Raw genomic sequence first — 57,671 nt, 5'->3', positions numbered from 1 at the left:
GGTGAACCTAACGAAGAAAAGTTCGATTTGCCAATTGATGGCTTCTTCCTCGCTATTGGACATTCTCCTAACACTGAACTCTTCAAGGGGCAGCTAGAAATGGACGATCATGGTTTCCTTGTTACGAAGGGCTTCTCTACTGCTACTTCTGTAGAAGGTGTTTATGCAGCTGGCGATGTTGCCGACCCTGTTTATCGTCAAGGGGTTATCGCTGCAGGCACAGGTTCTATGGCAGCTATTGAGGCTGATCGTTATTTGCAATCTTTAAAATAATTGAAAATTGAGAGTTGAAAGTTCTTGTCCTCGAACGACGAAAAGAAGGTAAACAATAATAAAGGTATAAACGGTTCTAAAACACTTTTCCCTCTTTCAACTCTCAATTTTTAATAGAACCAACGCTCAATAAAACACAATTCTCAATTTTATTAATACTTAAAACTTAATTAACATGAAAACTTTTATACTCGCTTTCCTCTTCTCTTTTATCGGAATTACGCTCACTAGTGCTTGCCAGAATGCTGCACGAGGAAACCAAACGAATGATACCATTATGACAGACAACCCCATTACCACACAACGTACCTCTTTCAAGAAACCCTCCGAAGCCGAACTTCGTAAGCGTTTGACGGCTGAACAATATGCTGTTACACAGCATGCTGCCACCGAGCGTCCGTTTACAAATGAGTACGACAAGGAGTTCCGCCCCGGTATTTATGTAGATATTACTACGGGCGAACCGCTTTTCCTTTCTACGGATAAGTACGATTCGGGCTGTGGATGGCCTGCTTTTAGTAAGCCTATCGACAAAAAACTGCTTGTGGAACATACTGATAAGTCGCATGGTATGGTACGTACAGAGGTGAAAAGTCGTACAGGAAAAGCCCATTTAGGACATGTATTCGACGATGGACCATCAGATAAAGGTGGTACACGTTATTGTATTAACAGTGCATCGCTGCGCTTTATTCCCCTACAAGATATGAAGCGTGAGGGATACGGTGCCTATATTAAATTATTAAAGCCAATGAAAGAAATATATTTAGCTGGTGGATGCTTCTGGGGAACAGAGCATTATATAAAGCAAGTGGATGGTGTTGTTGCCACAGAAGTGGGTTATGCCAATGGTAATATTGCTAATCCTACTTATGAAGATGTATGTACCGACCGTACAGGCTATGCCGAAACAGTGCATATAACCTACGATCCACAGAAAGTATCGCTTGAGTTCTTGCTACAACTTTATTTCAAGGCGATCGATCCTACAAGTATTGATCAGCAGGGACACGACAAGGGAACACAATATCGCACGGGTGTTTATTATGTCGATCCTGCTGATAAAGCCGTGATAGAGAAGGTTTTTGCTGCAGAGCAACGTCAGCTCAATGAGCATATAGCTGTAGAAAATCTCCCTCTAAGCAACTTCTATAGGGCAGAAGAATATCATCAAGACTATCTCGTGAAAAATCCTACGGGCTATTGCCACTTGCCTACGTCGCTATTTGAGTATGCGCGGAAAGCTAGCAGAGCGCATAGACAATCGCAAAGTACAAAGTAATAGTTGTTGATAAACTCACTAGGAATAATAGAGAAACCAAAAGAACCATCCTAAGCCTTTGACGTAGGATGGTTCTTTTTTTTAATTCATTCAATATGAAACAGTTAATTTACCTTACTGCTTCTTCTGTCGATCATTGCATGACGAGCTTGTTGCATCAGCTCAATACGAGTGCTTACATTGCTCTCGTTTTCCTTGTTTGCTGCTATTAACTTATGCATACTTTTTCCCTTTTAAAGTTATCTCTAGTTTATTATCCATAGTCTTTCGAAACAAAACCTTTCGGTTTTCTATTCGTAAGCAGCGCAAAGTTACGTTGAAAGGAGCTTTTTACCTACATCTTTTCGCCGTAATTTTCTTATTTCCCACCTTTTCTTGACTTATCATAACGGTATTGATTTGTATCAACAAATATTCGATATTATAAATTTTTCTTTCGTTTTTAAACACATTACCCTTTTTTCGTCGTACCTTTGCATACGTAAAACAGAATGAAAATTTAATAATCCGTAAGATCAAAGGGATCTTACACAAAAGAAGAAAGGAAAATTATGGTAACTCTAGTAGGTATTCTTATCACAGTTGCAGCAGTCGTTGCAGAGATTTTAATTGTTTCAAGAAAGATCAACCTTGATTAACAAGCCACATCAGAACATTATTTTTAAGACCGTTTGCCTTGTTTTTAGGCTTGGCAAACAATAAAAAGATAGAGCGATAACCCATATAGGTTGTCGTTTTTTGTTATGATAAACATTTTACATTGCGTAAGCCCTATAAAAACGTTGTTTATTATTTTTGTGTTTCATAAGTATTTGAAAGTCAATACTATATATATCCGAAAGTAAAACATAACCTTTTGCTTCGTAAAAGGTGATCTTTTACACGGCAAAAGATCACCTTTTAGTGAGTAAAATATCATCGTTTCAAACGTAAAAAATGATGTCTTGTGAATATATTTTACATATACCTCAAATCCGCAACTAAGCCCTTGAACGTCCTTATTGCGTTTACACGTCCTCTCATTACTGAATCTCTTACGGAAGAATCATAGTCGTTAGTCAGGATACAACGGTATGTGTATTCTCCTTCCCAAAAATCCTGCACACCATCCATCCGTTTCTGTCTTTGAATCACAAGTTGATATGCCTTACCTTTCCACTTCTCAACAAGGATAGCGTTCTATTCAAACTCAATGCCATTGATTTGCTCGGAACATAATCCACAATCAGCTCTGAAGCGATTGATAGTGAACCCATTCTGTTCAAATCTCTCAAAGAACCTCTTCAGCGTGTCCTTCTGATGGAAACGAAGATTTTCGTTAAGCCAGATGAGCAGAGCTAAGTTTACTTAAGCTCTGCCGTGGCGAGAAAACGTGCTATGAAATGGAACGATCTACACCTTAGATCGAGGGTTGAGTCGATTACAGATGATAATGTGTGTGGAGTCAAATTGCTCCATGACCCAAAAATAATTCCTCAAAAGGAGTGAGTCTCTCAGATTTAATTTGTATCTTCGCTATGTCTATCGTCGGATTCTCTTGTTTTTTTGTAACACTAAGATAAGTGAAAATTCTGACATGGCAAAATCCTAAGCAACTTTTTGTTGTTCAGGTACTTAAAAAGTTTAATTTATAATAGTGTTGCGGAATTAGGGGTTGATAAATTTTACTCACAATATTCGCATGGTAATTTATATTATCTGCCTTAAAATCTGACAAAGCTAATTTATAGAACTCCTTCTATGTTTTTTTTGGTATTGTTGTTTAGTCTTCGGTTTCTAAGTCCAGAGTGTCTTGAATGTTCAGCATGTATTTCCAGCCGCCCACGTCAAATTTAACGTAATCGAGGATAAGGTTTTCTTGTTCAGTGGGTGTCAGATTGTCGTGCATTACAATTTCTTTGATTACTTCTTTCCATAAATTGCAAAGTACACGGAGAAAATGAGGTGATATTTGGTCGTTAATGCACGGATATTGCTGCTTCATTCGTTTGATGTAGTTCATTCCGTCAATACTTTGTTGTTCTATCATCTTGTCAATGGCATGATGAAGTGAGGTGTTGGCAGCCTCGTTCAGCAAAAGTTTTAATTCATTACGATAGGGAACAACTAACGATGTGACCAATTCTTTCATTCCATCCAAATACGAGTCGTATCTGAAAATATCTAATGTAGCGTACGATGACTGGTTGGCATTTTGTCGATAGGCTTCAAAGGCTTTGAGCAAGGGATGTATGACACACCTAAACAAATGGTCTTTGCTTTTGAAATAATGATATATGTTGCCAACCGCAATGCCCGAAAGTGATGCAATGCGCTGCATAGATGTGTTTTTCACTCCATTCGCAATAAACTCTTGTCGGGCAACAGCGATGATTCGTTCTTTGATTTCGTCTTTTTGTGTCTGCATGTTGAGCGTATTTTATACTGCGAAAAAGTATGAGTCTGTTCTTTTTGGGGGCTGAAGCAGAAGTGTCGAACAGACTCAATCTTCTATTTTTTTTATTTAGCAAAACTATAAAAGAAACTCGGATTACCCATTACTTCCAATACAGGTCCTTTTACTTCCTTTGTTTCTGGATTGTAGGTGTAAAAGCCATTTGCCTTTTTGTTGGCACTCCCAAATACAATTAGATTTTTGTGTTTGCCAATGGCTGTTCCTTGAGGATTGCCTACCTCCATGCCCTCTATCTTGGTAATACTTTTTTGGTATAAATCTATCTCCACGGGTACGTTGGTCATTGATAGATACGGATTGCTCATGGCGTTAGGATCTAAACCATAAGCGTTTAGATAAGCGTATAGTTTGCCTTTACCACCGTATAATATGGTTGCGGCAAACTCACCCTTCTTGGTAGATAAGCCCTTTACTTCTGTTTGGTCGAACCGAATGCAGTATGTGGGGTCTATCTCTTCGCTTCCGTTCTTGATGCGGGCAATACCTCCAGGAAGTTGAGGCATAAAACCAAAAGCCCCAATGCAGTTGATGTATATGTCTTTGTTCTCATCCATGAAGATAGAATTTGCGTCTATGGGGCGTGTTGCAAAACTCATGCCTAAAGATGTGTTGGTAATGTGCTTTTTTATTTGGTCTGTCTTGGTGTCAATTATGGCAAGCTCTATGGTGTTGGAGGTTGGCATCCACTGTGCATTAAACTGATTAAGCCCAACAAACAGCATGCCGTCTCGGATAATCATGGCAGCTGGGGCTACCTTGGTGTCTTTGTGTGCTAAAGAGTTAAGGTCTATCTCTGTCAGTTTCTTCATAGTTTGCGGATTAAATACCATTATTTTTCCCAAACCTTGAAAACTAACGTAAGCCTTTTCTTCATTCAGTTCTACCACATTGCTGGCAGCAGCTCCTGCAGGGATGGACAGTGTGCCTTTTTGTACAAAGTTGCCTTGCGCATCAATGTTGTATCGGGTAATCTCTGCCTTGGAGTTCCCCATATAATCGGGGAAGGAATATAGATTACCACTTGGTGTGATGATAGGTGTTGAACCAAATCCTGTGGGTGTGGCGTTTTTGTTGTTGTACTTCCCAGGTGTCATGTCGGCAAGTGCTTGTATGTACACGCTGCCGTTGTTGCCTTCGGGGTTGGTAACTCCTGTTGCAAAAACAATGCCTTGAAAGGCATTGGCACCAGTATTTTTCTTTGATTGGGGCGTAGCGTTGTCGTCGCTACCACACGATGCAGCCAGTACGGAAAGAGCAATGGCTGACAATAACAACTTGATTTTCATACGTTTTTTTGTTTTAATGATATAATTGATGAATTGATACTATAAGTCTTACTTTAATAAATATCTTACTTTGAAAGCAACAGACCGCCCAGGCAAAGGACAATTCAAATCGGATACGACACGGCGGTTGGCTATATTCTTAACCTTTAGCGTAAAGCTCCATGTACTGTTCTGTAGCGTGTGTTCTATTGCAGCATCTACTATTATGGAGGTGGGTATTTTGCGCTCTTGATATTTGCTCATCTCAAAATCGTAGTAATATTGGTGTATATATGAAGCGTCAACCATGATGCGGGTATTCTGTCCTTGACCGCCAAAGATATTCTCCTGATGATATTCCAGTCCTCCATTAGCCATGAAGTAAGGTACATTTGGAATACGCATGTTGTAGGTGGGATTTTCCACCACTGTGCCAGGAACCATCTTTCGCTTGTCACGCAAGTCTTGGTATGTGGTGTTGGCATATAGATAGAGCATGGGCAATACGTCTCCCTTGGCTTCTAACTCTATTCCCATGGTTTGCACTTCGCCAAAGTTCCTATATCGAGCCATGGTAGGTATCATGTCGGGCGTGAAGCGTATCATGTCTTCTAAAGTGTTGTAAAAGCTGTTCAACTCCATTTCTATCATTCCACCGTCTTTTAATGCTTTGTGATAGAGCAAGCCAATATTATATCCTGTCGTGCGCTCGGGTTTTAGAGCTGGCGAAGGTAATATGGAATAGCCGTTACCAATAAGCTCCTCGGTAGATGGTATGCGCACTTCTGAGTTGAACGACGCCTTGGCCAACAGTTCGTCGGAGAACTTCCAGCGCATGGCGTTGCTAAAACCCGCAAAGTTTTTTGAGCTGCTGATGGGCTTTGGCTCACTAATAGAGTAAGTGGAAATACTCCGTGAGTCGGAACTATATATAAAGTCTTTTATCGTGAATGCGTTTTGAAACCTGCCATTAAAAAGTGTCAAGTCGTACGATAGTCCTATGGTTGTGGATGTCATTCTGCTATGAAAGTTGGCATTGAATCCTAAAGCCTTATCCATAAGCGAGTCGGTGGGAAACATATTCGTATTGTTGGCACATACATTGAGGTTGAGGCTGTGGTGTGCATTGATGAGATAATTTAGGTTGAGCTTGCCGCTCCAATCATACGACTTGTTATCGCCATCGCTTGGATGGTTGCCTTGCTCACCACCAAAAGGCGATACGGCAGGCAAGGGGTTGCCATCCCAGTCGTAGCGGCACAAGGCTTTGTCTGTCATGCCATATCGTCCGTACGAGAGCAGTGTCTCAAAAGTTAGGTCTAAGCCCGGTGCAAAAAAGTTCTCTTTTTGTAGTTTCAGCGCGGTTATGAGGTTTTGGGACTTATTGAATGCCTCACGAATATATTGGTCAATACCTTGTATCTCTTGTCGGGTGTGGGTAAATATCAGTTCCCACTTTAGTTCGTCAAACCACCACTTGGTAGCTTTGACAGATGCACCACCTATTATTTTGGAAAATTTGTCATGGGTGCGCTTCACGGTTCTTCCATCCAAATGGTCTAAAACCATGTCATAATCGTTGTCCGAATGGGTGTACACTCCACCAATGCCAAACTGCAGTCCTGTGCGTCGGTTGGTACGTTTCAGAACAGTAGATAATTGGTGAGTGTTGAACGAGCTTATCTCGTACGATGCGTCAAAATAAAGGGGAGGATACTCTTTGGTTACTACGTTTACGGCTCCACCTAATGCAGAACCACCAAACTTGTAGGGCACAATACCTTTATACACCTCAATGCGTTCTATCATTGAGGTAGGAATGTCATTGAGTGCCACAAAATTATTTAATCCTCCTAAGGGGCTTTCGTCAACAAACATGCCCATGCGCTTGCCTTCCAGCCCTCGTATTGATATGCGTGACGCACTTCCCATGCCACCTGTGTTGCGTACTGTTACCCCTACGGTGCGAGCCAGTACGTCATTAACATTCGTGGCAGTTCCCTCTAATTGTCGTTTGCCTATGACCGATACGGGCAAAGCCGACAGTTTTAGTTGTCTTATCTTATTTTTTCCCAAGATGGTTACACCTTGTAGTGTGTTACTGTTTGCATGTAGACCTATGTTGATGCAAATGCTGTCTTGTTTGTTGACAAATAAATCTACATTGGTCTTTTTTGTTTTATAGCCGATGTAAGACACCCGTAGAGTAAACTTTCCTTCTTCGCTGATGGGCAGAACATATCTACCTTGTTCGTTACTGATGGCACGTTTCTCCGTCCCTATGATTTCAATACTGGCACCGCTCAAGGGAATATGTCGCTGCTCATCGGTAACATATCCATGCAGTATGGTTGTGCCATGTGTTTGTGCGTTGGCGTTGTAACTTGTGGTGTGGAGCAAGCATAGTATGTAAAAGATACGTAGCAGGCATAAAGAATGTGTTGATAGGCGTTCCATGTTTTGCTTTTTGGGTTTTTGAGGAGTCTTGAATAATGAATGAAATTCAAAATTATTCACAAAAAAAAGATGCACCAACTTAAAGTTGATGCATCTACATATAAATTCTCTACAAAGCGATTTGTCTCTCTTTCGTTTTCTTGCCATTGAAATATTTTTTTTGTTGGCGGCAAAGGTACTGCATATAAAATAAATTTGCAATACCCATTTGTAGGTATCTTGAACCATGATCCTCAAATCCGCAACTAAGCCCTTGAACGTCCTTGTTGCGTTTACGCGTCCTCTCATTACTGAATTTATAATAGTGTTGCGGAATTAAGGATATATAATATTATTGCTGTCCGATAAAAAAATATGATTTCAGCCTAAATGCTTTTACAAAACGATAGCTTAGTGCTAGCGTAATGAGCATTGATTTTGACTAGAAATAATCTGATTATTCACTGTTCACTACGCTTATATTTTCTATAATCTTTGCACCACTTTCATAATCTGATCGCCCATACCAATGGTGTAACCATCTACCTTGAAAAGGATTTCACTACGAGTATTGCCAAGTATGATCGTTGGAAGAGAAGCACCTGTTGGGATCTTCTGTGTGTCGGGGAGAATACCCCAAATGATATTTTTTGGTAGATTAGGGAAGTCGGACACCTTAAATTTAGCCCATGCGTCCTCGCTTTGGAAAAGCATAATCATAGGTCTGCCCCATTGTTCTAGCTTTTCTTTCACGCGCTCTATATCTTTCAAAGCATGGTTAGTAGGTTCTTTGTTAGGTTCAAGAATACCCACCACATAGTAATCGTTACCCACACTACTGCGCAATGTTTCTTGTTGCTTACTACCTACGCGATGATAACAAGCCGTCAGATCAATGTTTCCCAATACCTTTAATGGGTCGGTTAGTTCAGGTACTTCAAGGACAACTTGATTAGTTTCGCCTTCTTTCACATTAAAGAAACGTACAGTAGCATCAACGCTGCCATCAGCAGCACGATTACCAGCCACACATACATAATAGCCTTCTTCTACCTTACGAGGATTTTTAAACAAAGCACTCCATGTACTAGTATTATCTTCTGGATAATTCAGCAAGCTAAAGCCCTTGCCATTAAAGCGTGAAAGGCTAAAGTTGGTATAATAAACTGGATCTTGCACGGTAGCAATTGGTTTGTAAGTCATTTGCAAATCGCCACGCTTTATTTCGCGTGTTGTACTGTCGAAATCGACAAATACCTGCTTTCCAGCTTGTTCATAGTAGATATGCTCATCCACTTCGTCCATCCATGCTGGCACTCCGAGTGTACGAAGCACTGTAACAAAGAACACCTTACGTGCCATCGTAGTAGCTGTACCACTCTTCCATACTCCCACTGGCGATGCTATAATGTTCACACTATTCAAGTCATTGCGCATAGCAATGTTCTGTTTCACCCACTCTACAAAGGTATTTGGATTTTGCTTCCATACCTTTTGAAATTTCTTTGGCAAATTCTTTAGGAAGTAATAGCGATAAGCCGACAACATTTCCATACCTACGCGAGGGCAAAGCACTTTAGCATCAGTTATATCCTTGGGTGAATAGTAAAGATGGTCCATAAGTATCTCCACTGGGGTATCGTGCAAATCCTTCTCACGAAGCGATTGCAAGAGTGCTATAGCCTTCTTTTCCTTGTGCTGACTAGCTGCCAATGATAAAAACTTAGCTATCTCATCATAGTTGCCACGCGCTTTAACAAGGAGGGGAGCAATGGTAGTAGAGTCGTATCCCTTTTGTAGAGCAAGTTCGTTTGCCCGCTGACGCGTCAGGAAGGTATTCGTATAAACCATACGAATAGAGTCTTCTTGCTTGAAACGACATTCGTTTAAAGCCTTTTGTTCAAGGGTTATAGGAGGAAGATAGTCGGATCCTACAGGAGGAACTATATGGAACTTAGCTGAAACTTCATCACCTACTTTATGATTTAATTGTAAGGTTATCACCTGCTTTTCATTGCCAAAAAATACTAAATTGAAACCATAATAACCATTCTTTGAAGCATAGAACAGAGCATTTCCTTGCCCAGCCTCAAAGTCGGTAATGCCTTGCGCATTAGTATGTCGGCGAGCAGCAGTATAGAACTCGGCATAATTGTAGATCTTAAACTCTACATCTACATCAGGCACAGGATTACCTTCCTTATCTACCACGCGTATTTCTGCTTTGCCCGTCTTAGCATAATTGCTCGTAACATTAATCTCTGTGAAGTTTTTTGTGCGTTTCATCACTAGTTCTGGACCATTATAATCGCCAAAAACATTGGTGTGCATCAATAGTCCGCGTGATGCAGGAAGATTAAACCAGCCAAGATCTAAGATCGCTTCTGGTTCACAAGCCCCGAGGAAATGCCATTTGCCATCAGCCCAAGCCTCTACCCATGCATGATTATCGTCGGAGTGTGCCCAACGAGGAGTATATACCTGACGAGCAGGAATACCCACAGCGCGCAACGCTGCTACCGTGAAAGTACTCTCTTCGCCACATCTACCAAGTGCATTTTTCATAGTTGCAAGTGGTGCGCTTGTACGGCTATCCGATGGTGCATAAGTAACATGCTCGTGGCACCAGTGGTTTACTTCAAGGATAGCATCGGTGGCATTCATACCCTTTATACGAGGTAAAAGATTTTTCACAAATATCTCACGGCTATCGTCTAACGCCTCATTGTTCACACGGTTAGGAAGTACAAAGTGGCGGAAGAGCTGGTCAGGGATTTGTTTTCCCCACGCAGTTTCTTGCTTCACTTGAAAGGCAAGGCGTACTTGCTTGAGAAAGTAATCGCCTGAATGGTCGACTATATCTGTCGTATTCATATAGGCATAGAGGAAAGCAAGCGCATCACGTTCTTCTGTTGTTAGGTCTTTTCTGTTAAGAATGGCAAAAAGATCGCCCTTTGGCAAGTCCTTTTGCTTCTGTGCCAAAGCTGTATATACTTGTTGTTTATAGCTAGCATCATTGCCCAAAACACGCTGTCCTGAAGCTGATAGCGTGAGAGAAATAAGTGCTAGAGAGATAAAGAGTTTTCTCATTGTAATAATCTTTTTATCGTTCAATTTATAGAGGGTTGAATACTCATATTTCATTCTTTTTTTATTTCACATACTTCTTAATTGCATCACTGAGTGCCTGCCAATGTTCCTCTGTCATACTAGTGGAAGTAAATAACGAAATGCCCATAGCACCAGCCTTTACACAACCCTTAATGGCTTCGTCTATTTCAGATGGAAGCAAGCCAGAAGCCTCTGGATCGACCACCTTATGCTTGTTTCTCCAATCGTTACAGATGAAGAGTCCACTATAGATTGGAGCTTTTCCCTTTACTGCTTTCACTTCTTCTTTGGTGATAGTCTTGAGCCAATGCGCATCTTTTAGATAGAAGTCGTTGTAATTCATTGGGAGGAAAGCATCTACATTCCACTTATTCCACTCTTGACGAACCATCCAGACAGCATGCGATTTAGGACCTGGAAACACATCGGCACTCACTTTCTTACCCATAGCATGAACTTCGGCGCAGAGCTTATTCACAAAGTTTGTGATAACATCGCAACGGAATTGTGCCCATGCCTTCACCTTAGAAGGATCTTGAACAGAACGGATATCAATACCAGTCTTTGCCTTAAACTCAGCCACACAATCGTCGCAATAGCAATAATCAGCCGTGGGATATTCTTCGTTCATCACGAGGTTATATTTCGACCACAGACCTTTAGCAAGGATAACATCGGGATAACGAATGTAATCGAGCTGCACATAATCGACACTAGGCAAAGCAGCTACTCGCTTATACTTATCAATTAAATAAGCTTGAACATCCTTATTATTAGGGTCTAAGCATGTATAATAAGGTACATAAGCCTGCACCGAGTCGGCTCTTTCGCCCTTACGGTTAACGGCATACCATGACGATGGTAAACCTTTATGCAACATACAAGGCATCCACGCATGAAACTCTAGTCCATTACGATGAGCCACCTCCGATGCGATACGTGCATGCTCCACATTAAAGCCAACGTTCATACACACACCTGTTACACCGTGAGCCTTCCATGTAGCAAACTGTTCTTGCAAAGAAGCCTCGGTGGTTTTATCCTCTTCCCATCCTTGCCATACAAGTATAGGAAACGATTTAGCTGAAACTGTTATAACTGCTAGCAAGCAAAGTGCTGATGCTGCTAGGCGTTTAAATATCTTCATTTTGTATTTATTTTAGTTATTGTCGCTTGAAAAACTTTCCATCTTGATTGATAACATAGCTTACACCATCACGCTGAGCTGACAATTCATAAGTATAAGTGGTAGTTTCTAACGTAAACTTATATCCTGCCGCCAACTCACGATCGGTAATAGTAAGTCCTAGCGCTGCATAATTTTTCGCATAATGATGATTTTTAGCGAAATATTCTTCTTGTGCATAGAATATCATCCACATAAAACGATACATATTCTCATCATAAGGAAGCTTTACAGTGTCTGTACCTTCTCCTACTACCACTGACGAAAGGTAAACATACCCCCAACGTTCTGGCATGTGCATAGCCACCATTCCTGTAGCTCCCCACGTCCAGTTATCCTCTGGCAATGTCTTACCTTTTGTGTCTTTACGTTTTAAATAAAGTCCTGTTTTTACATCATAATCACGATGCCACTCCACACGAGAGAAGCCTATGCGGAGTACCCTACCAGCCTTTAGATAGTTATCAAATTCGGCAGCTATTGCCTTACGTGGGATCGCCATCTCTACAGTCCAACCTTTGTCTCGGTCGTTTGGATTGTTCAATGTGCCATCAAGATGAATAGCGCATTGCAATCCTGGGCAATTCCACTGAAATTGGATAAAGCCACGAGAAGGCGCACGATAAGGTTTTTCTAGCGAAAGATCAAAAATTGTTCCCAACAGGTTGACTTCTATCTCGAAATAATTATGCCCATCACCAGTAGGATCGATAAAAATTTCAAAGTCGTTGTCATGATACACTATGGTATCGCGCTGTTGCAGTTGAGCCGCAAGGTCGGGATCGGTAATATTGCCTAATACATAGAGATAATCATTATCCCACAACATCTTTGCATTTGTGGGATAATAAGGCTTTGGATGTCCCTCACCAGAGATGTCTTCAAAGTTTTCCGTAGACTTAGCCAACTGCCAACTTTGCTCATCGCCTTTACCATCAATGGTTATCTTTTCCGATGTTCGATAACACACATAACGTTTGGGCGGTGTTAGAAAGGCTTTATATTTTTGTCGTAAACCCTGCTTTTGCGCTAGTAAAGCTAGCGGGAAAGCTAAGAAGGCTATGTATAAAAGAGATTTTTTCATTTAAAAAAGTAAGAGAGAATAAAGACGATAAGGGATAGTTAGTTAGCTGTTACTACCTGCCCTTCGCCTTGATATACTTTTAGTTCGCCTTCAAGATCGAGAGCCAATACTGTGATATTCTCATCTAGCAAACGTTCTGGCACATCAATATAAAGAACACCCGGCACCTCACTCCACGACAACTTATTATATAAGGTATAAGTAGGCTTTTCCGTCTGACCTACTACACGTATATCCTTAATATTGTTCACAATACCCTTTACCATTACCTTTTCTACTGGTTTGTAAGGTAAATAGAGATAAAGTGTTGTTTTTTGTGGGTTTACTGTAGTGTAACCAATGAAATAATCGCCCGGCACACCAGCACGAGTATTATAAATAGCCTCAGCGTGTTTCTTCGTCCAACGACCGAAAGCCTTCAAAACATCTATATTTTCTTGTGGTATGGTGCCATCAGCCTTTGGTGTAATATCGAGCAAAAGATTTCCGCCCTTACTCAAACAATCAACAAAAGTAGTGAGCAAGAACTGTTTCGACTTAAAGTTGGTATCACCTTGTTGATAACCCCATGAGTCGTTGATAGTATAACATAACTCCCAATAACGAGCCTTTGGGCGTACCACTGGCGCACCGATCTCTGGTGTGGCATAGTCGCCATAGCCCTGAATACGAGAGTTGATAATCACATTAGGATTTGTCTTACGCAACATCTTAATCACGCTTGGAGCATTCCATGTCTCTGCTGTCTGCTCCCAATCACCATCAAACCAAATGAGATCAGGCTTCCAATTGGTGTTAACCTCATTCAATTCTGCCATATTAAACTTGCAGAACTTCTGCCAACGAGCAGGATCCTTCTTTATGTCATAGCGCACACTCGTTCTAGTATGGTTAGGATAATCAGGATGACTCCAGTCAAGAAGTGAGTAATAAGTACCCAAATGAATACCACGTTTACGCACTTCCTCTGCAAAAGGGGTAATAAGATCGCGCTTGGCTGGTGTTTGTTTCACCACATTAAGTTTACTTTGTTTTGTGTTCCAAAGTGCCATACCGTCATGATGCTTAGTTGTAATTACTGTGTATTGCGCACCACTCTCCTTGATTAAGTCTGCCCATTCGGCAGGATTGTAATTGCTCGCAGTAAAGCCCTTTGATTGCGCCATATACTTGTCGTAAGGGACATTATTATTAAAGAACGACCAACTCTCCGAAACTCCATCGACAGCATAGATACCCCAATGAATGAAAATACCAAGTTTGGCATTATCAAACCATTGCATACGAGCATAGTAAGCCGAGTCGTGAGGAGCGGGTGGTTCAAGTGTTGAGGATGTTTGGGCTGATAATACTTGCCCAAGGAACAAGCTTCCTAATAATAGGGCTGAACGTTTTAAAAAACTAAAATGCGAAAATAAAAAAGTTTTCATTATTTATAGGTTTTAGAAAATTATATTATTACAAAATATTATATACCCTCCTCCTAGGATATGTCTTGGCGTAAAGATAGTTCTCTACTGCTATGGCAAAATTAATTGTTTTGTTCTTAACCTACAAGTTAGTTCTTATATATTTTCAGTTTATACTAGAAAACTATCAACTTGAGACTTCTGCAAAACCTTCATTTATAGAAAAAAAATTGACCTATAGCTCATTTTGCAGGATGGAATCCTCCTTAACTACCGATATCCACTGGTGTTCTCAGCAATTCAAACGTTTCAGAGATATTTCGACCTTTGAAATCGTTCAATAGCTCATTTTGCAGGATGCAATATAGCTTAATGTTCGATAAACACTAACTTCGCTGGTATTTGAAAAGCCAAAAAGCGAAGTTATAATGAACAAGAAAAAATGCCCAATATGTAAGAGTAAACACACCGTGAAAAACGGAGTGCGTCATGGAAAACAACTGTATTTGTGTAAAGATTGTCATACTCAGTTTCGGTCTGGTAGTAATGTATCTGAGGACGAATTATGGCGAGTATATCAACAAGAAAAACAAACTATATCCGAGTTATCGTTACGATTTGGTATTAGCATCGCAACTGTCAAGCGTAGACTACATAACATCAAGCGAGAATGGGTGCAACCCCCACTTTCAGGAGGAGGTTTTGTTCATTTGGACGTTACCTATTGGGGACGTGGTTTTGGTGTTATGCTAGGTCCTGATTCTGCTACAGGTTGCCCTTTGTATATGTCCTTTGTGAAGAACGAAACCGTAAAAGACTATGAAGATGCAGTGAGCAGCATCGTGAGCCGTGGCTATACCATTGAGGGAATTATTATAGATGGGAAGCAGAGTTTGTTTAAAACCTTCTCAAGCTATCACATACAAATGTGCCAATTTCATATGAAGCAGATTGTCAAACGCTATCTTACCCTGAATCCTAAGATGTTATCTAGTAGAGAACTGAAATATTTAGTGGGTAAACTTCATAGAAGTAATGAGTCTGATTTTGTGCAAAGTTACCAGGACTGGAAAGTGAAATGGAAGAATACTATAAGCCACAAGAGCCTGCATAAGGACGGAAAGATGCACTACACACATCAGCGTTTAAGGTCGGCGATGAACAGTCTAGAGTTTTACCTTCCTTACCTCTTTACATATCAGCGAGAAGAGTGCAAGGGTATGCCGAATACAAACAACAAGATTGAAGGCACATTCACTGACTTAAAGAAGAACTTAAACAACCACAGTGGACTAACAATGGAGAACCGCAAGCGGTTCATTTCTGGGTTTTTCTTGGCATTAGCAGAATCTCTAAGTATGAAAAAGCAGGAGCTGCGTTGATAGCAACTCCTGCCCATACTTGTCAATCTGCGCAGTTCTATTCCTCTTATGAAGTTGCTCCCCAGCAGAGCTTCACTACGCTTCAAATTGCAAACCAAAGGTACAATATGTAATCTGCTTCAACGAAAAAACATCGAAAAAAACATCCTGCAATTTGAGCTATAAGTCTAAATATATACAAAAAAGCATGGCGCAAATCACTGCGCCATGCCCAATAAAAGAAAACCTTATAGTCAAAATAGAAATTAGCTATTCTAATTCTTATTCCGGTACTAATCTTTTTCTAGTACTTGGTGTTCTGAGGGTCGAAGTTGGTCCAACCGCTCATCCAGTTGTTGCTGCCATCGAAGGCTCCGATGTAGGTTACTGTGTCGAAACCTGTCCAGCCAGCGAAACTTGCGGCTCCAAGCAACGGACTGCCGGCGATAGGAGTATAACCATCTGTGCCAACCAATGAAGCCCAACTGTCAAAATACTTGTTACTTGGCTCTGAGAAGAAGAAGGTGTTGCTGTATGACTTCTGATTCTTGTCGATGTCTTTCTTCTGGGCTGCATCATAGAGATAGTCGTCATAAATCTTGTTGGCATCAGTACCAATGGCATCCATGCCTGCAAAATATACATTCTGTAACTTGAACTTCTTGTCCTTGGCATCCTTCACAGTATTTCCCTTCTCACCATCGATGATCAATCCGATAGGCCAGCCTAAGACCACCGAGTTGATGCAGTTGAGGTTAGATGAACGGCGAATCTGCATCGCAGCTTGGAACTTGCCGAGGGCTGAACCGTTGTTTGGATTGTATGCTCCGGCATTGATATAATCTGTGGTGTTCTGGAACTTAGAATCCAATACCTTAGGACCTACGAAGGTGATGTTAGAGAAGGTAGCCTTGGTACGAGGGGCCACGGTAGCACCATCAGCGCAGTTATCGCTCTCGAAGCCGTTACTCTGAGAGGTATCGGCTATCTTGCTGTCACGCAGTGAAAGACCATACTGTACCTTGCCAGAGAAACCGTTATCGGTATCGAAATCATCATCCCAACCCTTGTAGGCTACGAGATACTTGCAATTCACAGTACCACCAAACCACTCGAAGGAATCATCATTGGAATAAGATACCTGTACGTGGTCTATCTGTGTGCCAGAACCTACTGAACCGAAGGTCAAACCGTTGATTTCCTTATCCTTCTGGAATGGATAACCGGCAAACTCGATGCGTACATAGCTCAAGGCTCCTGAGTTATCAGCATCATCTGCGCCACCATGTTTGGTACGAGGACCACCCTCTATCTGCTGCTCAGTCTGGTTGTTCTTAGCCTTACCGCAGAGGATGATGCCACCCCAGTCGCCAGGCTTTCTGCTGCCGACAGCCTCTTCAGATGTAAAGACGATAGGCTCTGTGGCTGTACCCTTGGCGATGAGCTTGCCGCCACGCTCTGCGATGAGTGCCGCCTTGGTCTGCTTGTCGCCCTTGATGATAGTTCCAGGTTCGATGGTAAGCTCAGCACCATTTGCAATATATACCCATCCCTTGAGGAGATAAGTGCCTTTCTTTAAGGTCTGCTTGCCTGTGAAAACGAACTCCTGGTCGCCGTTGCCAATCTGTGTACCGCTGGCGTTTTCCTTATCATCTGTTCCGAAGAGAATGTGGTCGCAAGCCTTCAAACCGCCATCGGTTGTCCACTTGTAAACTACTTCTAATCCAGGGTTTGGAGAAGGAGTTGGATCGTCATTGTCACTGCTGCAACTGCTCAACATGGCAGATGCTGCGAGGATGCCTATGCATCCTAAAAAATACATCTTGTTCATCATTGTTTCCTGTTTTATTAAATAAACATCTAATATTATCTTTCTTAAAATTCTACGGATAGTCTCTAAAATTTATAGATTGCCTGCAAACCGATGTTTCTGCCCGGCTTGTAGCATCTTGAAATCTCTTCCACCTGCTTCTTGCTTCCGTCGCTATACGTTACATCAGCAAACTGCTTGTAATATATCTTTTCTGCAAGAAGATCTCTTACATTGAGCTTCAACTCCAGATGGTCTCCGAATTTCTTTGCCAGCGAGAAGTCGATGGTGTTGCGAGGCATCTCGTAGCTGTGGGGCACTCGAGAATTGGAGTCATCGCCTGTGTTTCCTTCGCTTCTGCCCACACCGATGATTCGCTTGCCTATGCGGTTGTAGAGCAGGGCGATATCCATCTTCAATGGCTCGTTCTTATAGAAGATGCCAGTGTTGATAAGGTATGGCGACTGCCCCTGCATCGGTCTGTTTTCTTCTTTCGAACCCTTTTCAAACTGCACCTTGCTCTTGATGAAGGCACCATTAAACGACCAGCTGAAGTCCTTCAATCCTATGAAACCGAGATTCTTTCTGATATCCAGCTCCACACCGTAATTGTTGGCACTCTTCGCATTCTTGTAAGAATAAATCAGGTCTGTGCCACCTGCCACCGTGTAGGTCCACTCGATAGGAGAATCGAAGTGCTTGTAGAAGACTGCCAGCGAAATGAGCTCTCCACGGGATGGATACCACTCATATCGCAGGTCGAGGTTATCGACATAACAGTTCTTTAACTCAGTGTTTCCCTGCACATTACTGGCAAGGTCGAAATCGTAATACACCGACGACGATACTTCACGGAATTCTGGGCGGTTAATACTGCGGCCATACGACAGTCGCACCTGATGCTGGTCGCTGATTTTATATGTTGTGTTGAGAGATGGAAATACATCATCGGTCTTGTAATGACGGCTCGATTCACTCTTCTCGTAGTCTCGGGTATTGGAGATGAGCTCCATATCATTATGCTCGAAGCGGACACCGGCATGGATGCCGAGTTTGCCAAAGGGGAGAGACATCGCCAGGTATCCTGCGCCTAAGGTGTTGTGTCCGCGGTAGTTATTGCGCATCTGCTTTTCCTCCAGAAGATACAGCTTGTCGTAACCCATGTTCGCCTCGCTGGAGAGCAGAGTAGGGATATGGCTGTGGCGGAAGTCGGATGGTATGTTATTAGCTGAAACATTCCAGTTGTAGATGAAGTTGCGGGTCTGGTATTCTCGGCTGCGATATTCTCCATAGGCACCCACCTTCAGGTCTGGCTCAAAGTTGCCAAACTTGAAGTGGTGCTTGTTATTTACACCAAGAGAGAGAATGTGTTCGTCGAGTTGAGTCCACTCGCGGGATATGTCGTTGCCGGTGCTCAAGGCATAAACGCCCGATTCCAGAGCATCGTCGATGAGATATCTACGACGGTCAGGCAAATGGCGGTTGGCATACGCATACCCGATGCTCCAGTCAAGGGCATCGCTAGTGAAGGTGTGCTTGCCGGTAAGCTGACCGTTATATGTAGTTCTACTGCGGTAGTAATACTCTGCGCTTCGCTCCAGGTTCGACTGGGCGCTCACGCCATCACGCCAGGTATATCGGCTGGTAGCCAACTGGTTGAAGATGTTCTTGAGCTGATACTTGTGGTTGCCGTCCTTGGAAAGGAATGTGAAGTTGAGCATTGCTCCGAGTCTCACGTTATTATTATACTGGTCGTCAACAGAGTGACGAAGATAATTCGGCTTGTCGTTTGCTGCATCATAGATGCCATAGAGGTTGTTCTCCATGTTCTTGTAGGTGCGGTATTCGTTGGTATAGTTCAAGGCAGCGAGCATGCCGAGTGTTCTTCCGCCGAGCATCCAGCGCTGGTTCAGGCTGGCCGCCAGTTTCAAGTCGCCCAAAGGCTTCTTGTTCTTAATGAGCCAATCATTATTGAATCCGTTGCCCAGGAGCGATGTAGCATAATCGCCCACCGGTTTTCCGTTGGCATCGAGCTGCGGATTCAAGTCAGCATGGATGCCCCCATTCAGTTTTCTCAGGCCATTGTCGAACCCTAGGAAATCGGTTCCGGAACCTTTTGAGTAAGAAAAGTCCTTGAAGGCAGAAGATGTATTCCAGTTTCCGCCCACGGCGATGTTGAAACTGTTTTCTGCCGGAATCTCCTTGGTGTTGACGATGATGAAACCGCCTGAGTAATCAGCGGGATATTCAGCCGTTGGCGACTTCACGATGGTAAGGTTGTCAATCTGCGAACTTGGGATAATGTCGAAGGAGAAAGCCCTGGAATCAGCCTCTGAACTAGGCACTGCTCCTCCGTTCACCCACACATTGTTATAACGCTGCGACAAACCACGAACCATCACGAATTTATCGTCGATGAGGCTCACGCCTGGCACTCGGCGTATCACCTCACCCGCATTCGTATCCTGAGTTCTAGATATTTCCTGTGCCGAAACATTGCTCACGATGACGGGACTGTTTTTGGCCACCTGTATCATTGCCGCATCCGTATTACGCCTTTCCACTGCGGTAACGGTCACCTCCATCAGCTGCTGTTCATCCGGTTGCAAAGCGATGATTAGCAATGCTTTCTCCGAAGCATCATTCTTCGAGGAAGTATCCTTCGAAGAAACGAGAGCCTTTCCATCTATCCACTTTCCGCCCTTCAATTGAACCCCGTCAATTTTTTGAGTTTTGTATCCTACATATTTTATATAAAAGGTATAAGTACCATCTTTGAGATTTTGGAGCGAGAAGTTTCCGTCGATGTCAGTCACCGCCTTGATGCCATCCTTCTCTTGAGTAGCATTCTTGCTTCCATTTCCAGGCACGGCAGTGATGACCGCTCCGATGAGTGTCTCTTTCGACTTTTGGTCGATGACAACACCCTTGATGTCTTGTGCCCACATCGGTGCGATACCAGCAGCGAGCAATCCTAATCCAATAATTCCTCTTTTTGTGTTCATAACTGAATACCTTTTTATTTTCTCAATCAAAATACCTTTCTGATTTCGTTTGCAAAAGTACAATGGCTATATTACAGGTCGATTTCTTTCCGGTTAAAAGATGTTTGCGATGCTGAGACAATGGTGTTACGAGCCATGTTTCCTTCTTGATAAGGAAACTTTTTACGATTCTTTCCTTCTAAACCTCAAATCCGCAACTAAGCCTTTCAACGTCCGAGACCTCTGTAAAACTCTTAGTTTAGAAATTTGTTTATATCATTATTTTTTCGTACTTTTATAGTATGAAACAGCAACTCTCCTCTCTCAACTTTGCCGACCTATTAGTCGGTTAGCGTAGGGTCAAGCAGACCTTCTTTTCTCAGATAGATAAAATTATCGATTGGAATCCAATCCGTGGTATTATTGAAATCGCCTACACCAAAGGTAACAAGGCAACAGGTCGTCCGAGCTATGATAGTCTTGTGCTGTTCAAGATAGAACTTCTCCGTACTTAGTATGGTCTTAGTGATGGTGAGGTTGAGGAGCAGGTTAGCGATTGTTTGTCTTTCAGCCGCTTTGTAGGACTGGGTTTGGAAGATGTTGCTCCTGATAGCACGACGGTATGTCGTTTCCGTAACATACTTGTAGAGGCAGACCTTTATGATATGGTACTGAATGAGATTAACCGTCAGCTGGAGCAACATAGTGTTATTGTCAAACGTGGGGCTATCGTCGATGCCAGCATTACCGATAGTCCTCGTCGTCCACGTGGTCGCAAGGAGTATGAGATAGTTGAGGACAGGGATGAAGAAACGGGTAAGTTAAAATCCGAGAAAGCTATGCTCAAGGAGAAACTCAAGCCCAATGTGGACGGAGAGGCACGCTGGATCAAGAAAATGAGAAGGCTCCACTTTGGATACAAACGGCATTCAGTTACAGATGAAAATGGATTGGTTCTTGCAGAGGAGACTACTGCAGCTAATGAGAGCGACATCAAGCATTTGGAAACGCCCCTGAAAAAAGCAAATCTTCCGAAAAAGACTCTTGTATATGCTGATAAGGGTTATGACTCGGCAGAAAACAAGGAGGTACTTGCTCGAATGAAACTAAAAAGTCGCATTATGCACAAAGGAACAAGGGCGCATAAGATTACAGAAAGAGAGAAACGCATCAATATGGCTATCAGTAAAATTAGGTACAGGGTGGAACGCACTTTTGGTTCCATACACAGATGGTTTAGAGGAGGAACGGCAAGATATGTAGGACTTGCCAAAACACATGCACAGCATATTATGGAGGCTGTTGCTTACAACTTATATCGAACGCCAGGGATAATTGTGTCCAATACTCTCAAATAAAAGAAAATTGGACACAAATATAGATGATAATAATCGTTTTACTGCATCAATTATACCAATATAGACGTTGCAATATGCTTCTAAACACAACTAAATGGAAATTTTTGTCATATAAGCCAAATTTTTTCTATAAATGAAGGTTTTGCAGAGGTCTCAACTTTTTTGAATACGCTAAAGTGAAATTAGCCTATACCCAATTTTTTATAAATCTATTAATAAAGAAAAGAGGCGAAGCAATACTTATAGGAAATATGTTTCACCTCTTTTTTCTCTTATATGTTACCTATTTTCTTTTCGTTATTTATTTTGCCCAAAACAACTTAGTCTCACTCTTGTCGCCTTGTGTTGCCACAACAGCGTCATAGTTTTGTTTGTTGCTTGCTTTTGTTGAATTAGGGTATTTAATACGATTAGGCAAATCCTTGATATCCTTTGCATCGGTATCTGTAGGATAAGTAAGCATTGGGTAACCTGTACGACGGATGCTTGTCCATGCTTGAGTAGCTTGGAAAATACCAAAATGAACCCACTTCATTGTCAAAATAGCATCGAGTTTATCCGTATAGCTAGCCCATAGACGGGTGGCATAAGCCTTCACTGCATCATCGCCAGGATATGTATAATGCTTGCCCTTGGCAGATGCATACATATTGTTCTCACGATAATAGAACTTAGATGAATTAACCATACCGTTGACAAATGCTTGCTCCGCATTACCTTGAGCCCAGCCCCTCTGGATTGCTTCTGCTTGTAAGAAATCTACTTCTGCAGCAGTTACGATAGGACTTACCATAAGTTGGTTATCGGTGTAAGTAGCAGAATCAAGAGCTGCATAATATCTATCTTTCCACTCTTTTTCACCAAATCCATTAAACTTGCTACCATTAGCTTCTTGGAATGCATTTTTTTCAGAACGATTGGTTCCAATATACTTGCCATCCTTATTAGCAGAATACATAACCTTTAAGCGAGGATCTTGATCGGCTTCACCAAGCTTTGTCATAGCATCTATCATAGGCTGAGAAGCTACATTATTAATATCTTTGAAGCCATTGCGGAAATCCTCCCAGAAGTTGAAGCCATCCTTATCTGATATTACCTCTATTCCCTTAGCATCATCGGTAACTAAAGTACGACCCATACACTCCTTAACAGCAGCTTGACCAAAGGCAGTCAAACTACCCTTTAACGATACTTGCACTGCCATACGCAATCGCAAAGAGTTAGCATAAGCTAACCACTTATCGATATTACCCTTATTGATAAAATCTTGCGCTATCAAAGTAGCTTTCACCATAGCAGTCCCACTAGCCTTGTAATGTTCAAGATCCTTGTAAATAGTACCAAGGTTCTCGATCATCATTTTATATAGATCTTCATCGTTATCGAAAGGTGCACGCGAACCTGCAAGGTCGCCAGTTATACCAATCATACCAGCCTTTGTAAAAGGAACATCACCAAACAAGTCGCACATCTGAGCCAAATGATCGTAAACAAAGATCTCTGTCAAGTCCTTGTAAATACGATTATTTTCCTTATTGGCATCAGAAAGCGCATTATACTTATTCTCCAATTGCCGATACTGAGCCAAAATTTTATAAAAGTTAGCCCATCTATCATTAACATAACCATCGTTATAGTAATAATCCGACCCCGTATTATTTTTATAACCAATGGTTTGTGCGTACTTACCAAAGATATTATCCCATGTATACATACGCCAATACTTATTAAAAGTATAGTCGTTACCATTCCAGAACGCACCCGTCATAAGGTGGTCGCAAGTGGCTTGTGTTGTCTTTGCAGGGTTTTCGTAAAAACCTTCAAACTTATCATCAGAGCATGAGCTTACAGTTGCAGTAGCTAAGACCCCAAGTAATAAAGTATTTAATATTTTCATATTCTTCTTGATAATATATTAAACTTAGAAACTTGCACGTAAAGAGAGACCGAATGAACGTGTGGTAGCAGTAGAACCACCGATCCAACTCTGCTCAATCCAGCTTGTAGCATCAGTTGCTTCAGCATCAAAGATAGGCAAGTTCTTGTAGATATAGAATGGGTTACGTGCATAAGCAGAAACCTGAAGCTTAGTACAATGGAACTTCTCTATAATAGATTTAGGGAAGTTGTAACCAACAACAATCTCACGTACCTTAACGTAGCTATTCTTAAAGATAGAATGTTCGTAGTAAGTAGGAGCACCTGTACCCCAGTTATAAGTCCAATAGTACATACGCTGCGCAGAAATCATCTTAGTATTAGGCTTACCATCTTCTGTAACACCTTCAAGGATCACACCGTCATGATAAAGCACTTTACCTGTAGGAGCTTCTGTTGCAGGAATAACTGTTGTACCATCATTGCCACCAAGGTAGTAACTCTGACCACCGTTCTCAGCATCACGATAAGGCATAGTTTCCTTTAGGCCACCAGCACCCATCATATATTGGTAAGGTTGGTTTAAAACAGAACCACCGCTACGGAAGTCAAGCGTACAGTCAAGGAAGAGGTTTTTCCATGTAACAGTCATACCCAAACCACCAGTGTACTTAGGCATAGCATTGCCCACCTTAACAGGCTCTTTGGTCAAAGCATAGAAGCCATCACTATCAATTATATGATTACCATTCTCATCAAAACGAGGAGCGTATGCATAGAAATCACCTAGCTTACCACCTACTTCAGAATACAAGTAAGCAGCACCATTATCCCAACGCTTATGCTCTAAACGATTAACACCTTCTGCTAGCTTCTTCACATTATTACTATTGAAAGCGATGTTACCACGAAGATCTATCTGCCAATCCTTAGTTTTCAAAGGAGTGCCATATACAGCTAGTTCCACACCCTTGCTGTTGAACTCCCCAATGTTCATTGCCATAGTGTTAGCACCTGAAGCCCAATCAACAGTTGTACTTAGGATCTGATCCTTAATATCTTTTGTATAGAAAGAGAAGTCAAACCCCAAACGATTTTTCAGGAACTTACCTTCTAAACCGAATTCCCATTCGTATGTTGTCTCTGGTTTCAAGTTGTTGTTACCAACATTCATAGGTTGTTCATTGTAAACATAACCTGAAGCAGAGTTCTGATTGAATGCTGTTGTTGCATAATAAACATCTGGGGCCAAACCTACAATACCGTAAGATACACGTGCCTTAGCATAATCGAGCCATGATGGACGCTTATCCTTCAATAATTCAGAGATAATTACACTAGCATTGACTGAAGGATACCAGAAAGAGTTATTACCTGTGAATAAAGAAGAGCTCTTTTCATTACGAAGAGTTGCCTCTAAGTAAGCCCAATTGTCCCAGCTTAGGGTAATATCACCAAACCAAGCTGTTTTCAATAAGTGCGACTCACCTGTAGAGGTTTTAGGAGTACTTTTTGAAGCTGCAAGATTAAACCAGTTCTCTACTGTCAAACCATCTACGGTCCATGAGTTTTGTCCGAAATAAGTTTCACGACGACCTGACCAACCTACGTATGCACTCAAGTTGAACTTGTCTGTGATCATCTTATCATACAATGCCATTACATCTCCATAAAGGATGGTATAGCGACTAGTATTCAAACTATAACTACCGGAGAGTTTACCAAAACCGTTAGAAGTTTCAGTGCTGTTCTTATTCTGAACACGATTATCGCTAATATCTGTAGAGAGGTTAGCCTTCAAGGTCAAACCTGGTATAATTTCCCATGTAGGTGAAACCTTAGCAATAAGTCGGTTATTACGCTCAATCTGTGTCTTTCCAAAGATATTCCAAAAATATTCATCAACCAATGCCCCTGAAGGGATACCATACTCGAAACCCTCTGCTGGGTTCTCATGGTCATTAGCACTCCATACACGGTTTCTATAACCTGCTGATGTTACCGAGTGCTCGCGTATCCAATTAATATCATCGAAAGCACCAAACATACCACCGAAGTTACACAATAAGCGAAACATTCTATAAGGACGGTTCTTTATATGCTCTGTCATATAGTTTACAGCATAATCTAAACGTACATTAGACAAAACATTGTAACTACCTGTAAGGTTGAAAGTGTGCTTATCAAGATTTGAGTTGTACTGATTAGGCTTACTATTATAATAGGTGTAAGAGAAACGCATATTGCCCTTATCGTTTGCATTGGTTAAAGCAATATTATATTGTTGATCAAAACCCGTGCGGAAAACATCGTTCCAAGGCTTAGCGTTTACAGGACTATATTTACGCATACCATTATACGACAAAACATCACTGCCGTCATACTCTGGTCCCCAATACTGAATTGTTCCATATAGAGAGCGCTGAGGCTTACCAGTACGGTCGTTTCTTGTATACCAACCATAAGGATCTAATTTCTTACTTGCACGGCTTTGTGTAGTCAAACCAGGCCCATACTTTGTCTGATATTCTGGCATATAAGCTACGAAATTGCCTGTCCAACTAGCATTGAAATCAACGCCTAATCCCTTAGCACCTTTACCAGTTTTAGTGGTAATCATCACAACACCATTTGCACCTTCTGAACCATATTGTGCAGTAGCAGCAGCACCCTTCAAAATAGACATTGACTCAATATCTTCTGGATTGATTTGTGCCAAACCATTAGAATTTACACGCTGGCTGCTCCAATAGTCTTGGTTATTTGCTTCACCATTACGGATTGGCACACCGTCTAACACAATCAAAGGCTGGTTAGACCCCGTAATTGATGACAAACCACGCACATTAATAGAGATAGCACCCGAACCACCAGGGGCAGTCTTTACATTCACACCTGCAGCCTTACCATAGAGGGCTGTACCAAGTGTAGGCGAAGCAGTCTTTGTAAGGTCACTTGCATTTACTGTACTAACGGCATAACCCACCTTACGCATATCTTTCTTGATACCCAAAGCAGTAACGACTACTTCGGTAAGGTTAGTTACATTTTCAGACATTTTTATGTTAAGCGTAGTCTTACCATTCACTGGAACAATTTGCTTATCGTATCCAATGTAATTGAAAACAAGCTTATCATTATTACTTGCCTTAATGGTATACATACCATCAATGTTTGTTATAGTAGCCTCTTTCTGTCCTTCGATCATAACAGTAGCACCAATAATAGGTTCACCGCTCTTAGCGTCAACCACGGTACCCTTTACTACAAGGTCTTGAGCTAATACAACTGTAGCAAAAAACGTCATGGCAAATACCATTACCATTCTCAATGGTAGAAATGGATTTGTGCGTCTAGCATACTTTTTTGTACTTATCATTTCACTAGGTTTTAAATTTATAAAAGATGTTATTTTATAGATAATTCTTCGCTTCTGTCAAATCACGGAAGTTATAATCTCTAACTTCACAAAATAAAAAGGATAATATGCATCACGCATACCATTTACTAACTATACTAAATTATAATATTAATTAATTTATGGCAAAGGTAAATATATTTTCCATTTCACACAAAAAAGAGACTTATTTTCTATGTTTAGATTTATGTGGAATACGTAAAAAGGGCAACCCATTTCTTGCGGAAAAAGGCTGCCCTAAAATATTATTTGCTATTAAAAAAAATTAGCCGAAATTATATAGAGTTGAGGTAGTTCTTAGCAGGATTAGCATACATTTCAAGCATGCACTTTGTTAAGAAAGCCTCATCGCGATTAGGAAGCTCTATCTTGTTGAGCTGTTGCGCAAGATATTGTTCAAACTTTGCTTCCTCTTCAGGTGTATATTTGTCCTTGTGATCGTTCTTGCCTGTAAGCAAGTCGAGTGCTATATAATTATTTGGATATAGCTGATAATTACGATATATTTCCTTGTCAATGTGAAGTGCTACGGTGTCGAGCAATTCAGCATTGTTCATTTGTACTTTCTCAAGCGAGTCAAGGTAGTCATTGATGCAGCAAGCAGCATGGTAATAGATTTTTCCCTTATAGCCCATAATACCCGTTCGCATACTAATGACATCGTCCATAGCACCTTTCTTCCAATTTACATCATCGCGTTTGGCTTGGAACTCGGCTGCTTTGAGGTAGTCGCATGGATCGTATTCGTAAGAAATAGCCAAAGGAGCAATGCGCAAAGCCTTGAGCCTATCAATCACGCTACCCTCTCCGCCAAGTGTCAACATCTTGAGGACGGAACGTTGAGTCTGATCGTTCGAGTCCTTTGAGCGTCCTTCACGCTGTGCTATCCAAAGATTTTCGTGTTTCTCTTTGATAGCAAAGTGCATATATTCTGAAAGTGTATGGCTAAATTCCAAGCGTTCGCGTGCCATCAATCCACGCTTCACAATAAAACTCTTGTTTACGCGAACAATATCTTGCACCCATGGAATGCTGAGAAGGTTATCGCCAATGGCTATTTCGCAGGTTGTTGTAAACTTCTTCTCTATTAATAACATGTCAAGCAATGCCGAGTCGAGGACAATGTCGCGGTGGTTACTCATAAAGGTATAACATTCCTGATTTGATATTTCTGAAATATCCATATCGCATCCAGTACTCTGTTTTGCAAGAATATCTTTTAAGAATTTGTAGCAAAAGGCTAGCTGAAAGTCGATGTTTGTCTTACAAGCATACATCTGTTGGGCTATTGTTTCCAATGGCACCGCTGGATACAAGAATTTAAGTACAGCTTGAAATTGTGGATTAGCGAGCAGTCTGTCGTACACTGCAGGTAATTCCTCTGGCTCAAAAGGCCTAATATCATTAAATTGATTGGGTATCTTCATGCTGTTTTAATATATTTTGGTTATTGAAAAATCGTATAAGAAGAAAGAAACTTTTATTTGTTATTGAGTTGGGTGTTGATGTTAGCAATGATAAGTTTGATGCCCAACTCCTCAACGCGTAGCGCATCAGCCTCCTTAATATGTTCATCGGTAATGATGATGTCAATGTCCTCTAGGTTGGCTATCTTAGCAAAACCACGTTTACCAAATTTAGAAGAGTCGGCTAAAACTATTGTTTTCTGTGCTGACTCCATCATAGCTTTGTTAAGCCTAGCCTCACGCATATCGGTAGTCGTAATGCCAAATTCGAAGTCGATACCATCCACTCCAAGGAATAATTTGCTAACAGAAAACTCGCTGAGCATCATCTTACTATAGTCGCCTACTACCGATTGCGAGCTATGACGTAAGGTTCCACCTAATTGTATAATGTCCATTTCTTCGTTTTGTGATAGAATTTGGGCTACAGCCGTTGAGGCTGTCATCACTGTAAGACGATGTTTAGGTCGGATACAACGTGCAAAGTTGTGAAGCGTTGTTCCCGATGCTATTAGGATAGAGTCGTCAACGGTTATCAATTGCGCTGCTTCATAGCCAATACTCATTTTTTCTTCTTGGCACAATCGTTCTTTCTCGTTTACTGAACGATTGCTTGTAAATGGGTCAATAAGGATAGCTCTGCCATGACTTCTGTACAGTTTGCCCTGCATTTCAAGTTCTGTTAAGTCTTTACGAATAGTTACAGAGGTAACGTTGAGTATAGAAGCCAAATCGGTTACGAGAATAGAATCTTTCTTCATTAACTGATCTAGGATGATAGTATGTCTTTCTTCTCTTGTCATTTTTGAAAGTTATTTTTATAATCCTTACTGATCGAATTTATGCCTATCAGCGTGTCAAAGTTACGAAAAAAGCTATGATTTGATAAAAAGTTGCTTACTTTTTTAGATAACATGGCTTTTCAGTAGCTTTTTTATAGGATATTAACGGCTATAGAAAAGCTTTCATTTCGTAAAAGAGGAGGTGGGGTGTTAGGGCTGAACAGATCGTTAAGTTGCTAGTTATGTGTACTTTCTTTCTGTGAAGAAATAAATTATTGATTTGTTATTGTTTGCGGAAACACAAGATTTTGCTATAGAATAAAAGTTTATTTATATTAAAAAAGAGTTAAAAAAAAGCGTATAATTTGGATATAAAATTAGCTAATTGTATTTTTGTTTCGCAAAGAAAGAATAGCAATTTCATATCGAAATAAAAAATAATATTTAGTAGCCATTCAGCGTGAACAATAATCTATTAAAACAACCGACATAATAATAATGAAGGATTTTAGGACAAAACATTATGATGTAATCATCATTGGTGGTGGTATCACAGGTGCAGGAACAGCTCGCGACTGTGCTATGCGTGGTATGAAAGTACTACTAGTGGAGAAAGACGACCTTACTAATGGTGCAACGGGTCGTAATCATGGTTTGCTCCATAGTGGTGCGCGTTATGCTGTAACCGATCAAAATTCGGCTACAGAGTGTATTAAAGAGAATATGATCCTTCGAAAGATAGCACGCCATTGTGTGGAAGAGACCGATGGACTCTTTATTACCTTACCAGAGGACGACCTTGCTTATCAAGCTACTTTTGTGGCGGCTTGCCAGAAGGCTGGTATTCGTGCTGATATTATAGATCCCTCGGAGGCTCGCGATTTGGAACCTTCTGTCAACCCAACGTTGATAGGGGCTGTGCGTATCCCTGATGCTTCGGTAGATCCTTTCCGCTTGACTGTAGCCAACGTGTTGGATGCTCGCCGTTATGGAGCTGATATTTTAACCTATCATGAAGTAACCGATTTGCTTGTAGAGCAAACAAAGGTGGTGGGTGTGGCACTCCGCAATCATCTAACAGGTGAAACCTACGATGTGCATGCCTCACTAGTGATCAATGCGGCAGGTATTTGGGGACACTTAGTGGCTAAGCGTGCGGGTATAACGGTGAATATGTTCCCTGCTAAAGGAACCTTATTGATTTTTGGACATCGTGTTAATAATATGGTGATCAATCGTTGTCGTAAGCCTGCCAATGCTGATATTTTGGTACCAGACGATGCTGTTTGTGTCATCGGAACCACGAGCGATCGTGTGCCTTTTGATACGATTGACGACTTGAAAATTACAAAAGAGGAAGTCGACTTGTTGATTAGAGAGGGTGAAAAGCTAGCTCCTAGCTTGGCAACTACTCGTGTTTTGCGTGCATACGCTGGTGTTCGCCCCTTGGTAGCAGCCGATAATGATCCTTCAGGGCGTAATATTAGTCGTGGTATCGTTTGTTTAGATCATGCTACACGCGATGGTATGGATGGTTTGATTACAATTACTGGTGGTAAGATGATGACTTATCGCTTGATGGCAGAAGAAGCTACCGACCTTGCGTGTAAGAAACTTGGTATTAATAAACCTTGCGAAACAGCAATAAAGCCATTACCTGGATCGGAAGAAACCATAGAAGACTCACATGGAAAGCTATACAGCACTTCGGTAAATGCTGCTGAAGGGCGGCATGGTAAGTTTGCTAAAGACTTGAAACATGAAACCATAGAAGACTCGGCTCTTATCTGTGAGTGTGAGGAAGTGAGTGTGGCAGAGGTTAAATTTGCTATTGAAAAATTACATATACATAACTTATTAAACCTCCGTCGTCGTACACGTGTGGGCATGGGAACTTGTCAAGGAGAGCTATGTACTTGTCGTGCTGCTAACTATATATGTGGTGAGAACGTGAAGAAGTCGGAAAAGGACTTAGTAGAGTTTGTTGACGAGCGTTGGAAAGGTATGCGTCCTGTCGCTTGGGGGCAATCGCTTAGTGAAGCGCAGTTGTCGGCTCATATCTATCAAGACTTATGTGGATTGGATAAAATTAAAGCTTCTTTGGAGGAATAGATAATGAAATTTGATACAATTGTTATAGGAGGTGGATTGAGTGGCTTAACAGCAGCCAACGTGTTGGCTGCAAAGGGGCAACGAGTGGCTATAGTTACCAATGGGCAAAGCACCTTACACTTTGGTTCAGGATCATTCGACTTGCTGGGTTATGATACTGATGGCAAAGTGGTAGAAAATCCTTTAGAGGGTATTAAGTCGATTAACGCAGAGCATCCATACGCTAAACTAGGCACAGAAAATGTGGAAACACTAGCTAAAGAAGCACAAACGTTACTAGAAACATGTGGCATTCATACCATAGGAAATGCGCAGCGAAACCATTATCGCATCACACCAATGGGTACATTGAAGCCTGCTTGGCTCAGCATCGATGGTATGGCAACACTCAATATCAGAGAGAAGGTGGTATGGAAGAAGGTAGCTTTAGTTAATATCGCTGGCTTTTTAGATCTCCCCACCAACTTTATGTTAGCAGGACTAGCAGAAGCAGGACTACAGTGTGAGCTTAAAACCATTCGTATGGAGGTTTTCGATCATGCACGTCGCAACCCAACAGAAATGCGAGCTACCAATGTTGCAAAGGTTATCCACGATCAAAAACTTGTGGAAAGTGTAGCAGCCGAACTCAATAAGTTTACGGGGTACGATGCAATTCTTTTCCCTGCTGTAGCAGGTTTGCGCAATGCTGCTGAAGACGAGTTGCTTCGTAAGTTGGTAAACACCCCATTATATTATGTTACCCCTATGCCCCCATCAGTGATGGGAGTACGTGTGGCAATGTTATTGATGGACAATTTTAAGTCGAATGGTGGCATTGAGCTAGTAAGTAATAAAATTAATGGTGGCGTTATCGAAAATAATGCAGTGCAATACCTTACTTCCGATCATCTTCCAGATGAGAAATTGAAGGCAAACAACTATATTCTTGCTACAGGATCGTTTATGAGTCAAGGCTTGAAGAGCGATTATGAACATGTTTTTGAACCCATTCTCAACCTTGATGTACATGCTTCTACCAATCGTGATGAATGGATAGAAGAGGCTGTTTTTGAAGCACAGCCATATATGCACTATGGTGTTGCTACCGATAAGGCGTTCCACCCTTTGAAGAATGGCAAAGTCGTTACGAATATGTATGCTGTAGGTTCGGTGCTTGAAGGTCATAACCACATCAAGCAAGCCGATGGTACTGGTGTTTCTTTATTAACTGCTTTGCAGGTAGCAAAGGAAATCTTGAAGTAATAAGCTTAGAACAATGGAAGGTATTCAATTAAAAAATATAAGTGAAAACAACTTAGAGCAGTGTTTGAAATGCTCTATTTGTACAGCATATTGCCCCGTTTCGGCAGTCGAACCAAAGTATCCTGGACCAAAGCATTCAGGTCCTGATGTAGAGCGTTATCGCTTAAAACATGAGAAATACTTTGAAGAAACACTCAAGTTGTGTTTAAATTGTAAGCGCTGTGAGGTGGCTTGTCCACATGGTGTTCGTATTGCAGACATCATTCAAAGTGCACGTATTAAGTATAGCACCAAAGCTCCAAAGCTACGCGATGTGATGTTGGCAAACACCGATTTCGTGGGTACTATGTCGAATATGGTTGCCCCTATTGTCAACTTTTCTTTAGGTTTGAAGCCCACAAAGGCTATTCTTCACACCGTATTAGGGGTTGATAAGCATCGCCAATTCCCTGCTTACACCACGCAAAAGTTTGAAACTTGGTATAAAAAGCATGCTGCTGCCGAGCAAGATCGTTATAAGAAGCATGTGAGCTATTTCCATGGTTGCTACGTTAATTATAACTTCCCACAGCTAGGAAAGGATCTTGTCAAGATTATGAATGCTTGTGGATATGGTGTTCATTTGCTAGAAAAAGAGAAGTGCTGTGGTGTGGCTTTGATCGCCAACGGACAGTCGAAGCAAGCACGTAAGCAAGGAGAATTGAATATGAAGAGCATCCGCAAGTCATATAAAGACAATAACCGCATAGTGCTAACGACAAGTTCTACATGTACTTTCACTATGCGCGATGAGTATAAACATTTGCTTAACATTGATAACGATGATGTTCGTGAGGGCATTACTCTAGCTACTCGCTTCCTTTACAAGATGATAGAGGACGGAAAAATTAAGTTGGCTTTCCGTGATGACTTCAAGATGCAGGCAGCATATCACTCTGCTTGCCACATGGAACGTATGGGATGGGTAGTGTATAGTACTGAGCTTTTGCGTATGATACCGGGCTTAGACCTTATAATGCTTAACTCACAATGTTGTGGTATCGCAGGAACATACGGTTTTAAGAAGGAGAACTACGACAATTCGCAGGCTATAGGACACGACCTTTTCGAGCAGATTAAAGACCTAAACCCTGACTATGTAACTACCGATTGTGAAACTTGCAAATGGCAAATAGAAATGTCTACAGGCTATAAGGTGCTTAACCCTATCTCTATTCTTGCCGATGCACTTGATGTAGAAAGAACTATCGAATTAAATAAATAGGTATTTACTTTGTTTGCCGTGCACTATCATTATTCTTTATAAAGTGCACGGCACTTGTGTGATATTTAATAAGTTGAAAATATTAATCTAAAATGTTAATAACTTTGTTTACCTTTGCACAAATTAATAACTAAGACATAAGATTTATTTTATAGCAGTCGGGTGTGCGTTATGAAGCATTTTAAAATATTTTGCAACGCTTTTAGCCACGTATTGCTGTACTCAGAAAGATTAAAAACAATAAATAATAACAATTCTATTAAGTATGTGGAAATTTTTAACTCCTCCTGCCTATAAGGAGGAACAAACAGGCACAGAGGCCGATGCACGTTATCGTTCGTTGCGGTGGCAAGTATTTATCGGTATATTCATAGGTTATGCTGGTTTTTACATTGTTCGTAAAAACTTCTCAATGGCTATCCCTATGTTGGCACCATTTGGGTTTGGAAAAGACGAGCTTGGTGTGGTTCTTTCTATGAATGCTATTGCTTATGGCTTCTCAAAGTTTATCATGGCTAGTATTTCCGATCGTAGTAATGCGCGCACTTTCTTACCATTAGGTTTGCTTTTAGCTGCTGTATCAATGTTGTTTATGATCGTACCTGTGCAGTGGCTAGGTGCTGAGCACAAGTCGTTAGCTATTGCGTTAATGGCTGGCTTAAACTTCCTTGTGGGTTGGTTTAATGGTATGGGCTGGCCTCCATGCGGTCGAGTGATGACCCACTGGTTCTCTATTAAGGAGCGTGGCACATGGATGTCGTTTTGGAACTGTGCTCACAATGTAGGTGGAGCATTGGTGGGTCCTATGGCTGTTTATGGTGCTATGTGGTTTGGATCTACCTTTTATGGCGCCGACACCACACGTTATTTCCTTATTGGCACTTACGCTTTCCCAGCAGCAGTAGCAGGTCTTATTGCTATTTTAGCTTATTGCTTAATCCGCGATACCCCACAATCTTGTGCGCTTCCATCTATCGAAAAGTGGACAGGTGAGGCTTCAAAGAGCTACAGTGCAAAGGCTGAAGAGGTGCTATCTACTAAGGAAATTTTCCGCACTGTGCTTACGAATAAATTCCTATGGTACATCGCTTTTGCCAATGCTTTCGTTTATATGGTACGCTATGGCTGCTTAGACTGGGCACCTACCATTCTTACCGAGAAAGGTATCGACCTTAAAAGTGCTGGTTGGGCATACTTTGCCTACGAAATGGCAGCTATCCCTGGTACCATCATCTGTGGATGGTTATCAGACAAGGTATTTAAAGGTCGCCGTGCGCTCCCTACCATTATCTTTATGGCTTTAGTAGCAGTAGCTATCGTAGTATATTGGCAATTCCTCGACAATCTGAATGTTGTTATCGGATGTTTGATAGCCATAGGCTTCTTTATCTATGGTCCTGTGATGCTAATTGGTGTGCAAGCACTTGATTTAGCACCAAAGAATGCAGCAGGAACAGCCGCTGGATTGACAGGTTTCATGGGATATGTTCTCGGAACAGCCTTACTAGCTAACATTATTATAGGCTATGTTGCCGACGAATGGGGTTGGGATATGACCTTCATTCTTCTAATTATTGCATGTATCTTATCTGTCGTATTCATGGCTTTAACTTACCGTGAAGAACAATATCTAGCAAAACAAGCAGACAAATAAAAATAACAATCCTTTATTTTCATACAATTTTATATTTATGACTAAGACAATGCTAAAGAAAGGTATGCTCTTAGGGCTTACAGCACTAACAGTACTTACCTCATGTTCTGATGAACAACAATTTACAAATCAAAAAGCAGATGCTAAGCGCATTGATGTTCAAGTGTTAAACAGCGAGTTGGCAAAAGTGCGTGATTACGTGCCTTTATATGCCGTTGTAGCACACCGTGGTTCTACATTCTGGACACCAGAAGAAACCGAGAGTGCATGGCGTTGGGCACGCGAAATGGGAGCTGACTACCTAGAGTCTGACCTTCAATGTACGAAAGATGGTGTTATTCTAGCCAATCACGATGAAAACTTGAAGCGTACTACCAACATTGAAGACGTGTATAGTGAGACTGTTCCTACCTCACGTATTGCCTTCTATGAGGAGTTGGGTTTTACCCATGAAGATGCTCTTGAGCAGTATAACCGCGATGTAGCATCATTCCGTCCATACTATGCTATGTCTTATTACTATCATGAACTATTAAAACTCGATGCTGGTTCATGGTTTAATGAAACAAGTCTTGAAGAGGCACGTTCTTCTTTCGCAAAGCAACATCAGTATATTTCTGCGCTTGAAGACCAGATAGCATACGCCAAAGGTATGCGCCTAAAGCGCGATAACAAGGGTGAGCGCATCCTGAAGCCTACGGTAAAGGCAGAGTATAAGGGTATGACTCTCAAGCAGATTTACGAAAAAATCAAGGCTAAAGGCGAGTACAATGCTAAGTATATGGACTTTGTAGAATACGATTTTGCGAATGCTTACGAGCAAGATCCACAAGATACCAAGAACCGTCCAGGTATTTACATCGAGTTTAAGGAAAGCTGGGAAAACCCTGCTAATATGGAAAAACGTGTTTACGACGTACTCGATCAGCAAGGTTGGAACATCATTACCAAGCCTGCTACCGAGACAGCTTTCTATAAAAATGGTAAGGTAAATGTAGGTAACACCAATGGTAAGGTAATTCTTCAAACCTTCTCTTTCGATGCTTTGAAGCGTGCTAACGATGTATTTAAGGGTAAGGTGCCTATGTGTTACTTACTTTGGACTAGTACGCCTGCTTATGCTACCGACCTTGCTTACACCACACCTACTGGTTATGCAGCTTTCATCAAGTGGGCACAAGACAACGGTGCACACATTATAGGTCCTTCTATCTCTGGCAAACCAAACGACTATCCTGAAATGAATGCGCCTTGGCAAGCATATATGATCCGTAAGAGTGGTATGATAAATCACCCATACTCTTTCGACTCTTATGCTCAGATGGCTAAATATTTAGGCACTTATAACTATGGCCTTGAAACCGAGTTCGACGACTTGTTGCGTGTAACTATCCCTGCTACAGCACATACTACATTCTCAAAAGAGTCTAACCAACCTATTTATATGGATGGCTTCTTTACAAACCGTTCTGAATTGTCATTGAAGTTTATGATTGAGAGTGGCTTGCGTTGCAACGCAAAATTGCCTAACCCATTCCATCCTGGTCAGACTTACGACAACTCTCAAGCACCTTCTACTGTACCTGATGCTGCCGCTACACTCGATCGTTTAGGCTATACTAAGTAATCCTTGTTATTAAAAACTTTAAGATAGAATTATCATTATGAAAAAAATATTTTTGACATCTATTGCAGCATTGTTAGCAATTACCGCTACAGCTCAAGATTTTGATACAAAGCCAAACCTCACTATTGATAAAGATGAACAAGACTTACATTTCACTGTAGGTGCTCGCTTTATGGCAGATGGTGCTGTTTACCACTCTGATTTCACACCATTACAGTCGGGCGGTACTATCTCTGATGCTCGCATCCGTACTTCTTTAAAATATCAAGATTGGTATTTCTATGCCGACTTTGGCTTCGGTGGTGGTAAGTTCAGCCAAAAAAACATCTTCTTGGAGTATAACAAAGAGGCTCAAAAGGGCGATACTCACTCTGTAAAGGTAGGTTATTACAACGATCCTGCTGGATCAATGGCTCGCAACACCTCTCTAGGAAGTTATCACTTCATCTCTCGTCCTGGTTCTGCCAATGCGCTTGGCGAAGGTCGTGAACTAGGTGTTAGCTACCGTTACAACAGCAAGAAGTTTATGGCTTATCAAGGTGTATTCACCGAAAATCAGTACAATAAGATCGATGCAGGTTTCAATGGCTTCACCGTTGCAGGTCGTTACCTCTATCGTCCTATCGCTGACGATAACCAAACATTGCACGTTGGTGTGAATGCTCGTTTTGCTCACATCGGTGGTGGCGAAGTTACCAAGGATGTTTTGAAGAAAACTTTGAAGCTAGGTCAGACCCTCGAAACCTACGTTGACGAAGACCAGCAGTTTGTATCAGCAGAGTTGCCATGGGCAAATAATGTTATCGACTTTGGTGCTGAAGCTCTTTACCACAACGAAAACTTGTTCGTTCGTGGCGAATACTTGTACAAACACGTTACAAAGAAACGCGATAGCCAATCTCTATTCATTGATGCACAAAACACTATTGATGGTTGGGGCGATTTAGCTCTATGGGAGAAAGCTAACAAACTTCGTTCTAACAACTTCCACGGAGGTTATGTAGAAGCAGGTTATAAAATCTTTGGTAGCCCTTATAAATATGATAGCAAGGAAGGACTTTTGAAAGGTCTTGACGGTAAATCGCTCGAAATCGTAGCTCGCTTCAACTATACTGGCTTAAACGACCTTACTGCTGGCGAATACTTCAACGCTGGTCGTGGTCAGTATTATGCTGCTGGTTATATGCAAGACTGGCCAGGTACGGGTGCAACAAGTGTTGGTGGTGGCAATATCTATTCTTACACCATTGGGGCCAACTATAGCTTTAACAAGTTTGCACAGGTAATGTTAGACTATACCTATCATCACCTCAACAAGGATATGTATCCATACGATAAGAACTTCCACTCTGTTCAAGCACGTGTTCAGTTTGCTTTCTAAGCACATAAAATAGGCTGTTTCTACTAGAAGATAGACTTATTTTCTTAGTAAAAATAGTTAACACAAAAACAAAACATCATCTTTTACGCTCGCAAAACATTATGTATTGCAGTGTAAAAGATGATGTTTTGCTATGTAAACGATAATGTTTTATGGAGTAAAACATCATCGTTTCAAACGTAAAAGGTGATGTCTTGTGAATATATTTTACATATATAAACCTGAGTTCGGTATAAGAAATCCGCTGCACTCTAAATCGTTGTATTTTGGGGACAAATTTAGTTTTTATGGTTCTTCACTCCACATTTCGGAAGAACCAAAATTATTTTTTATATGATTATTGTTTGATTAATAGCATTTTATAAAAATAATGATTATCTTTGCCTATGGTAAGTAGCATTCGCCCAAGCTGTAGTGCTGCTTAGGCCATTCGACAGCTTTGCGTATTATAATTACCATTCATAAAAGCTACTGGTATGATCGAACTAAACAATTTAACTTTCTGTTACCCCAGTCACCATGATGCGGTTTTTGAGGATTTCTCGCTACACTTTGACGAGGGACATATCTATGGGCTCTTGGGTTCGAATGGTGCGGGAAAGAGTACCTTATTATATATAATGGCAGGTTTGCTAACACCCGATAAGGGTGGCGCATGGCTCGATAATAAGGTGGTACGCGATCGTAAACCATCTGTGATGCGAGAGATATTCCTTGTGCCTGACGAATTTGAACTCCCTTCGGTAACTCTCCTACAATATATAGACGACAATGCCGTATTTTATCCTCGCTTCTCGCGTGAAGATATGGATGCTTACTTAGCCTCCTTTGGTATGACGGTAGATGTAAGTTTAGGCGGACTTTCTCTAGGCCAACGCAAAAAGATTTTTATGAGTTTTGCTATGGCTACACATACCAAAATTTTGCTAATGGACGAACCTACCAACGGATTAGACATCGTAGGTAAGCGGCAATTTCGTGAGTTTCTGGGAAAAGGAATAGCACCCGATCGCACTTTCATCGTATCTACTCATCAAGTGAAAGATATTGAAGCCGTGCTAGATCATATCTTATTGATAGATAGAAACGAACTACTTTGCAACTGTTCTGCTTCACAAATCTATGAACAACAAGCCCTTAGTGGCGAACTCACCGACGATCATATTAACTTAGAAGTATTCTTTGAGAAGGCTGTGAAAGGAAAGGAGGCACATCATGATTAATATACAAAACGACCTCTTTAGCTTCCTACGCTTCAAGGCATATCTCCGTAAATTGTGGCATGAGCGTTGGCGCAGACTAGCCCTTGCGGTAGGTGTTCTCTTTGGCATTTTGCTTGTTATAGAGTTTTGGGTGGCATTTATCAACTATGATGATGTTTCGTTAGCTTATGTGTCAACTGACTATGCAAAAAACGATATTATCCTATTTTCCGCCTTGATATGCTTAGTGGGTGGTAGCATCAGTGCTACTCAGATGTTTACCGATGGACAGCAGAAAGGTGGTAGAATTCATGTGCTTACCACCCCTGTTAGCACGCTAGAGATGTGGTTAAGCCGCTGGCTCATCTATGTATTAGGCTTTGTCGTAGTGTTTGCCGTGTGCTTTTATGTGGCAGATACCTTGCGCGTGCTTGCATTTTCAGCCTATCCTTATGTGCGCTATGTGAATGTGTTCAGCGAGACGGGCATCCCCCAAATGGCATGGTACTTCTATCCTTTCTTCGTGTCATGGTTTGTTTTGGGTTGTTATTTCTTCCCCAAACACCCCATTTTGGCTACAGGTGTTACAGTCTTTGTGGGGGCTATTGTCTTTATTATGCTTATGGTAACAGTATCATCACCATGGTATGACGGCACTGATAGTCAGGAAAAGGTAGCCATTGTGGTAACAAAGGTGTGGCTCATTGGGCAAACCTTGCTCAACTATTGGTTGTCTTGTCGCCGCTTAAAGGAACTAGAAGTAATCGATCACTATTGATCAAGAGGAGGAAAAAAGATGAAAAAGACAACAAAATGGGTAATTGCTAGTGTAATCCTTTCTTATGCCTTTTGGGTGATATTCCCAATGATTAATAATGCAAAGCCAATTGGTACAGTGCTGAATGTGGACGTAGAAAAACTCGTTCATTTGCCTGCCAGCAGTAGTTTGCGCATGGACATTAATCCAACGACTAGTGAATACGACATAAAATACGGAGGCTATACTTGCGAAGCTACTATCGTTATTGACGAGGCTGTAAAAGGAATAGACATTATTTTCCCAGCAGAAGTATTGAAGCTAACAACCAAGAACTGTGTAAGTAGTTTCGATTACACCGATACTTTTAAGAAAGCAGCCGATAATTATAATCTAGTTCTCTCCACAAAGAAAACTCCAAAACTCGATAATGATGATCAGAATCTTATAAAAACAAAGCTTGGAGACTATGAAACACATTCTTATCCTCTTACCTTTAAGATGAGTGCGGCAACGTTATTAAAGCACATTAAACAGAGAGATATGCGTTGGTCGGAGTGTACTAACCTTACTATCAAAGGACTGAAGGTAGCCTCTCTCGTTTACACCGATAGCTTTGGCGTTACTTTTAGCCATTGTACGTTTGACACGTTGCGTGTGAACGTGGATGACGAGAGCTGCTTTTTAAACCACTCTACAGTAGGAACGCTTTATCTCTTGGTAGTAGATTACTCTCAGCCCGATGCAGGGTATATGTCCACTTCGTTTGCAACCGAAGAGTCTCACATAGGTGTACTTTACCTAACAGGAGGTGGACAAGTCTCCGTAAGTGCCAATGACTACGAACAAATCTATTACGCTCCAACCAAAGGCGATACGCTAAATGTGGAATTAATGGGACTTAGTAAGGCTATACGGTTAAAGTAAGACCCTGCCAATACTACCTCAATCCTCAACTTATATTATGTTTGAAAAAATAACAGAGCAATCATCCCTCTACAACGATTTAGAGCAGAAGTCGGTAACCGATATTCTGACAGAGATGAACGCAGAAGATAAGAAAGTGGTTGTAGCTGTGCAAAAATGTATTCCACAAATCGCTAAGTTGGTGGACGAAATCGTGCTACGTATGCGCAAAGGAGGTCGTGTTTTCTACATAGGAGCAGGTACTAGTGGGCGCTTAGGTGTGCTTGATGCGTCAGAAATACCACCTACTTTTGGTGTTCCTAAAACGCTTTTCTATGGCTTGATAGCAGGAGGCGACACCGCATTGCGTAATGCTGTGGAGAGCGCAGAAGATAAAGAAGGTAAGGGATGGGACGAGCTGACCGATCATAATGTCACAGGAAAGGATGTTGTCATTGGCATTGCAGCCTCGGGAACTACACCTTATGTTATTAGTGCTTTACGTGAGGCACAAGCACATGGTATTCTTACTGCTTGTATTACTAGCAATCCAGACTCGCCAATGAGTAAGGTTAGCGACATAGCTATTGAGATGATTGTAGGACCAGAGTATGTTACAGGTAGCTCGCGCCTAAAATCGGGTACAGGACAGAAGATGATCCTCAATATGATTTCTACAGCAACAATGATCCGATTGGGGCGTGTAAAGGGTAATAAAATGGTGAATATGCAGCTTACCAATATGAAACTTGTTGATCGTGGTACCCATATGCTTCAAGAACTGCTCGGAATAGAATATGGTACTGCAAAGAAATTATTATTGCTCTATGGCTCAGTAGAAGAGGCTTACGAAAACTATCAAAAGTAAATTCTTCCTTGAGAGTATGTTTCTTTATATATAACAAGTTGTTATTTCTCTTTTTGTTTTTACAAAAGAATATAGCTTTCACTTGCAAAACATGATTATATTAACAATATGTTATCAATATGAGCTTGTGAAAATACTATGAATTGAATATAGGTAATTTATGCGAAGTTATATGTTGTAGAATTAGCTATATATCTTACATTTTGTAAAGTTATAATGAGTTATTACTCATTTAGTCTAACTTAATGTTACTATAAAAAGATTGTTTTCGCACACGGTGTAATATTAGAGACGAAAAGGTGCCTTTTTAGTTAAACGATATTAACGCAGTGATAAAAATATTCTAAAATGTTTTTTAAAAATACAGATTTCTAGTATATTTGCGTCCAGAAATCTAAACAATTACTGTTAACTAACAAACAATACAAGAATGGAATATATACCTTCTGTTTTTTGGCTAATACCAATTGCCTCCATTTGTGCATTGGTAATGGCATGGTTCTTCTTCCGCAATATGATGACAGAAGAAGAGGGTACCCCACGTATGGCCGAAATCGCTCTATATGTTCGCAAGGGTGCGATGGCTTATCTGAAGCAACAATACAAAGTGGTGGGTATCGTTTTCGTTATCTTAGCAATCGTTTTTGCTATTATGGCTTATGGTTTTAATGCTCAAAACCCTTGGGTTCCATTTGCATTTCTTACTGGTGGTTTATTTTCGGGCTTAGCTGGTTTCTTTGGTATGAAGACAGCCACTTATGCTAGTGCTCGTACTGCAAATGCTGCTCGTCAGAGTTTGGATCGTGGTTTGAAAGTAGCTTTCCGCTCTGGCGCAGTTATGGGATTAGTAGTGGTAGGTCTCGGCTTGCTAGATATTGCTCTTTGGTTTATTGTTCTTACTTATTTTTATCATGGTGATAATACTGCTTTGATTACTATTACCACCACTATGTTAACTTTCGGTATGGGTGCGTCTACACAAGCTTTGTTTGCACGTGTGGGTGGTGGTATCTATACAAAGGCAGCCGATGTGGGTGCCGATCTAGTAGGTAAGGTTGAGGCTAATATTCCAGAGGACGACCCACGTAATCCTGCTACTATTGCAGATAACGTAGGCGATAATGTAGGCGATGTGGCTGGTATGGGTGCCGATCTATACGAAAGTTATTGTGGATCTATCCTTTCAACAGCAGCTCTTGGGGCTACAGCTTTCTTGAGTTCTGGTGAAATGCAGATGAAGGCAGTTATAGCTCCTATGTTGATTGCTGCTATTGGTGTATTTTTGAGTTTGCTAGGTATATTCCTTGTACGTACAAAGGAAGGAGCTTCTATGAAGGACTTACTTCGTTCGTTGGGTTTAGGTACTAATACTGCTGCAGTGTTGATAGCGTTTGCATCATTCGGAGTACTTTATTGGTTGCAAATAGACAATTGGTTGGGTATCAGTTTCTCTGTACTAAGTGGTTTGGCTGCTGGTGTCATTATCGGACAGGCTACAGAGTACTATACATCACAAAGTTATAAGCCAACTCAAGATATTTCAGAAGCCTCAAGCACTGGTGCTGCTACTGTTATTATAAAAGGTATTGGTACGGGTATGATCTCAACATGTATTCCTGTTATCACTATTTCTGTAGCTATAATGATGAGCTTCCTCTGTGCTAACGGTTTTGATATGTCAATGAGCGCACAAAGTATTCAGATAGGTCTTTATGGTATTGGTATTGCTGCAGTAGGTATGCTTTCTACATTGGGGATCACCCTAGCTACTGATGCTTATGGTCCTATTGCCGATAATGCAGGTGGTAATGCCGAAATGAGCGAACTAGGTGAAGGGGTACGTCAACGTACAGATGCGCTTGATGCTCTAGGCAACACTACTGCTGCAACAGGTAAAGGCTTCGCTATTGGTTCTGCTGCACTAACAGCTTTAGCACTATTGGCTTCTTATATAGAAGAAATCAAAATTGCTATGCATCGTGTAGGTGATACTATGACAGACTTAACTGGTAAAACAATTGATGCTACTCAGGCTACAATTCCTGACTTTATGAACTACTTCCAGGTAAACTTGATGAACCCTAAGGTGCTAGTAGGTGCGTTCGTAGGTGCTATGGCTGCATTCTTGTTCTGTGGTTTGACAATGGGAGCTGTAGGTCGTGCTGCTGGTAAGATGGTTGCTGAGGTTCGTCGTCAGTTCCGCGAAATCAAGGGTATCCTTGAGGGTACAGGCACACCTGATTATGGTCGCTGTGTAGAAATATCTACTTTGTCGGCTCAGCAAGAAATGATTTTCCCTTCATTGTTGGCTATTATCATTCCAATCCTAGTAGGTTGCGTGCTTGGTGTAGCAGGTGTTATGGGCTTGTTAGTAGGAGGCTTATCGGCAGGTTTCACGCTTGCAGTCTTTATGGCTAATGCTGGTGGTGCTTGGGATAATGCTAAGAAATATGTTGAAGAGGGTAACTTTGGTGGTAAAGGCTCTGAATGCCATAAGGCTACAGTTGTGGGTGATACCGTTGGTGATCCTTTTAAAGATACATCTGGTCCTTCATTGAACATCTTAATTAAGTTGATGTCTATGGTTTCGATTGTGATGGCAGGACTAACAATAGCTTTCGCATAATAGAGAAGAGTTTTTGTTTATTTTAGGTTATTATTCATAGATTAAACGTAGGGGGCTAATTCCAGGGATGGACTTAGTCCCTGATTTTTTTGGTTTCATAAGAACAATAGTAAAAGTAGGGATATTTGATAGTCTTGATATGCTTACATTTTGTTGCTTACTGCCTAATCAAATTTCTTCCAGCATCAATTCTAAGGAAGATAAAGAGGAGTAAGGTGAAGCCCCATAGAGAGGAACCACCATAGCTAAAGAAGGGAAGTGGGATACCTATGACAGGGGTTAGTCCGAGTACCATTCCCACATTAATAAAGAGGTGGAAGAAGAAAATTCCAGCTACACAATAGCCATATACGCGTCCAAACTTGAACGGTTGTCGTTCGGAGATATACATCAAGCGAAGGATAAGGCAGCAGAAGAGTACCAACACAGAGGCAGATCCTAAGAATCCTTCTTCTTCGCCTACAGTACAGAATATGAAATCGGTGTCTTGTTCTGGTACAAATTTTAGCTTTGTTTGTGTGCCATTTAAGAAACCTTTACCTCGTAATCCTCCTGATCCTATGGCTATTTCACTTTGATGCACATTGTAGCCTGCACCAGCCAAATCTTCATCTAAGCCTAGAAGTACATTGATACGCACACGTTGGTGAGGTTGCATCACATCATTGAGTACATAGTCGGCAGAATAGAAGAAGGCTATTGATCCTAGCGCAAAGAGAGAAATATAAAAGAAATGAGGAAAGCGCGAGTTGAGCCCATTATAGATAAAATATCCTATAACACCAGCCGAAAGGATGAGTTGCACCCAAACAATATCAAACGGTATTACAAATTCAGAGAATAAAACAGCTATTAAAGTAATGCCAAAGACATAAGCTAGTAGACGTTTTGTTTTTTTCGTATCGCCTAAATATACCCATATCATGGAAGTAGAGAATAGCTGAACAAGGAATAAAACAATGAATTTTCCCACAGAGGTTGGGGTATCCCATAACATCACATTCTCATATTTTATACCCACAACAAAGTAAATAATCATGGCTACTCCAGTAAAAAGGAACGAACCAGGCATACCTTCACGATAGAACATAAAGAAGAAAGAGAGGTAAACTAGGGCTGATCCTGTTTCACGTTGTCCCACGATGCAGAGCATAGGTAAGAAGATGATACCACAAGCAATCATAAAATGCTTGCGATTTTTCATTGTGAAGCCATAGACTGACATAAATTTGGCAATGGCTAGGGCTGTGGCAAACTTAGCAAACTCGGCTGGTTGCAGGCGTAAGGGTCCTAAAACAAGCCAAGACCTTGATCCCTTAATGCTATGCGGGTTGAAGATAGTGGCAAAGAGTAGTAATACCAATAGCCCATAAACAATGTAGGCGAAGGTGTCAAAGAAACGGTCGTCCATCATTAAGATAACAAATCCAAGGCAGACGGACGTGCCAATCCAAATAATCTGCATACCTGAACGTGATGATAGCGAGAATATTTCGGTATCTCCATAGGTATAGCTAGCACCACACACACTCACCCATCCAAAGATGAGTAGGGCAATATAGATGCATATTGTCCACCAATCAAGGGAGCGAAGTACTCCAGGTTGTCTGTCGGCTGAATAATTATTTGGCACGGTTTGTTATTTTTTTATTTTTTTTCTTCATCAGTAGGCTTTTTGTCCTTCTTGTGGTCATCGCCTTTTTCCTTTATCACACTTTCGTCTGTTTCTGGACGGATAATAGGATCATTGGGCATTTGTGGCTTCTTCTTTTCTTGCTTTTCGGCATCAAGTTTTGCTTTCTCTTCCTTGGCTTTTTTAATTTCTTCTATCATCTGCTTTTCTTTTACCTGCTTTAGTGAGTCTTTTATTTGGGTAACGCGTTTGATAGAGTCAAGGCGTAGCGAGTCAGACTTTGTGAGTGGACGCTTGAACGAGTAGGCTATATGTCGTTTTTGTATTTGGTCGGCTTTAGCCATATCGCCAGGTGTTAGCTTACCATTGATGTATTGTTCTATCATCAATGCACCGATAGGCACACCATAAACAGCACCGAAACCACCATTCTCTACATATACGGCAATAGCTATCTTAGGATTTTCCACTGGTGCAAAGCCCATAAACACAGAGTGGTCTTTACCACGGTTTTGGGCGGTACCAGTCTTTCCCGCTAATGTATAGCCAGGATGTGGAGCGCCAGCACAAGTTCCATTATTAACAGAAGCCTGCATTCCAAGGACAACACGTTCATAGGATTTTACACTACCCATAGTGCGGTGGCGCTCTGTATATTTCTTGTCAAGACGACGTCCTTGTATCTTTCGTACAACATGCGGTGTTATGTAATAACCACGGTTAGCGATAGTAGCCCCAAGATTAGCAATCTGAAGTGGTGTTAAATTCACTTCACCCTGCCCAATGGAAATAGATATCACCGTTAGAGGGTTCCATACTTTAAACGCATGATCGTAAAATTGAGCATTTGGGATCATGCCGCGCTTCTCACCAGGAAGGTCTATGCCAAGCTTATAACCAAACCCCATTGATACCATATAGTTGCGCCAAACAGTCATAGCATCATCGAGATTTTTGTAACGTTTACGGTTGGAAAGCATGTGGTATAGCCCCCAACAGAAGTAAGCGTTGCAAGAGGTTCCGAGTGCTGGAACTAGAGATAGGGGAGATGCGTGTGCATGGCAACCAAGGTGTAGTCCTTTGAAATAGAAGCCATGGTGGCAAGCATAACGGGTAGAGTCAGAGATAATTCCTTCTGTGTAATAGGTTACTGCTTGACTCGTTTTGAATGTTGATCCAGGGGGGTACTGTCCCATAATGGCACGATTAAGTAGTGGCTTAGCAGGATCAAGCATAAGCGTATGTTGTGTCTTACCACGTAGTTTGCCAATCATCTCTCTCGGATCAAATGTTGGAGATGATACCATAGCAAGGATCTGACCTGTTTTAGGTTCGATAGCAACAATAGCACCTAATTTTCCTTCCATTAAGCGTTCACCCAATAGTTGAAGGTCGGCATCAAGCCCTAGCTGAATATCACTTCCGGGTATAGGCTTTTGATCAAATTTCCCATCTTGATAGCGCCCTTGTATTTGTCCATGGGCATCACGAAGAAGAATTTGTACTCCTTTGCGTCCGCGCAATTCTTTTTCGTATTCACGTTCCACCCCCATTTTACCGATGTAATCGCCAGGTTGATAATACTCATCTTTCTCAACATCGGCTTGATTTACTTCTGCAACATCACCTAATATATGCGCACCTATGGGGCGTTGGTAGGCACGAATACTACGACGCTGGATATAAAAACCTGGAAATCGATAGAGCCGTTCGTGAAAGGCACTAAACTCTTTGTCTTTTACTTGTCCGAGGAAAAGTTGTTGCGAAAAACGCGAATAGCCAGGGTTTTTATTGCGGTCTTTAATGTCCTTCATACGCTGAATAAAAAACTCCTTGGTAATATTCAGGGCTTTACAAAAATCTAGTGTGTCAAGATGCCCTTTTTCTTCGTTCATGACCACCATAATATCATAGGCAGGCTGGTTATAAACGAGCAACTTTCCTTTACGATCGGTGATAAGACCGCGTGAGGGAAACTCTATTTTTTTAAGAAAGGCATTAGAATCAGCACTTTTTCGATAGTCGTCGCTAGCTATTTGAAGTGCGAATAGGCGTATAATGTAAATAAGTACAATGCCAATAGCTACCGCACTTAATACTAATCGACGTTTTTCAAAATCGTAATTTTTCATTTATCGTCTTCTTACGTTCTCTATTACAAGAATTAATACTATAGTAAGCAGCGTACTAGCCAAGATACAAGCTCCCCATTCCAATAAATTGAAAAATGAGAACATATCAAGTGAGAAGAATACGACACAATAAATGAAAGTAAGAATAAGGACAAACCATAAATATTTGCCAAACCCAAGGCTGTCTATACATGGTTTTAACTCTTCTGCACTTTCGTGAGAAGTGAAAGACGATAAAACGAAAGGTTGGATGGCACTTAAAAATGTAAGCGAAAACGATGATACACCTGGCGTATTTGAGAACATATCAATGAATAAGCCCATAACAAACGCCCAAAGCATCATACCCCATTGTGGATAATTGCGACGAAACTGAACGATAAAGTATATATATAATAATGGTGTAGCAATGCCAAATAGGTGGACGTGGTTGAGTACGAACACCTGTAAGAGGATGAGTACAATAGACCATCCTAACTTTTTAAAGAAGTTGACATCCATTGTTATTAATTTGCCTTTTGTGTAGAACCTTGTCCTTCAAGTGGTTTGATAGAGTCGAGTGCTGCTTGCATTATTTCTTGCTTCTTCTTAATGGAGGCATCATTGATCACACAAACATCGCGCAGATTACCAAAGTCGGTAGAAAGTTTGATAGCTAAACGGTAGGATAAGCCGTCTTCTGAATTATAAACATGCTTGATCTTACCTACAAGAACACCAGCAGGGAACACTGATGAATATCCACTTGTAACCACTCTGTCGCCTAGCTTGAACTTCGCATGGCGTGGGACATCATCGAGGTAAGCAACATCGCTTGATCCGCCATTCCAATGTAAGTAGCCAAAGTAATTATGTCCCTGAATGGAACAACTAATATTCGACTTAGAATTGAGTACGGGTATTAACACAGAGTAATGACTGCCAGCAAGATACACAATACCAACAACACCGTTACCACATGCTACACCCATGTCCTTATGCACTCCATCGGATGTTCCTTTGTTTATCGTTATAAAATTATCCGTTTTGTTTACAGAATTGTCCACAACTTTAGCTAATACCATTCGATACTTCGTAAGGAAACGATACTGCCCACGTTTGAGGTAGGCAGTATCCTTTGTTTGATCGTATAATTTCGCATACAGTTCTTTGTTTTCTCGCTCCAATAAAAGGTTGCGCTGTGTAAGCTCCTCATTTACCCTGCCTAGGGTAAAGAAAGTGCTTATCTTAGAACTTGTTTCATACATTGACCCGCCAATATAATTAGCTGTAGTAAACCACACGCTACCTTGATAATCATTAAAGCGAAACAATAATATCAAACTTAATATTTCTAAGACTATGAATAAGAACCAATGCTTATACTTTGCAAGAAATTCTGTTAGATTGTGCATCTATGCGCTAATATATCTTATCTCATCAAGAAAGAGAAACGATCTACATTTTTCAATGCTATACCAGCACCTTTTGCTACGCTATGCAATGGATCTTCTGCAATATGGAAAGGAATATTTATCTTATCTGTCAATCGCTTATCGATGCCACGTAGCAATGCGCCACCACCACTTAAATAGATACCATTCTTAACGATATCAGCATAAAGTTCAGGAGGAGTTCCTTCAAGTGCAGAAAGTACTGCATTCTCAATCTTTGCCACCGTTTTATCTAAGCAGTGAGCAATTTCTTGATAACATACAGGTACTTCCATAGGAAGTGCTGTAATACGGTTAGGACCGTGAACAACGTAATCTTCAGGTGCTTCTTCACCTAAGTCGGTTAAGGCAGATCCTACATGTAGTTTGATACGTTCAGCCATACGCTCAGAAACCTTTACGTTATGTTGGCGACTCATATATTCTTGAATATCGGCTGTTAGCTCATCGCCAGCCACACGGATTGAGTTGTTACAAACAATACCACCTAAAGAAATTACGGCAATCTCTGTGCTACCACCACCAATATCAACAATCATATTGCCTTCAGGTGCTTCTACATCAAGTCCCATACCTAGTGCGGCTGCCATTGGCTCGAATATCAAATATACATCACGACCATCAGCCCGTTCGGCAGAATCACGAACAGCGCGAAGTTCCACCTCTGTAGAACCAGAGGGTACACCAATCACCATACGGAGTGTTGGAGAAAAGAAGCGATTACCGCTGTGTACCATCTTGATAAGTCCACGCATCATCTTCTCACAAGCAGAGAAATCGGCAATAACACCATCACGAAGTGGACGGATAGTACGGATACTAGGGTGCTCCTTTTCGTACATCATCTTTGCATCGCCACCCACAGCAATCATCTTGTCAGTACGACGGTCGAGTGCTACAACTGAGGGCTCATCAACAATAATCTTATCATCACTGATAATAATTGTGTTAGCTGTTCCAAGATCCATTGCTATCTCTTGGATAAATGAAAATAGTCCCATTTATTATAGTTTGATTTTTATTTTTCGTTTTAAACGCTTTCTTAATTACTTTGCAAACCAATTATGAATAGCTGTATCATACCCACTACTTACTGCAAAAGCGCGCTCGGCAAAGGTTTTTCTGTCTTCCAAGTCGGTTACGGCACCGTTTTTATTAAGTAATTGAAGTAGAACAGGATACTCTGCCTTACTAGGTACGATGACAACATCCTTGAAGTTCTTGGCTCCAGCACGTATTAGAGAGATTCCACCAATGTCAATCTTCTCGATAATTTCATCGTCAAGAGCACCACTAAGCACGGTCTGCTCAAATGGATATAGGTCTACAATAACGAGATCGATAGAAGGGATTTCGTATTCTCTCATTTGTGCCTGATCATCTTTGTTATCACGGCGTGCCAAAATACCACCAAAGATACGAGGGTGAAGTGTTTTTACTCTGCCGCCGAGAATTGACGGATAGGAAGTAATATCTTCAACCTTTGTACATTCGTAACCAAGTGATTCGATAAAAGTTTGTGTACCACCAGTGCTAAGAAACTTAACACCCTCTTCGTTTAACTTTGCTAACAAGTCGTCAAGACCATCTTTGTGAAAAACCGAGATCAAAGCGGTTTTAATTTCCTTTGTTCCAGACATTTTATATGCTCTTTTGGGATTTTATATGCAAAGTTACTAATTCCGAGTGAGGAAATGGAATTTTTATATCAAAAAAGGGTAGGAGGTTGAAACAAATAATGTTAAGAGTTAAATTAAGATTGGTACGAAGCAATGAAGGTAGCGTTTTTTCATTAACAAGTAAAGCTGATTTGAACTGTAATTCCGATTATATTCATTTGTATAGTATGCTTAATGAGTGAGAAATATCATTTCTTGTAGTCCTAGTATATTATCAAAAAAAGTAGAGGAGATAAGTATAGCCAGTCTGCCCAAAACTTATTCTCTTTATTATAGTATAAGCAAATCTAATATAAGCAAATATGAAAGTCGTTACTTGCCGAAACCTAACTCGTCCATAATGCCTTGAATTTCACTGGCTATCCCTAGGATATGATTGGTAACTCCATCTTTCATGCCTTTTGCCATATCCTTTACAACTTTACCTTCTAGTTTTCCTATACGTGTACGTTCAGCAACCGTGTACTCATGCTTAGAAATATTCTTACGAATTTTTCCAAACTTCTTAACGGCTTTCTTCCAATCGTGGGCATCATAATATTGTCCTCTAGTTTCTATTTGGGTGGAAAAGTTTTGCAAGTCGTTAAATGCCGATTTGCTTGTTGAACAAGAAGTCATAGATGTTGAAGCACTGGCAATAATCAAAGTGCTTATTAATGTTTTAATTTTCATTGTTTAGCTAATTATAATCTCTAAATCGTTTTATTCTTTAATGGGTACAAAAATAGTAAACTAAAGCTATTTAGCTAATATTTTATTGACATTATTCTTAATGTTTTCTACTTTTTAACTACCTTTTTATAAGTTAGGTTGCATTCGGAAATATTTGAACGCAAACTTTCATATTTCACTCATTTGCACTAACTTTGTTCCTATGAGTTTTGCATCGATACTTTTACAATGGTTCTCTGAGCATGGAAGAGAATTACCTTGGCGTGCTACCAAAGATCCTTACGCTGTTTGGTTGAGTGAAATAATTCTTCAGCAAACACGTGTTAATCAAGGGTGGAGCTATTGGGAAAAATTTATGCACCAATGGTCTACAGTAGAGCAACTTGCAGATGCGTCGGAAGATGATGTCTTGAAGGCTTGGCAAGGACTAGGGTATTACTCTCGTGCTCGCAATCTTCATAAAGCGGCGCAACAAGTGAAGGCTTTGGGAAAATTTCCCAATAATTATCAAGCACTTAAGCAGTTGAAAGGAGTGGGCGATTATACAGCCGCAGCCATTGCTTCTATCTCCTTTAATGAGCCAGTTGCAGTGGTTGATGGTAATGTTTATCGTGTTCTTTCACGTTATTTTGGTATTGATACACCTATTGATACTACTGCAGGCAAAAAAGAGTTTGCTGCACTTGCTCAAGAACTAATAGCACTCGATAAACCTGGCATCTACAACCAAGCCATTATGGATTTTGGTGCTATCCAATGCACACCAGCATCGCCCAATTGTAGTCGATGTCTCTTGTTAGAAACTTGTGTGGCTTTCAGGCTAGGACACGTTGGAAGTTTACCTGTTAAAAGTAAGAAAATTAAACAGCGTGAGCGTCGTTTTGATTATGTCTATATTAAATATAATGATGAGATAGCAATCCATCAACGAGGTGCAGGTGATATTTGGCAGGGGTTATGGGAGTTGCCACAAGTTTCGATAATTCCCAAGGAAGTTCAGTCAAAGTTTTCTGAGATTTCAACAAAAATATGTAGTAATGTCAAACATATCCTTACCCATCAGATTATCTATGCCGATTTACACCTCTGGGTAGCTAATGTTAAGCCAGCATTACCTTCCGATTATCTATGGGTAAAGACTGGAGAAATAAGCAATTACGCCTTGCCAAGACTCATAGAGTTGTTACTTGTAAAACTCCCCAATGAGGATATTTAGTAAGGTAAAGACTTATCTAATAAGTAAGACACCTAAAAAACTATCAAAGATTTTTTTAGGTGTCTTTATTTTTAGCCATTGTAAGTGGTTCCCTTATTATTTTTTAGGAGATGTGTCATCTTCCATTTATTTCAAATACTCTTCTACTAGTGAAACCCAATAGGTAGCACCGCGAGATAGTAATTGCTGGTTGAAAACATATTTAGGGTGGTGTACCATCATAGTGTCTCCATTGCCTATCATACAATAATTACCGACCTTTTCCTTTAGCATAAAAGCAAAATCTTCACTACCCATATAAGGATGTAAATGCTCGTCCACCTGATCCTCACCAAAAGTTTGACGTGCTACACTTGCTGCCCACTTTGTATTCTCTGGTGTGTTGATCAATACGGTGCCAGCTACTCCTTCTCTTATTTCGTATTCGCAAGCAAACGATTCGGCTTGGGCTTTGGTAATAGAACGAATTTTGTCTAGGACAAAGGTTCTAACCTCAGAGTCCATATTACGTATGCTAAGTCTTAGTATGGCTTTCTGTGGCACAGCATTACCTGCAACACCAGCTTGGAAAGCACCCACATTAACCACTGTGTTCTTCCATGGAGACACGTTTCTACTTACAATTGTTTGTAAAGCCATTACTAAAGATGCGCCACATACTAGAGGGTCGATGCTTAATTCTGGCATTGATCCATGTGAGCCTTTTCCTGTTAGCTCAATTTCCCAGTTGTCAACTGCTGCCATTGTTTCGTTTTCACAGAAAAAGAACTTACCCAATGCTAGTCCTGGCATATTATGCATACCGTAGACAGCATCTACAGGGAAGCGTTCGAAGAGCCCATCCTTGATCATAGCAGGACCTCCTTGCATAGTTTCTTCTCCTGGCTGGAAAATCAAGCGTACAGTACCATTGAAGTTTTTATGTTCTGATAGATATTTGGCAGCTCCTAGCAACATTGTGCTATGAGCATCATGACCACAAAGGTGGGATAGTCCTTCTTGTTTGCTTTTGTAGCAGAGGTTGTTGTCTTCTGCTATTGGTAGAGCATCAAAGTCAGCTCTCAAACCAATCGATTTTTCTCCATTTCCCACAGTCATTGATGCAACAATACCTGTTCCTCCTATGCCTTCAGCTACATCGTAACCCCATTCTTTCACCTTGGCGACAATGTATTTTGAAGTGAAATGTTCCTTCATAGAAAGTTCTGGATGTTCATGTAGCTCACCCATCCATTGTTCCATATTATGTTGTAAACTTGCAACAGATGCAATTAATTCTTTTTTCATGTTATCCTATATTTTATATTTGTATTTTACTCTAAATCTGAAAATTTTATCTTTATGACCTTTGCGATGAGAAAAGGAAATAAGCATGCTATCATTACTAAAACGAAGAACCAGTCGTATCCTAGGGTATCTGCAAGGACGCCAGAGATTTGGCTTGGTAGCATCATAGAAAGAGCCATAAAGCCTGTGCATAAGGAGTAATGACTTGTTTTGTGTTCTCCTTCGCTAAAATGGAGCATGAAAAGCATATAAGCACTGAAGCCAAATCCGTAACCAAAGTTCTCTATAAAAATAGCGGTACTTATAAGGATAAAATTTTCTGGTCTGATAAATCCTAAATATACGTAAGCGATATTAGGCAATGTTATTGCTATCGTCATAGGCCATAGCCAGCGTTTTAGTCCATCTCTACTGATAGCCCAACCTCCTAAAATACCTCCTAATAACAAACCTGCAACTCCCACAATACCATTGATAGCACCAAACGTTTCAAGTGATAGAGCTAATCCACCCTTAGCTGCTTCTGCGCGTAAAAAGAGGGGCGCAATGGGGTTCAGTAATGCTTCGGGTAGTCGAAATAAAAGTAGAAACGCTATAGCAATCCATATTTCTTTTTTACGAAAGAAACTTGTGAAAGTTCCTACAAACTCTGTCATCAGTTCGCTAGCCGACAAGGCGCAGTGGTTGGTGTCGCTATTGGGGGTTGGCATTATAGCCTTATGATAAAGACCTAAACCGATAAATAGTCCTGAAAGGGCATAGAAAACTAAAGCCCAAGCAGGTTTTATATTCATTACTTCTTGTAAAATACCAGCTAAAGCCACAAGCCCACCTTTACCCACAATCATAGAGATGCGATAGAAAGTGGATCTGATTCCGACAAAAAAAGCTTGACCTTTTGAGTCTAACCCTAACATATAGAAACCATCTACGGCAATATCATGGGTTGCGCTTGAAAAGGCTAATAACCAAAAAAAGCAGATAGAGGCTTGTAGCCAAAAAGAGGTGTTTATGGTGAAAGCTACCCCAGCAAAAGCAGCACCTAGTAGCATCTCCATAGAAAGAACCCACCACCGTTTGGTTTTAATAAGATCAAGAAATGGACTCCATAAGGGCTTTATTACCCAAGGGAGATAAAACCATGAAGTGTAAAACGTTATTTTAGCATCAGATAGTCCCATTTGCTGATAAAATACTAGCGAAACAAGTGTTACAACAGCGTATGGCAATCCTTCTGCAAAATATAGTGAGGGTACCCATGCCCAGGGCTTATCTTTCTTATTTGCTTCCAATGAATATTCTGTTTAGAAATTTAAGACCAATGAAAAACTAGCAACAAGTAGAATATTCTTTTTTGATTTTACTTGTAAGGCTAGTTTTCTTTAGGGCAAAGATAATAAAAAAGACTGTGAAAAAGGGTAATTTGAGTGCTATTTCTTCATATCATAATTATTCTCGTCATCGCTTTCGATAGTCGTATTGGAAAAATCAGCTTTGTATTCCTTTGAATAAGAATTAGGAGTTGTAAGATTATTCGGATGTGGATAATCTTCTTCGTCGTTCATTTGTTCTTATTCTTCTAAGTAATTCTCAAGATTCTGCTCTTTTGCTTTTTTCAGTAGTTTTACGTGCATTCTGCTGAGTAAAATTCCAAATAATTTATAAAAGGATTAGGTAAAAGATTTAAAATGTGTTATTTCTTTGATTTGTTTTTTTTGATAAAAGAAGAAGAACTAATACCTTTGAAAAAGTAATTTTAAAAACTTTATTTTGATGATTATCCAATAGAGGATGTAACATCTAATGGTTTTGTTATTCCAATTAGAAAAGGAAAAGGTATTATCGAAACAAGTTTTTTGCCCATTTCTAATAAATTTTACACAATAGGTATAAGACAATGAAATACCTTAATTCCGCAGTATTTTTTCTTGTGAGAAAATTTTATATGTTGAGGTGTCTTTTTGGGACTCTATATGTTGATATGAGATGCTTCGGTGTTTCTTGGGTTTTTTCTAAGCATAAAATCCCCCACCCAAACCAATGGGGAATATTAAAACCACAAAGAAATACTGTTTATTCAAGGAAGACTTCTGAGTAGTAGGTTTTATTTGTATACAGGTTCAGAACGTTCTGCCTTCCCGTTCTCACCCATTTTGCTGGCACGCTGACAAAATGGAGGATAAAGGCTTTCAGCCTGCTTGTCTTTTTCAATGGCTTGACCTTATCGCTGATATGACGGACGAGATAGAGATAGAAGTTCTTCAGCATGGCGGTAACCATCATGAAAACCATGTTCTCAGCCATAAAGGAAAATGGAAGATGTGACCAGCCGAAGTCATTGTTCTGTATGTCGAAGTTCTTTTCACCCGCTCCACGTTCATTATAAAACGTAATGATGTCCTTCTCGGTAGACACC

The 57,671-nt window shown here is 40.8% G+C and carries 38 protein-coding genes and 3 pseudogenes (1 of these 41 only partly in view); 16 read left to right on the top strand and 25 right to left on the bottom strand.

From position 1 onward, the window contains the following. Both trxB and PREBIDRAFT_RS04250 read left to right on the top strand, forming a co-directional pair. On the top strand, positions 1-273 hold the 3' portion of the coding sequence (trxB, locus tag PREBIDRAFT_RS04255) for a thioredoxin-disulfide reductase (protein WP_004338530.1). The gene continues 663 nt to the left of window position 1, outside the view; the window shows 273 of its 936 coding nt (coding positions 664-936); its start codon lies beyond the left edge, outside the window; its stop codon occupies positions 271-273. A 277-nt stretch (positions 274-550) separates the two neighbouring features. Next, positions 551-1,555, top strand: coding sequence for a bifunctional methionine sulfoxide reductase B/A protein (locus PREBIDRAFT_RS04250; RefSeq protein ID WP_394330216.1), 1,005 nt, complete (start codon positions 551-553; stop codon positions 1,553-1,555). 1,023 nt (positions 1,556-2,578) lie between these two features. Here the strand turns inward: PREBIDRAFT_RS04250 and PREBIDRAFT_RS11695 are convergent. The 8 genes and pseudogenes from PREBIDRAFT_RS11695 to PREBIDRAFT_RS04215 form a co-directional block, all read right to left on the bottom strand. Further along, a pseudogene (locus tag PREBIDRAFT_RS11695) lies at positions 2,579-2,875 on the bottom strand (IS1380 family transposase); the annotation flags it as partial. 442 nt (positions 2,876-3,317) lie between these two features. Further along, positions 3,318-3,962 (bottom strand): TetR/AcrR family transcriptional regulator, encoded by a 645-nt coding sequence (locus tag PREBIDRAFT_RS04245; protein WP_004338525.1) that lies wholly within the window; start codon positions 3,960-3,962, stop codon positions 3,318-3,320. A 92-nt stretch (positions 3,963-4,054) separates the two neighbouring features. Beyond that, the gene (locus PREBIDRAFT_RS04240; protein WP_004338524.1) at positions 4,055-5,296 is read right to left on the bottom strand and encodes a hypothetical protein; all 1,242 of its coding nucleotides are present in this window, start codon (positions 5,294-5,296) and stop codon (positions 4,055-4,057) included. A gap of 48 nt (positions 5,297-5,344) precedes the next feature. Beyond that, positions 5,345-7,732, bottom strand: coding sequence for a TonB-dependent receptor (locus PREBIDRAFT_RS04235; protein WP_004338523.1), 2,388 nt, complete (start codon positions 7,730-7,732; stop codon positions 5,345-5,347). A gap of 465 nt (positions 7,733-8,197) precedes the next feature. Next, positions 8,198-10,801, bottom strand: coding sequence for a transglutaminase-like domain-containing protein (locus tag PREBIDRAFT_RS04230; RefSeq protein WP_004338522.1), 2,604 nt, complete (start codon positions 10,799-10,801; stop codon positions 8,198-8,200). 61 nt (positions 10,802-10,862) lie between these two features. Continuing rightward, on the bottom strand, positions 10,863-11,969 hold the full coding sequence (locus tag PREBIDRAFT_RS04225; RefSeq protein ID WP_004338521.1) for a putative glycoside hydrolase: 1,107 nt from the start codon (positions 11,967-11,969) through the stop codon (positions 10,863-10,865). Positions 11,970-11,985: 16 nt separating this feature from the next. Continuing rightward, positions 11,986-13,092 (bottom strand): carbohydrate-binding family 9-like protein, encoded by a 1,107-nt coding sequence (locus PREBIDRAFT_RS04220; protein ID WP_004339306.1) that lies wholly within the window; start codon positions 13,090-13,092, stop codon positions 11,986-11,988. Between the two features lie 38 nt (positions 13,093-13,130). After that, positions 13,131-14,522 (bottom strand): alpha-L-fucosidase, encoded by a 1,392-nt coding sequence (locus tag PREBIDRAFT_RS04215; RefSeq protein WP_004338518.1) that lies wholly within the window; start codon positions 14,520-14,522, stop codon positions 13,131-13,133. A 407-nt stretch (positions 14,523-14,929) separates the two neighbouring features. On the opposite strand from PREBIDRAFT_RS04215, the gene PREBIDRAFT_RS04210 reads away from it, so the two are divergent. After that, a complete protein-coding gene (locus PREBIDRAFT_RS04210) occupies positions 14,930-15,883 on the top strand; it encodes an IS256 family transposase, variant Zn-binding type (RefSeq protein WP_004338517.1) in 954 nt (317 codons plus the stop codon). A gap of 283 nt (positions 15,884-16,166) precedes the next feature. On the opposite strand, the gene PREBIDRAFT_RS04205 is transcribed toward PREBIDRAFT_RS04210, so the two are convergent. Beyond that, positions 16,167-17,696: a hypothetical protein gene (locus tag PREBIDRAFT_RS04205; RefSeq protein ID WP_004338516.1), complete on the bottom strand. Its 1,530-nt coding sequence runs from the start codon at positions 17,694-17,696 to the stop codon at positions 16,167-16,169. A 62-nt stretch (positions 17,697-17,758) separates the two neighbouring features. Beyond that, on the bottom strand, positions 17,759-20,677 hold the full coding sequence (locus tag PREBIDRAFT_RS04200) for a TonB-dependent receptor (protein ID WP_004338515.1): 2,919 nt from the start codon (positions 20,675-20,677) through the stop codon (positions 17,759-17,761). Between the two features lie 281 nt (positions 20,678-20,958). Here PREBIDRAFT_RS04200 and PREBIDRAFT_RS04195 point away from each other — a divergent pair. Then, a pseudogene (locus tag PREBIDRAFT_RS04195) lies at positions 20,959-22,014 on the top strand (IS5 family transposase). 301 nt (positions 22,015-22,315) lie between these two features. Here PREBIDRAFT_RS04195 and PREBIDRAFT_RS04190 read toward each other — a convergent pair. From PREBIDRAFT_RS04190 to PREBIDRAFT_RS04175, 4 genes are all read right to left on the bottom strand, one after another. Next, complete coding sequence (locus tag PREBIDRAFT_RS04190; protein WP_004338512.1) at positions 22,316-23,914, bottom strand: SusD/RagB family nutrient-binding outer membrane lipoprotein; 1,599 nt, start codon at positions 23,912-23,914, stop codon at positions 22,316-22,318. Between the two features lie 24 nt (positions 23,915-23,938). Beyond that, the gene (locus tag PREBIDRAFT_RS04185) at positions 23,939-27,274 is read right to left on the bottom strand and encodes a SusC/RagA family TonB-linked outer membrane protein (RefSeq protein WP_004338510.1); all 3,336 of its coding nucleotides are present in this window, start codon (positions 27,272-27,274) and stop codon (positions 23,939-23,941) included. 314 nt (positions 27,275-27,588) lie between these two features. Continuing rightward, positions 27,589-28,740, bottom strand: a complete 1,152-nt coding sequence (locus PREBIDRAFT_RS04180; RefSeq protein ID WP_004338508.1) for a 1-acyl-sn-glycerol-3-phosphate acyltransferase — start codon at positions 28,738-28,740, stop codon at positions 27,589-27,591. Between the two features lie 53 nt (positions 28,741-28,793). Further along, positions 28,794-29,582, bottom strand: coding sequence for a DeoR/GlpR family DNA-binding transcription regulator (locus PREBIDRAFT_RS04175; RefSeq protein WP_004338506.1), 789 nt, complete (start codon positions 29,580-29,582; stop codon positions 28,794-28,796). Between the two features lie 477 nt (positions 29,583-30,059). Between PREBIDRAFT_RS04175 and glpA the strand changes: the two genes are divergently transcribed. From glpA to PREBIDRAFT_RS04120, 11 genes are all read left to right on the top strand, one after another. Next, a complete protein-coding gene (gene glpA, locus PREBIDRAFT_RS04170) occupies positions 30,060-31,673 on the top strand; it encodes an anaerobic glycerol-3-phosphate dehydrogenase subunit A (protein WP_004338502.1) in 1,614 nt (537 codons plus the stop codon). 3 nt (positions 31,674-31,676) lie between these two features. Continuing rightward, positions 31,677-32,918 carry an anaerobic glycerol-3-phosphate dehydrogenase subunit GlpB gene (gene glpB / locus PREBIDRAFT_RS04165; RefSeq protein ID WP_004338500.1) on the top strand — a complete coding sequence of 414 codons (1,242 nt, stop codon included), beginning with the start codon at positions 31,677-31,679 and terminating at the stop codon, positions 32,916-32,918. 13 nt (positions 32,919-32,931) lie between these two features. Then, the gene (gene glpC, locus PREBIDRAFT_RS04160; protein WP_004338498.1) at positions 32,932-34,182 is read left to right on the top strand and encodes an anaerobic glycerol-3-phosphate dehydrogenase subunit GlpC; all 1,251 of its coding nucleotides are present in this window, start codon (positions 32,932-32,934) and stop codon (positions 34,180-34,182) included. 265 nt (positions 34,183-34,447) lie between these two features. After that, the gene (gene pgtP, locus PREBIDRAFT_RS04155; protein ID WP_004338496.1) at positions 34,448-35,836 is read left to right on the top strand and encodes a phosphoglycerate transporter protein PgtP; all 1,389 of its coding nucleotides are present in this window, start codon (positions 34,448-34,450) and stop codon (positions 35,834-35,836) included. 37 nt (positions 35,837-35,873) lie between these two features. Beyond that, entirely contained in the window at positions 35,874-37,463 is a 1,590-nt protein-coding gene (locus tag PREBIDRAFT_RS04150) for a glycerophosphodiester phosphodiesterase family protein (RefSeq protein WP_004338494.1), read from the top strand. Positions 37,464-37,500: 37 nt separating this feature from the next. Further along, on the top strand, positions 37,501-38,844 hold the full coding sequence (locus tag PREBIDRAFT_RS04145) for a porin family protein (RefSeq protein WP_004338492.1): 1,344 nt from the start codon (positions 37,501-37,503) through the stop codon (positions 38,842-38,844). Positions 38,845-39,320: 476 nt separating this feature from the next. Then, complete coding sequence (locus tag PREBIDRAFT_RS04140) at positions 39,321-40,067, top strand: ABC transporter ATP-binding protein (protein ID WP_004338490.1); 747 nt, start codon at positions 39,321-39,323, stop codon at positions 40,065-40,067. After that, positions 40,060-40,824, top strand: a complete 765-nt coding sequence (locus tag PREBIDRAFT_RS04135; protein WP_004338488.1) for a hypothetical protein — start codon at positions 40,060-40,062, stop codon at positions 40,822-40,824. The genes PREBIDRAFT_RS04140 and PREBIDRAFT_RS04135 overlap by 8 nt, the downstream gene beginning before the upstream one ends. An 18-nt stretch (positions 40,825-40,842) precedes the next feature. Beyond that, positions 40,843-41,730, top strand: coding sequence for a hypothetical protein (locus PREBIDRAFT_RS04130; RefSeq protein WP_004338486.1), 888 nt, complete (start codon positions 40,843-40,845; stop codon positions 41,728-41,730). 37 nt (positions 41,731-41,767) lie between these two features. Then, positions 41,768-42,577 carry an N-acetylmuramic acid 6-phosphate etherase gene (gene murQ, locus PREBIDRAFT_RS04125; protein ID WP_004338484.1) on the top strand — a complete coding sequence of 270 codons (810 nt, stop codon included), beginning with the start codon at positions 41,768-41,770 and terminating at the stop codon, positions 42,575-42,577. Positions 42,578-43,007: 430 nt separating this feature from the next. After that, positions 43,008-45,203: a sodium-translocating pyrophosphatase gene (locus tag PREBIDRAFT_RS04120; protein ID WP_004338482.1), complete on the top strand. Its 2,196-nt coding sequence runs from the start codon at positions 43,008-43,010 to the stop codon at positions 45,201-45,203. Positions 45,204-45,360: 157 nt separating this feature from the next. Here PREBIDRAFT_RS04120 and rodA read toward each other — a convergent pair whose 3' ends face one another. The 7 genes from rodA to PREBIDRAFT_RS04085 all read right to left on the bottom strand — a co-directional run bounded on the left by rodA (position 45,361) and on the right by PREBIDRAFT_RS04085 (position 52,752). Then, positions 45,361-46,836, bottom strand: coding sequence for a rod shape-determining protein RodA (gene rodA / locus PREBIDRAFT_RS04115; RefSeq protein WP_004338480.1), 1,476 nt, complete (start codon positions 46,834-46,836; stop codon positions 45,361-45,363). 14 nt (positions 46,837-46,850) lie between these two features. Further along, positions 46,851-48,968 (bottom strand): peptidoglycan D,D-transpeptidase FtsI family protein, encoded by a 2,118-nt coding sequence (locus PREBIDRAFT_RS04110; RefSeq protein ID WP_004338478.1) that lies wholly within the window; start codon positions 48,966-48,968, stop codon positions 46,851-46,853. Continuing rightward, entirely contained in the window at positions 48,969-49,469 is a 501-nt protein-coding gene (gene mreD / locus PREBIDRAFT_RS04105) for a rod shape-determining protein MreD (RefSeq protein ID WP_004338476.1), read from the bottom strand. It lies immediately after the preceding gene. Positions 49,470-49,474: 5 nt separating this feature from the next. After that, positions 49,475-50,362: a rod shape-determining protein MreC gene (mreC, locus tag PREBIDRAFT_RS04100; protein ID WP_004338474.1), complete on the bottom strand. Its 888-nt coding sequence runs from the start codon at positions 50,360-50,362 to the stop codon at positions 49,475-49,477. Positions 50,363-50,379: 17 nt separating this feature from the next. After that, positions 50,380-51,402 carry a rod shape-determining protein gene (locus tag PREBIDRAFT_RS04095; protein ID WP_004338472.1) on the bottom strand — a complete coding sequence of 341 codons (1,023 nt, stop codon included), beginning with the start codon at positions 51,400-51,402 and terminating at the stop codon, positions 50,380-50,382. A gap of 45 nt (positions 51,403-51,447) precedes the next feature. Further along, entirely contained in the window at positions 51,448-52,041 is a 594-nt protein-coding gene (locus PREBIDRAFT_RS04090; RefSeq protein ID WP_004338470.1) for an MGS-like protein, read from the bottom strand. Positions 52,042-52,392: 351 nt separating this feature from the next. Beyond that, positions 52,393-52,752 carry a hypothetical protein gene (locus tag PREBIDRAFT_RS04085; protein WP_004339295.1) on the bottom strand — a complete coding sequence of 120 codons (360 nt, stop codon included), beginning with the start codon at positions 52,750-52,752 and terminating at the stop codon, positions 52,393-52,395. 202 nt (positions 52,753-52,954) lie between these two features. Between PREBIDRAFT_RS04085 and mutY the strand changes: the two genes are divergently transcribed. Beyond that, the gene (mutY, locus tag PREBIDRAFT_RS04080; RefSeq protein ID WP_004338467.1) at positions 52,955-53,968 is read left to right on the top strand and encodes an A/G-specific adenine glycosylase; all 1,014 of its coding nucleotides are present in this window, start codon (positions 52,955-52,957) and stop codon (positions 53,966-53,968) included. Positions 53,969-54,094: 126 nt separating this feature from the next. On the opposite strand, the gene PREBIDRAFT_RS04075 is transcribed toward mutY, so the two are convergent. The 4 genes and pseudogenes from PREBIDRAFT_RS04075 to PREBIDRAFT_RS11405 form a co-directional block, all read right to left on the bottom strand. Next, the gene (locus PREBIDRAFT_RS04075) at positions 54,095-55,255 is read right to left on the bottom strand and encodes an amidohydrolase (protein WP_004338465.1); all 1,161 of its coding nucleotides are present in this window, start codon (positions 55,253-55,255) and stop codon (positions 54,095-54,097) included. Between the two features lie 26 nt (positions 55,256-55,281). Next, positions 55,282-56,547, bottom strand: a complete 1,266-nt coding sequence (locus tag PREBIDRAFT_RS04070) for an MFS transporter (RefSeq protein WP_004338464.1) — start codon at positions 56,545-56,547, stop codon at positions 55,282-55,284. Between the two features lie 138 nt (positions 56,548-56,685). After that, positions 56,686-56,820 carry a hypothetical protein gene (locus PREBIDRAFT_RS11795; protein WP_004338460.1) on the bottom strand — a complete coding sequence of 45 codons (135 nt, stop codon included), beginning with the start codon at positions 56,818-56,820 and terminating at the stop codon, positions 56,686-56,688. 508 nt (positions 56,821-57,328) lie between these two features. Beyond that, a pseudogene (locus tag PREBIDRAFT_RS11405) lies at positions 57,329-57,671 on the bottom strand (IS1380 family transposase); the annotation flags it as partial.

Source organism: Prevotella bivia DSM 20514, assembly GCF_000262545.1.
Classification (GTDB): domain Bacteria; phylum Bacteroidota; class Bacteroidia; order Bacteroidales; family Bacteroidaceae; genus Prevotella; species Prevotella bivia.
This window is presented reverse-complemented; position numbering and strand designations above follow the sequence as displayed.

Excerpts from the sequence above, each read along its gene's own strand:
- PREBIDRAFT_RS04250 (WP_394330216.1), top strand. The coding sequence starts at position 551 with ATGACAGACAACCCCATTACCACACAACGTACCTCTTTCAAGAAACCC.
- PREBIDRAFT_RS04245 (WP_004338525.1), bottom strand. The coding sequence starts at position 3,962 with ATGCAGACACAAAAAGACGAAATCAAAGAACGAATCATCGCTGTTGCC.
- PREBIDRAFT_RS04240 (WP_004338524.1), bottom strand. The coding sequence starts at position 5,296 with ATGAAAATCAAGTTGTTATTGTCAGCCATTGCTCTTTCCGTACTGGCT.
- PREBIDRAFT_RS04235 (WP_004338523.1), bottom strand. The coding sequence starts at position 7,732 with ATGGAACGCCTATCAACACATTCTTTATGCCTGCTACGTATCTTTTAC.
- PREBIDRAFT_RS04230 (WP_004338522.1), bottom strand. The coding sequence starts at position 10,801 with ATGAGAAAACTCTTTATCTCTCTAGCACTTATTTCTCTCACGCTATCA.
- PREBIDRAFT_RS04225 (WP_004338521.1), bottom strand. The coding sequence starts at position 11,969 with ATGAAGATATTTAAACGCCTAGCAGCATCAGCACTTTGCTTGCTAGCA.
- PREBIDRAFT_RS04220 (WP_004339306.1), bottom strand. The coding sequence starts at position 13,092 with ATGAAAAAATCTCTTTTATACATAGCCTTCTTAGCTTTCCCGCTAGCT.
- PREBIDRAFT_RS04215 (WP_004338518.1), bottom strand. The coding sequence starts at position 14,522 with ATGAAAACTTTTTTATTTTCGCATTTTAGTTTTTTAAAACGTTCAGCC.
- PREBIDRAFT_RS04210 (WP_004338517.1), top strand. The coding sequence starts at position 14,930 with ATGAACAAGAAAAAATGCCCAATATGTAAGAGTAAACACACCGTGAAA.
- PREBIDRAFT_RS04205 (WP_004338516.1), bottom strand. The coding sequence starts at position 17,696 with ATGATGAACAAGATGTATTTTTTAGGATGCATAGGCATCCTCGCAGCA.
- PREBIDRAFT_RS04200 (WP_004338515.1), bottom strand. The coding sequence starts at position 20,677 with ATGAACACAAAAAGAGGAATTATTGGATTAGGATTGCTCGCTGCTGGT.
- PREBIDRAFT_RS04190 (WP_004338512.1), bottom strand. The coding sequence starts at position 23,914 with ATGAAAATATTAAATACTTTATTACTTGGGGTCTTAGCTACTGCAACT.
- PREBIDRAFT_RS04185 (WP_004338510.1), bottom strand. The coding sequence starts at position 27,274 with ATGATAAGTACAAAAAAGTATGCTAGACGCACAAATCCATTTCTACCA.
- PREBIDRAFT_RS04180 (WP_004338508.1), bottom strand. The coding sequence starts at position 28,740 with ATGAAGATACCCAATCAATTTAATGATATTAGGCCTTTTGAGCCAGAG.
- PREBIDRAFT_RS04175 (WP_004338506.1), bottom strand. The coding sequence starts at position 29,582 with ATGACAAGAGAAGAAAGACATACTATCATCCTAGATCAGTTAATGAAG.
- glpA (WP_004338502.1), top strand. The coding sequence starts at position 30,060 with ATGAAGGATTTTAGGACAAAACATTATGATGTAATCATCATTGGTGGT.
- glpB (WP_004338500.1), top strand. The coding sequence starts at position 31,677 with ATGAAATTTGATACAATTGTTATAGGAGGTGGATTGAGTGGCTTAACA.
- glpC (WP_004338498.1), top strand. The coding sequence starts at position 32,932 with ATGGAAGGTATTCAATTAAAAAATATAAGTGAAAACAACTTAGAGCAG.
- pgtP (WP_004338496.1), top strand. The coding sequence starts at position 34,448 with ATGTGGAAATTTTTAACTCCTCCTGCCTATAAGGAGGAACAAACAGGC.
- PREBIDRAFT_RS04150 (WP_004338494.1), top strand. The coding sequence starts at position 35,874 with ATGACTAAGACAATGCTAAAGAAAGGTATGCTCTTAGGGCTTACAGCA.
- PREBIDRAFT_RS04145 (WP_004338492.1), top strand. The coding sequence starts at position 37,501 with ATGAAAAAAATATTTTTGACATCTATTGCAGCATTGTTAGCAATTACC.
- PREBIDRAFT_RS04140 (WP_004338490.1), top strand. The coding sequence starts at position 39,321 with ATGATCGAACTAAACAATTTAACTTTCTGTTACCCCAGTCACCATGAT.
- PREBIDRAFT_RS04135 (WP_004338488.1), top strand. The coding sequence starts at position 40,060 with ATGATTAATATACAAAACGACCTCTTTAGCTTCCTACGCTTCAAGGCA.
- PREBIDRAFT_RS04130 (WP_004338486.1), top strand. The coding sequence starts at position 40,843 with ATGAAAAAGACAACAAAATGGGTAATTGCTAGTGTAATCCTTTCTTAT.
- murQ (WP_004338484.1), top strand. The coding sequence starts at position 41,768 with ATGTTTGAAAAAATAACAGAGCAATCATCCCTCTACAACGATTTAGAG.
- PREBIDRAFT_RS04120 (WP_004338482.1), top strand. The coding sequence starts at position 43,008 with ATGGAATATATACCTTCTGTTTTTTGGCTAATACCAATTGCCTCCATT.
- PREBIDRAFT_RS04110 (WP_004338478.1), bottom strand. The coding sequence starts at position 48,968 with ATGAAAAATTACGATTTTGAAAAACGTCGATTAGTATTAAGTGCGGTA.
- mreD (WP_004338476.1), bottom strand. The coding sequence starts at position 49,469 with ATGGATGTCAACTTCTTTAAAAAGTTAGGATGGTCTATTGTACTCATC.
- mreC (WP_004338474.1), bottom strand. The coding sequence starts at position 50,362 with ATGCACAATCTAACAGAATTTCTTGCAAAGTATAAGCATTGGTTCTTA.
- PREBIDRAFT_RS04095 (WP_004338472.1), bottom strand. The coding sequence starts at position 51,402 with ATGGGACTATTTTCATTTATCCAAGAGATAGCAATGGATCTTGGAACA.
- PREBIDRAFT_RS04090 (WP_004338470.1), bottom strand. The coding sequence starts at position 52,041 with ATGTCTGGAACAAAGGAAATTAAAACCGCTTTGATCTCGGTTTTTCAC.
- PREBIDRAFT_RS04085 (WP_004339295.1), bottom strand. The coding sequence starts at position 52,752 with ATGAAAATTAAAACATTAATAAGCACTTTGATTATTGCCAGTGCTTCA.
- mutY (WP_004338467.1), top strand. The coding sequence starts at position 52,955 with ATGAGTTTTGCATCGATACTTTTACAATGGTTCTCTGAGCATGGAAGA.
- PREBIDRAFT_RS04075 (WP_004338465.1), bottom strand. The coding sequence starts at position 55,255 with ATGAAAAAAGAATTAATTGCATCTGTTGCAAGTTTACAACATAATATG.
- PREBIDRAFT_RS11795 (WP_004338460.1), bottom strand. The coding sequence starts at position 56,820 with ATGAACGACGAAGAAGATTATCCACATCCGAATAATCTTACAACTCCT.